The 45602-nt window shown below is 23.3% G+C and carries 38 protein-coding genes, 3 tRNA genes and 2 pseudogenes; 12 read left to right on the forward strand and 31 right to left on the reverse strand.

What is annotated here, in order from left to right:
* Nucleotides 1–233, forward strand: a pseudogene (locus LDP10_RS01340) (cold-shock protein); the annotation flags it as partial.
* 124 nt (nt 234–357) lie between these two features.
* On the opposite strand, the gene LDP10_RS01345 reads toward LDP10_RS01340, so the two are convergent.
* Nucleotides 358–747 (reverse strand): RidA family protein, encoded by a 390-nt coding sequence (locus LDP10_RS01345; protein WP_265196948.1) that lies wholly within the window; start codon nt 745–747, stop codon nt 358–360.
* 635 nt (nt 748–1382) lie between these two features.
* Nucleotides 1383–2402 (reverse strand): ornithine carbamoyltransferase, encoded by a 1020-nt coding sequence (argF, locus tag LDP10_RS01350; protein ID WP_265196949.1) that lies wholly within the window; start codon nt 2400–2402, stop codon nt 1383–1385.
* A 507-nt stretch (nt 2403–2909) separates the two neighbouring features.
* Here argF and LDP10_RS01355 point away from each other — a divergent pair.
* The 5 genes from LDP10_RS01355 (at nt 2910) to LDP10_RS01375 (ending at nt 12338) form a co-directional block, all read left to right on the forward strand.
* Complete coding sequence (locus LDP10_RS01355) at nt 2910–4421, forward strand: leucyl aminopeptidase (RefSeq protein WP_265196950.1); 1512 nt, start codon at nt 2910–2912, stop codon at nt 4419–4421.
* A gap of 189 nt (nt 4422–4610) precedes the next feature.
* A complete protein-coding gene (locus LDP10_RS01360) occupies nt 4611–7472 on the forward strand; it encodes a valine--tRNA ligase (RefSeq protein ID WP_265196951.1) in 2862 nt (953 codons plus the stop codon).
* Between the two features lie 158 nt (nt 7473–7630).
* Nucleotides 7631–8605 (forward strand): rhodanese-related sulfurtransferase, encoded by a 975-nt coding sequence (locus LDP10_RS01365; protein ID WP_265196952.1) that lies wholly within the window; start codon nt 7631–7633, stop codon nt 8603–8605.
* A 1143-nt stretch (nt 8606–9748) separates the two neighbouring features.
* Nucleotides 9749–11134, forward strand: a complete 1386-nt coding sequence (gene asnS, locus LDP10_RS01370) for an asparagine--tRNA ligase (RefSeq protein WP_265196953.1) — start codon at nt 9749–9751, stop codon at nt 11132–11134.
* A 94-nt stretch (nt 11135–11228) separates the two neighbouring features.
* Nucleotides 11229–12338 (forward strand): porin, encoded by a 1110-nt coding sequence (locus LDP10_RS01375; RefSeq protein ID WP_265196954.1) that lies wholly within the window; start codon nt 11229–11231, stop codon nt 12336–12338.
* 405 nt (nt 12339–12743) lie between these two features.
* Here the strand turns inward: LDP10_RS01375 and LDP10_RS01380 are convergent, their stop codons facing one another.
* The 11 genes from LDP10_RS01380 to rluC all read right to left on the reverse strand — a co-directional run bounded on the left by LDP10_RS01380 (nt 12744) and on the right by rluC (nt 21026).
* Nucleotides 12744–13088: a histidine triad nucleotide-binding protein gene (locus LDP10_RS01380; protein ID WP_265196955.1), complete on the reverse strand. Its 345-nt coding sequence runs from the start codon at nt 13086–13088 to the stop codon at nt 12744–12746.
* 148 nt (nt 13089–13236) lie between these two features.
* Entirely contained in the window at nt 13237–14670 is a 1434-nt protein-coding gene (gene ptsG, locus LDP10_RS01385; RefSeq protein WP_265196956.1) for a PTS glucose transporter subunit IIBC, read from the reverse strand.
* A 215-nt stretch (nt 14671–14885) separates the two neighbouring features.
* The gene (locus tag LDP10_RS01390; RefSeq protein ID WP_321160488.1) at nt 14886–15554 is read right to left on the reverse strand and encodes a YchF/TatD family DNA exonuclease; all 669 of its coding nucleotides are present in this window, start codon (nt 15552–15554) and stop codon (nt 14886–14888) included.
* Entirely contained in the window at nt 15512–15712 is a 201-nt protein-coding gene (locus LDP10_RS01395) for a hypothetical protein (RefSeq protein ID WP_265196957.1), read from the reverse strand. Before LDP10_RS01395 ends, LDP10_RS01390 begins: the two co-directional genes overlap by 43 nt.
* Nucleotides 15699–16706 (reverse strand): DNA polymerase III subunit delta' C-terminal domain-containing protein, encoded by a 1008-nt coding sequence (locus tag LDP10_RS01400; protein WP_265196958.1) that lies wholly within the window; start codon nt 16704–16706, stop codon nt 15699–15701. Before LDP10_RS01400 ends, LDP10_RS01395 begins: the two co-directional genes overlap by 14 nt.
* Nucleotides 16666–17331 (reverse strand): dTMP kinase, encoded by a 666-nt coding sequence (gene tmk, locus LDP10_RS01405; RefSeq protein WP_265196959.1) that lies wholly within the window; start codon nt 17329–17331, stop codon nt 16666–16668. The genes LDP10_RS01400 and tmk overlap by 41 nt, the downstream gene beginning before the upstream one ends.
* 279 nt (nt 17332–17610) lie before the next feature.
* Nucleotides 17611–17850, reverse strand: a complete 240-nt coding sequence (acpP, locus tag LDP10_RS01410; protein WP_265196961.1) for an acyl carrier protein — start codon at nt 17848–17850, stop codon at nt 17611–17613.
* 55 nt (nt 17851–17905) lie between these two features.
* The gene (fabG, locus tag LDP10_RS01415; protein ID WP_265196983.1) at nt 17906–18625 is read right to left on the reverse strand and encodes a 3-oxoacyl-[acyl-carrier-protein] reductase; all 720 of its coding nucleotides are present in this window, start codon (nt 18623–18625) and stop codon (nt 17906–17908) included.
* Nucleotides 18626–18646: 21 nt separating this feature from the next.
* Nucleotides 18647–19573: an ACP S-malonyltransferase gene (gene fabD / locus LDP10_RS01420; protein ID WP_265196962.1), complete on the reverse strand. Its 927-nt coding sequence runs from the start codon at nt 19571–19573 to the stop codon at nt 18647–18649.
* A gap of 106 nt (nt 19574–19679) precedes the next feature.
* The gene (rpmF, locus tag LDP10_RS01425; RefSeq protein ID WP_265196963.1) at nt 19680–19844 is read right to left on the reverse strand and encodes a 50S ribosomal protein L32; all 165 of its coding nucleotides are present in this window, start codon (nt 19842–19844) and stop codon (nt 19680–19682) included.
* A 219-nt stretch (nt 19845–20063) separates the two neighbouring features.
* Entirely contained in the window at nt 20064–21026 is a 963-nt protein-coding gene (gene rluC, locus LDP10_RS01430) for a 23S rRNA pseudouridine(955/2504/2580) synthase RluC (protein WP_265196964.1), read from the reverse strand.
* A 596-nt stretch (nt 21027–21622) separates the two neighbouring features.
* On the opposite strand from rluC, the gene rne reads away from it, so the two are divergent.
* Complete coding sequence (gene rne / locus LDP10_RS01435) at nt 21623–24685, forward strand: ribonuclease E (RefSeq protein ID WP_265196965.1); 3063 nt, start codon at nt 21623–21625, stop codon at nt 24683–24685.
* A gap of 183 nt (nt 24686–24868) precedes the next feature.
* Here rne and LDP10_RS01440 read toward each other — a convergent pair whose 3' ends face one another.
* From LDP10_RS01440 to LDP10_RS01485, 10 genes are all read right to left on the reverse strand, one after another.
* Nucleotides 24869–25177, reverse strand: a complete 309-nt coding sequence (locus LDP10_RS01440) for a rod-binding protein (RefSeq protein WP_265196966.1) — start codon at nt 25175–25177, stop codon at nt 24869–24871.
* A gap of 16 nt (nt 25178–25193) precedes the next feature.
* Nucleotides 25194–26279 (reverse strand): flagellar basal body P-ring protein FlgI, encoded by a 1086-nt coding sequence (locus LDP10_RS01445; protein ID WP_321160489.1) that lies wholly within the window; start codon nt 26277–26279, stop codon nt 25194–25196.
* Between the two features lie 210 nt (nt 26280–26489).
* A complete protein-coding gene (locus LDP10_RS01450) occupies nt 26490–27197 on the reverse strand; it encodes a flagellar basal body L-ring protein FlgH (RefSeq protein ID WP_265196968.1) in 708 nt (235 codons plus the stop codon).
* A 66-nt stretch (nt 27198–27263) separates the two neighbouring features.
* On the reverse strand, nt 27264–28046 hold the full coding sequence (flgG, locus tag LDP10_RS01455) for a flagellar basal-body rod protein FlgG (protein ID WP_265196969.1): 783 nt from the start codon (nt 28044–28046) through the stop codon (nt 27264–27266).
* A gap of 23 nt (nt 28047–28069) precedes the next feature.
* On the reverse strand, nt 28070–28840 hold the full coding sequence (locus LDP10_RS01460) for a flagellar basal body rod protein FlgF (RefSeq protein WP_265196970.1): 771 nt from the start codon (nt 28838–28840) through the stop codon (nt 28070–28072).
* Between the two features lie 20 nt (nt 28841–28860).
* The gene (locus tag LDP10_RS01465) at nt 28861–30078 is read right to left on the reverse strand and encodes a flagellar hook protein FlgE (protein WP_265196971.1); all 1218 of its coding nucleotides are present in this window, start codon (nt 30076–30078) and stop codon (nt 28861–28863) included.
* A gap of 35 nt (nt 30079–30113) precedes the next feature.
* A complete protein-coding gene (locus LDP10_RS01470) occupies nt 30114–30797 on the reverse strand; it encodes a flagellar hook assembly protein FlgD (RefSeq protein WP_265196972.1) in 684 nt (227 codons plus the stop codon).
* 13 nt (nt 30798–30810) lie between these two features.
* Nucleotides 30811–31221 carry a flagellar basal body rod protein FlgC gene (gene flgC, locus LDP10_RS01475; protein WP_265196984.1) on the reverse strand — a complete coding sequence of 137 codons (411 nt, stop codon included), beginning with the start codon at nt 31219–31221 and terminating at the stop codon, nt 30811–30813.
* A 3-nt stretch (nt 31222–31224) separates the two neighbouring features.
* A complete protein-coding gene (gene flgB / locus LDP10_RS01480) occupies nt 31225–31638 on the reverse strand; it encodes a flagellar basal body rod protein FlgB (RefSeq protein WP_265196973.1) in 414 nt (137 codons plus the stop codon).
* A 1048-nt stretch (nt 31639–32686) separates the two neighbouring features.
* Nucleotides 32687–32774, reverse strand: a tRNA-Ser gene (locus LDP10_RS01485).
* A gap of 201 nt (nt 32775–32975) precedes the next feature.
* Here LDP10_RS01485 and LDP10_RS01490 point away from each other — a divergent pair.
* A tRNA-Cys gene (locus tag LDP10_RS01490) sits at nt 32976–33046 on the forward strand.
* A gap of 28 nt (nt 33047–33074) precedes the next feature.
* Nucleotides 33075–33158 (forward strand) — tRNA-Leu (locus LDP10_RS01495).
* Between the two features lie 20 nt (nt 33159–33178).
* Here the strand turns inward: LDP10_RS01495 and LDP10_RS01500 are convergent.
* The 6 genes and pseudogenes from LDP10_RS01500 to zwf all read right to left on the reverse strand — a co-directional run bounded on the left by LDP10_RS01500 (nt 33179) and on the right by zwf (nt 41158).
* Complete coding sequence (locus LDP10_RS01500; protein WP_414734437.1) at nt 33179–33790, reverse strand: methyltransferase; 612 nt, start codon at nt 33788–33790, stop codon at nt 33179–33181.
* Nucleotides 33767–34191 (reverse strand): annotated as a pseudogene (locus LDP10_RS03565) (16S rRNA methyltransferase); the annotation flags it as partial. The pseudogene LDP10_RS03565 and the gene LDP10_RS01500, both read right to left, overlap by 24 nt.
* Nucleotides 34192–35169: 978 nt before the next feature.
* The gene (tsaB, locus tag LDP10_RS01505) at nt 35170–35826 is read right to left on the reverse strand and encodes a tRNA (adenosine(37)-N6)-threonylcarbamoyltransferase complex dimerization subunit type 1 TsaB (protein WP_265196974.1); all 657 of its coding nucleotides are present in this window, start codon (nt 35824–35826) and stop codon (nt 35170–35172) included.
* Between the two features lie 79 nt (nt 35827–35905).
* Nucleotides 35906–37480, reverse strand: a complete 1575-nt coding sequence (locus LDP10_RS01510) for a TerC family protein (protein WP_265196975.1) — start codon at nt 37478–37480, stop codon at nt 35906–35908.
* A gap of 795 nt (nt 37481–38275) precedes the next feature.
* Entirely contained in the window at nt 38276–39154 is an 879-nt protein-coding gene (gene htpX, locus LDP10_RS01515; RefSeq protein WP_265196976.1) for a protease HtpX, read from the reverse strand.
* Nucleotides 39155–39688: 534 nt separating this feature from the next.
* Complete coding sequence (gene zwf, locus LDP10_RS01520; RefSeq protein ID WP_265196977.1) at nt 39689–41158, reverse strand: glucose-6-phosphate dehydrogenase; 1470 nt, start codon at nt 41156–41158, stop codon at nt 39689–39691.
* Nucleotides 41159–41657: 499 nt separating this feature from the next.
* Between zwf and pyk the strand changes: the two genes are divergently transcribed.
* Together pyk and znuC are read left to right on the forward strand one after the other, a co-directional pair.
* Complete coding sequence (gene pyk / locus LDP10_RS01525) at nt 41658–43103, forward strand: pyruvate kinase (protein ID WP_265196978.1); 1446 nt, start codon at nt 41658–41660, stop codon at nt 43101–43103.
* 417 nt (nt 43104–43520) lie between these two features.
* Entirely contained in the window at nt 43521–44237 is a 717-nt protein-coding gene (gene znuC / locus LDP10_RS01530) for a zinc ABC transporter ATP-binding protein ZnuC (RefSeq protein ID WP_265196979.1), read from the forward strand.
* On the opposite strand, the gene LDP10_RS01535 is transcribed toward znuC, so the two are convergent.
* Complete coding sequence (locus tag LDP10_RS01535) at nt 44234–44362, reverse strand: hypothetical protein (RefSeq protein WP_265196980.1); 129 nt, start codon at nt 44360–44362, stop codon at nt 44234–44236. The genes znuC and LDP10_RS01535 overlap by 4 nt on opposite strands.
* Between LDP10_RS01535 and LDP10_RS01540 the strand changes: the two genes are divergently transcribed.
* The gene (locus LDP10_RS01540) at nt 44307–45056 is read left to right on the forward strand and encodes an iron chelate uptake ABC transporter family permease subunit (protein ID WP_265196986.1); all 750 of its coding nucleotides are present in this window, start codon (nt 44307–44309) and stop codon (nt 45054–45056) included. The genes LDP10_RS01535 and LDP10_RS01540 overlap by 56 nt on opposite strands.
* Nucleotides 45057–45125: 69 nt before the next feature.
* Here LDP10_RS01540 and LDP10_RS01545 read toward each other — a convergent pair.
* The coding region (locus LDP10_RS01545) for a YebC/PmpR family DNA-binding transcriptional regulator (RefSeq protein ID WP_265196981.1) at nt 45126–45602 on the reverse strand (477 nt) is incomplete at its 5' end.

Below are 45602 nucleotides of genomic sequence, written 5' to 3' on the forward strand. Positions count from 1 at the left end.
TACCTTGTGGTATGTCTAAAGATTTATTACAACGTTTAATTCGGACTCGTATTCTTAATAAACAAATCAATTTAAAGTTATTAAATCGTGATCATCACAATTTTTTAAATAGAAAAACTATACGTGTCGGAGATCATTCAGATGTTCGTAGACGTAATGAACGTTACGTAAATTCCAAAGCAATTCGTCGAGATAATAAAAATTATCTTTCATCTCGTCGTCGTAATGTTTAATAGATTATTAATTTTATTTATGCCACTTTGTGGCATATTTTTTATTTAATTAATAAATTTAAAAATGAACGTTTAAAAACATTTTTATAGATTAACCATTCTTTAATGAATAATATAACATTCTTTAATTGGATATAGCGAAAGCTTCTATTTCAATTTTTGCATTTTTGGGTAATGCTGATACTTGAACACATGATCTTGCTGGGAAAGTAGTTAATTTATGTTTTGAAAAAAAATTTTCATAAACTTTATTGACAATTTCTAATTGATTAATATCTGTTAAAAAAATAGTTATTTTAGCGATATTTTCTACTTTAAATTCAGCATCTTTTACTATTGATAAAATGTTATTTAAAATGGTTTTTGTTTGTTTAATAATGTCTTTTTCTATTTTCCCAGATTTTACATTAATAGGAATTTGTCCTGATAAAATTAGTAATTTTCCTATTTTTATAGCTTGAGAGTATGGCCCTATCGGTAGAGGAGCGTTCTTGGTTAATATTGGAATTAACATGTATATCCTATTTTTTATTTTGTTAAAATTTTTTATTAGAATATGATATATTACGTTATTTAAAATTTATCTATTATTGTAGATAAAAATAAAATATATGAAATTGTACATTTTTTAATACATAGAATATATTAAATTATATTTTATTAAAAATAATAAAAATTTTTATGGTTTTTATTAAAAACATGATTTTGTAATCATATAGAAAATATGAGTCATTTTAGATTATTATTTAATTATTATCAATAATATTTTGATATAAATATAAAGATTTTTTGATTTTAATAAATTAAGACAATTTTTCATTGTATTTTTTATTAATATTAAATTCAAAAATAAATGAGTGTTTGTAATACATTGTTATATTATTTAAAATAAATAAAAAAATTTTCTTACATTCATATCATATTCATGATTAATGATACTTACGTTAAAAAATATTTTTAATATTATTTAATTTGTATGCATAATTATGTCGATAATTTTGATTCAATGTTACTTTCATATTTATTTTTTAATAAATATATGATAATTTTTTAGATTAAAGATAAATTTTGTGATGATATATATCATATTTTTTATTTAATTTTAATTATTGAAAAAATTTCAGTCATTAATTTTATTTTTATAGAAGATTAAAAAGAACAATTATTTTTTATGAGAGTAGCAATCATAATAGCTTTTATAGTATGTAATCTATTTTCAGATTGTTCAAAAATAGTACTTGAATTTTTTTCAAATATTGAATGAGTAATTTCTATTCCTGAATATAAATTAAATTTTTCTAATATTTTTTTCCCTAAAATAGTATTTTTATCATGAAAAGCAGGTAGACAGTGTAATATTTTGACATTTTTATTTTTTGTTAATTGAATCATATTTTCATTTACTTGGTATTTTTTTAGTAATTGAATTCTATCTATCCATAATTTATCGGGTTCTCCCATAGATACCCAAACATCTGTATAAATAAAATCTACATTTTTTACGCCTTCTTCGATGTTTTCAGTACATAGTATTGTACTTTTTTTTTCTTTTGATATTGATTGGCATTGTGAAAAAAATTGATTATCAGGCCAATATTTTTTAGGAGCTACTAATCTTAAATTTAGACCAGTAATAGCTGCTGCTTCTAACATGGTATTACTAATATTATTGTTAGCATCACCTACGTAAGCACAACTAATTTTTCTTAAGTTTTTTTCATTCAGTGTTTCTTGCATAGTTAATAAATCTGCCAGTATTTGAGTAGGATGAAATTGATTTGTCAATCCGTTCCATACTGGAACCGTAGAACATTTAGCCAAAATATTGATTATGTTATGATTATGTCCTCTATATTCTATTCCATGATACATGCGACTTAGTACTTTTGCCGTATCTGCAATAGATTCTTTATAGCCTAGATGGCTATTACCAGGTCCTAAATAAGTTACATTAGCTCCTTGATCAAAAGCTGCTACTTCAAATGCACATCGGGTTCTGGTTGATTCTTTCTCAAAAATTAAAACAATATTTTTTTTTCTCAAATGTTGAATTTCTTTTCCATTTTTTTTTAATTTTTTTAATTTAGAAGATAAATTAATTAAATATTGTATTTCTGAATCTTTAAAATCTAATAATCTAAGAAAATTGCGTTGATATAATGTTGACATATTAAATACCTGCTTACTTTTAGTATAAGTGATTAGAAATTTGATATATATTATATATATACATAATTTATTAAAATATTTTTTAAAGTAAAGTACACTTAACTTTTATTAAATATATTTACATTTTAAAAAATATTAATCGGTTTAACTATTTTGGTTAATGTTTCTAAATATGATTGAATTTTATATGTTTACTATTATGTATTTAAAATTATTCAGTTTGTTAAATTTTTGATAAATAATTTTTTATAAAAAATAAAATTATATTTTTAATTTTTATATGTTAAATTGATGTTTTTAATTTATGATATAAAAAAACTCTTTAAAATGTAATCACCATTATTAAATATATATCAAATATATGTATTTGATCAATTAATTTTAAGAAATAATATATATTATTAATAAAAAATTAATATTTCTTTAGCAATGTATTTTTTTTAGTAAATTAGTTGGTATTCTGTAATAATATAAAATATTTTATAAGTATATATTCAGGTGTATATTATGAAATTTCATATAAATTATTTAAGTATAGAAAAATTAAAGAATGAATGTCTTGTTGTAGGTGTTTTTGAAGATAAAAAATTGCCATTTTCAACTAAACAGTTAGACGAAATTAGTCAAGGATATATTAATAAATTTATTATGTCAGGTGAAATAAATGGAAGAATAAATCAATCACTATTATTGTATCATATTCCGTATGTTTTTTCTGAACGTATTCTATTAATTGGATGTGGAAAAGAATCAGAATTTGATGAAAGAAATTATAGAAAAGTGATATTTAATAGTATTAAAATTTTAAAAAACACATCTGCTACAGAAGCGGTATTTTTTTTAAATGATTTATATGTAAAAGATAGGAATATATATTGGAAAATTAGAGTTGCTGTAGAAGTAATTGATAGTGCTTTATATGATTTCAGTATATTAAAAAGTGGACAAAGAAAAGAAAATGTTGTTTTATACAACATATTTTTTAATATATATAAGAAGTCAGAAATAATTTCCGGAGAAGTGGCAATAAAACACGGATTTATTATTAATCAAGGAATAAAAATAGCAAAAGATCTTGCTAATTTACCTCCGAATATCTGTACACCAAATTATTTTGAGCTACAATCACAAAATTTAGTAAAAAAAAATAATAAAAAGATCTTAATAGAAATTATAGATGAAATAACATTGAAAAATTTAGGAATGAATGCTTATTTATATGTTGGAAAAGGTTCAAAAAATAAACCTTGTATGTCAGTAATTAAATATAATGGTAGCTACGATAAAACCAGTAAACCAATTGTTTTGATTGGTAAAGGGGTAACTTTTGATTCTGGAGGTATTTCTATTAAACCTTCTAGATTAATGGATGAAATGAAATACGATATGTCAGGAGCTTCTGTTGTATATGGATTAATGCATATAGTCTCTCAATTAAAATTACCTTTAAATATAGTGGGGATTTTAGCTTGTTGTGAAAATATGCCAGGAGGAAACGCGTATCGTCCTGGAGACATAGTTACGACAATGTCAAAAAAAACTGTGGAAATTTTGGACACTGATGCTGAAGGTCGTTTAATATTATGTGATGTATTAACTTATGTTGAAAGATTCAATCCAAGTATAGTAATTGATGTGGCAACTTTAACAGGTGCATGTGTAGTAGCTTTGGGTCATTATGTAAGTGGTTTATTTTCTAACGATGATTTATTAGCTAATGATATGATATATGCTGGAGAACTAACTAATGATAAGGTATGGCGTTTACCTATCTTTCATGAATATTATAGCGATTTGGATTCCAATTTTGCTGATATTGCTAATATTGGTTGCAGATCCGCAGGAGCAATAACTGCGGCATGTTTTTTATCCAATTTTACGAAAAAATATACATGGGCTCATATAGACATAGCTGGAACAAGTTGGAAATCTGGTAAGGAAAAGGGATCAACGGGTCGACCTATTTTGTTACTTTCTCAATTTTTGTTAAACAAATCTGGTTTAAATTTACATAATTAAAATTACATAAATTTTTTAGTAATAGTTTTATATATGTTGAACATTATTGATTTTAGTATATATTTTATGCATATAGAGATATTTTAACAATTATTATACATTCCATAAATAATTTTATTCCATAAAAATATGTTCTTTGCATAACTTTACATTTAACAGTAAAATTAAAGCTCTTTTATAAAGACAAATATGAAAAAAAATTTTAGTCCTCAAGAAATTGAAAAAATATTATATAATTTTTGGGAAAAAAATGGATTTTTTAAAACTGATAAAAAATTTAATAAAAACAATTTTTGTATTATGATTCCGCCTCCTAATATTACTGGTAGTTTGCATATGGGTCATGCCTTTCAGCAAACGATAATGGATATTTTAATCCGTTATCATCGGATGCAAGGTGACAATACTTTATGGCAAGTAGGTACAGACCATGCTGGAATTGCCACACAAGCAATAGTTGAAAAAAATCTTATTTTAAAAGAAGGGAAAAATCGTCTTGAATATTCAAGATCTGATTTTGTAAAAAAAATATGGGATTGGAAAGAAAAATATGGTAATAAAATAATTTCTCAAATGCGTCGATTAGGTAATTCTATTGATTGGGATCGTGAACGATTTACTTTAGATCCTGTGATATCTAATGCGGTAACGCAAGCTTTTATTGATTTATATAAAGATAATTTAATTTATAGAAAAAAAGGATTAGTTAATTGGGATCCTAAAATTCAAACTGTTATTTCTGATTTAGAGGTAGAAAATCGCCTTACAAAAAGTTTTATATGGTATATAAAATACCCTTTATTTGAAGATTGTTCAGATTTTTATCATGAAAAATATTTAGTTGTAGCAACAACTCGTCCTGAAACTTTATTAGGTGATGTGGCTGTAGCAGTAAATCCTGAAGATAAAAGATATTCTAAATTATCAGGAAAACATGTTGTAATTCCTTTAATTAATCGTATTATACCTATTATTTTTGATAATTATGCTAATTTAAACAAAAATACGGGATGTGTTAAAATTACTCCAGGTCACGATTTTAATGATTATAAAGTTGGATTAAGACATAATTTACCAATGATTAATATTTTGACATTTGATGGGAAAATACGAGATATTCCTGAGATTTATGATACGAATAGTATTAAAAATAATGTTGATTATGATTTTATTCCTAAAAAGTTAAAACATTTAGATCGTTTTATCGCAAGAAAAAAAATAATTTGTGAAATAAAATTGTTAGGATTACTAGAAAAAATAATACCACAAAAAAATATGATTCCATATGGGGATCGTAGTGGAGATATTATCGAACCAATGTTAACTGATCAATGGTATTTACGTACTTCTCAATTAGCTCCAACGGCTATAAAAGCAGTTAAAGAAGGTTTTATTAATTTTATCCCTAAACAATATAATAATTTATATTTTTCTTGGATGGATAAAATTCAAGATTGGTGTATTTCTAGGCAGTTATGGTGGGGCCACCGTATTCCTATTTGGTATGATGATAATAAGAATATTTATGTAGGGAAAAATGAAGTAGAAATTCGTAAACAGTACTCTGTTGCTAATCATGTTAACTTAATACAAGAAGAAGATGTATTAGATACTTGGTTTTCTTCTAGTTTGTGGACTTTTTCTACTTTAGGTTGGCCAGATAAAACTGATTTTTTAGATTTTTTTCATCCTACTAATGTATTGGTCAGTGGTTTTGATATTATATTTTTTTGGATTGCTCGAATGATAATGTTAACTATGTACTTTTTGAAAGATAAAAGTGATAAACCTCAAGTTCCGTTTAAAACTGTATATATAACAGGGTTAATTCGGGATGAACAGGGAACAAAAATGTCTAAATCAAAAGGTAATGTCATTGATCCAATAGATATGATAGATGGTATTACTTTAAAAGAATTAATTAAAAAACGTACTAAAAATATGTTAAAACCAAATTTAGCAAAAGTGATCAAAGAAAGAACAAAAAAAACATTTCCACAAGGTATTGTTGCTACAGGTACTGATGCATTACGTTTTACTTTTTCTGCTCTTGCTTCGGGAACACGAGATATTATTTGGGATATGAATCGGTTAAAGGGATATCGAAATTTTTGTAATAAACTATGGAATGCAAGCCGATTTATTTTGATGAACGTTCAACGTGAAGAATTAATAGTAAAAAAAGATTCTTATAAATTGTCATTAGCTGATCAATGGATAAGATTAGAATTCAATTCTACAGTAAAAACATACCGTTATGCTTTAGATAATTATCGATTTGATAGTGCAGCTAACATATTGTACGATTTTGTATGGTATAAATTTTGTGATTGGTATTTAGAATTTTCTAAAATTTTTATGAATCATAATGATACTGTAAATTCAATGGGTACAAAATGTACTTTAGTACATATATTAGAATCTTTATTGCGATTAGCTCATCCAATTATTCCTTTTATTACTGAAGAAATTTGGCAACGTATTAAAGTATTAACTGATATTAAAGATAAAAGTATTATGTTACAAAATTTCCCTAAGTATAATAATAAATTAGTAAATGAATCAGTTATTAATGACATGATGTGGATTCAAAATACTATTACAGCAATAAGGAATATTCGCGCTTCCACAAAAATTATTTCTAACAAATTAATTCCTGTTCTGTTCCAAAATGTTAATTCTAAAGTAAAGAGAATTATAGATTTACATGGTAATTATTTAAAAATATTAGCTAATGTAGAAAGTATTACTATTTTATCATCTGTAAGTAAATCTCCTTTGTCTATCACAAAAGTAATAGATGGTGCAGAAATATTAGTTCCAATTACAGGAGAAATAAATAAAAAATTAGAAATTGATCGTTTATGTAAAGAAATTGATAAAATTAATATCAGTTTAAAACGCTTAGAACTTAAGTTATTCGATAAAAAATTTATTATGTATGCACCTCAAGATATAATTGAAAGAAATAAATTAATTGCAGATCAGTTAAAAGATAAGAAAATTAAATTAATTAAAAGAATTAAATTAATATCAGATATTAGAGAATAATGTTCATATCTATGCTGATAAAAAATTTATTTTATCAATAAAAATTTACGTTTTTAAAAAAAATTTTATATATATGATTAGAAATTAATTTTATTCATATAAAAATATTTAAGTATTGAATATTTATAATTGATAATTATCTATTAGGAAAATATCAAATGCCGTTTTTATACAATCGTATTTCAAATCATATTTTAAAAAACCGTATGTTGCTCGACACCGAAAAACGTATAACGGTATCTTTTTATAAATATTGTACAATTAATTTTCCTAAAAAATTTAGAGATAATTTATATGTATATTTTAGTAAATTAGAAATTTTAGGAAGAATAATTGTCTCTGAAGAAGGGATTAATGCACAAGTCAGTGTTCCTATTAAATTTTATTCTTTAATGAAGCTACATTTAAAAAAAATACATCTTGGTTTAAATAATTTAAGAATGAACTTAGCTTTAGACAATAAAAAATCTTTTTGGGTTTTACGTATGAAAGTTAGAAAAAGAATTGTATCAGATGGCCTTGATGAAAATATAAAGTTTAATCCTAAAGATGTTGGTATATATTTAAAGGCAAAAGAAGTAAATAACATGTTAAATGATAAAAACATAATTTTTATTGATATGCGTAATCCATATGAATATGAAGTAGGTCATTTTAAAAAATCCATATCGATTCCTGCTAATACTTTTCGTGATCAGTTAAGAATAATAATAGATTTATTTAAAGATTATAAAGACAAAAAAATTGTTATGTATTGTACAGGTGGAATTCGTTGTGAAAAAGCTACTTTTTGGATGAAGAATAATGGATTTAAAAAAATGTATCACATTGATGGTGGTATTATCGGATATTTTCATGACGCTAAAAAAAATAGATTACCAATATTTTTTGAAGGGAAAAATTTTGTTTTTGATGCGCGTTTGGGGGAAAGGGTATCTGATCAAGTAATATCTTATTGTCATCAATGTGGACTAAAATGTGACTCTCATGTTAATTGTAGATATAATTTATGTCATTCTCTTTTTATTCAATGTCATAGATGTAGTCGTAAGTTTCATAGTTGTTGTTCTGAAAAATGTTTACATAATTTAATTTCACAAAATAAAAATACAAGATTTTTAAAATTGATTTAAATTTATTAAATTTGCATTCTACAATTAACAATTTTATTTATATAAAATTGTTAATATTATTTAACAGATTAAAATTTTAAAATTGTTGCAGATAAAAGATATTTTTATGGTTATTAAATATTTTGATTATCAGAGTAATTTTTATTTTTTAAAATATTTAAATAATTTTTTATCTTATAAATTATTTATTATTATATACATGACAATAGTAAATACTATTACTATATATATTAATGATATTTTATAGGTTAAATTTAATTAAAAAATTTTCCTATAATAGTATTGTATTAATCATAAAAAATAATATTTTCGTTATATATTGATTTTATTCGGAAATAAGTTTTTTAACTTATTTGATAATGTAATAAATAAAAAAAATTTTTTACTTTTCCATGTAAATATTAATAATAATTAATATTTTTAAAAATTAAGAAATTATTAAAAAAATAATTTAATGTTTAAAAAATTCTTATTTTGACTAAATATATTTATTTTATTATTTAAATAAATTGTATATTTTTTAAATCAATTTTATATAAATAAATTTATTTTTTTTAAAACTTTTAAAAATATTAATTATTTAATATCTAGATTTTTAGGAAAATTTAGAAATATTATTAATTTAAGATAAAAATTAAAATTAATTATAAATTAATAGTAAAAAAAATACTAACTACAAAATTATTTTTTAATAAAATTTGACTTTTAAAAAATATCTATTAGTTTTTATTATATAAAATAATTGATTATATTTTTGGTATTGTAACAAATTAATGTACAGTGTTCATAAAATAAAATTTTTTAGTGTTATTATAATTTTATAGATTAAAACTATATTTAAATATCTAAATTATACAATATTTTAGAAAAATTTATATGTATTTAAAAAAATTTTGTAACGTAAAGTATGAATAATTAGTTATAAAATTGATATTTGTAAAAAATACAAGATACACATATTAATTTTAATTTTTTTTAAATAGAAAATATTAAATTTTATAAAATTATAGTATCATAGATATGATAATTAAAATTATAAATAATGTGTCTTAATTTTTATCATTATTGAAATTTATTATTTTTATAAAATATTTTTTTAAAATTTAATTTTTAAATTATATATGATTTCATTATGGAAAAATTATGAAAATAGTACCTATAGTAAATTTGTATCTCCATCGTATTCCAATTAACAGTATTATTGAAGTTCAAGGATGGATACGAAGTAAAAGAGATTCAAAATCTGGCATATCATTTCTTAATGTTTATGATGGATCATGTTTTAATTCAATTCAAGTGGTAGTTAGTCGTGATTTAGTTAATTATGCGGAAGTATTGCGTTTGACTGCAGGTTGTTCAATTTCTATTGTTGGTTGTTTAATTTTATCTCCTGGTGAAAAACAAAATTATGAAATTCAAGCTACAGTAGTTGAGGTTATTGGTTGGATTGAGGATCCTAAAAGTTATCCTGTTTCAGCAAAAAAACATACTGTTGAATATTTAAGAGACATAGCTCATTTAAGACCTCGTACTAATTTTATTGGAGCCATTACCCGAATTAGACATACTTTAGTGAAAGCCTTACATAATTTTTTTGATAAAAAAGGATATTATTTAATTTCTACACCAATTATAACAGAAATAAATGCTGAAGGAGCAGGTGAAATGTTTAGAGTGTCTACAAAAGATATGAAAAATATTTCTAAAAATGTTAATTTTGATAAAGATTTTTTTGGAAAAGAGTCTTTTTTAACTGTATCTGGACAATTAACTTTAGAAACTTACGCTTGTGCTTTATCTAAAGTATATTCATTTGGACCTGTTTTCCGTGCAGAAAATTCAAATACCAGTCGACATTTAGCAGAATTTTGGATGTTAGAAGTAGAAAAATCTTTTTCGACATTAAAAGATATGCATTTATTATCTGAAGAAATGTTAAAATATATTATATCGGTTGTTTTAAAGGAATGTGAATTAGAAATTTTATTTTTTAAAACGTCTTATGAACCGAATATTTTAAATAGATTAAGAAGTTTTTTAGAAAATGATTTTGTTAAAATTGATTATAAAGATGCGATAGAAATTTTACTTTCATCAAAGATTAAATTTCAAAGATCTGTTTTTATGGGAGTTAATTTATCTACGGATCATGAACGGTATATAGTAGAAAAATATTTTAAAAAACCTGTAATAATTAGTAATTATCCAAAAGATATAAAAGCATTTTATATGCGATTAAATAAAGATCAAAAAACAGTAGCGGGAATGGATATATTATTACCTGGTATTGGAGAAATTATAGGTGGATCAGAAAGAGAAGAAAGACTCGAAATTTTAGATAATCGTTTAATAGAGTTAGGATTAGAAAAGGAAAATTATTGGTGGTATCGTGATTTAAGACGCTATGGGACAGTTCCTCATGCAGGTTTTGGATTAGGAATAGAACGTTTAATAGTTTATATCACAGGAATTAAAAATATAAGGGATGTGATTCCTTTTCCAAGAACGGTTGGTCATGCTAATTTTTAATTAATAATAAATATATATTTTAATATTTTTATAAAATAAATTAACAATTTTATTTTTTTTAAAACTAACTAAAATCATGAGGCAATAAACAATAATGATAAATTATATTTTTTTACTAATTATAATTCCATTTTTATTAATTATTAATACGGCTGATGCTGTAGAAATATACAATAAGAACGGTAATAAATTAAAAATTTATGGAGGAATGAATCAAAAGTATCGATTTCTTCATTCTTCTAGTTCTACGAATAAAAAATATGATAAAGATCCTAGTGAATATATGCTTGGTTTGTTTGGAGAAACAAAAATAAATAATGAATGGTCAGGATATAGTTGCTTAGAATATAGAGGAAAAGGTTTTGTTTCAGAAAATAGCATAGATAACAATCTTAATAATAAAATTAGTTTAGGACTAATAGGTTTTAAATTCGGGAAATGGAGTTCTTTAGATTATGGTAGAAATCATGGTGTGATATATAATGCTAAATCTTTAACGAATTGTCATTCTTTTATTGATACTGATCGTGTATTTAAAGAAAATGATGTTTTTTTAATGGATAGAGCAAGTAATGTAATTACTTACCATAATTATAATTTTTTTGGTTTATCCAATAATTTAACTACTATTTTACAATATCAGGAGAAACATAAAAATAGTAATTCTATGCAAGAAAATGGAAGCGGTTGGGGTAGTTCAATAAAATATGATAATAGAAAAGGAATAACAGCAATAGCTTCTTGGTTTTCTGAAAATCGTACTTCACGTCAAATTATTGATGGTCAAGGAGATAGTGCTGATGCGTATGGAGTAGGTTTAAAGTATGAAAAAAATAATGTATATATGGCAGCTTTCTATGGAGAAGGACGAAACATTACACCATATGCAAAGTTCACAAAATTTGCTGGTAAATCGGGTAATTTAGAATTATTCGGTGAATATAATTTTGATGGCGGATTAAGTTCTTCTTTAACATATTCTGAATCTTACGGTAATAATATGAAATCTATTAATTCTACGCTATTTAGCAAAAAGAGAATTTTTAGTAGACAAATGAACATTTCTAGTCATTATAATTTTAGTAAAAAAATATATACTTATATAGATTATAAATTAGATTTTTTGAAATATAATCAAGATGTTAATGTTCCAGAAGAATCTCATGATAATATTTTAAGGGCTGGTATGGTTTATAAATTTTAATAAAATATCTATTTTTTATTATTAAATAATTAAATTATTTCTATAATACACAAAATGATACTTCCAATTCTCTGCTGATTTTTTATTGCAGTATAAATGTATTAATTTTACTTTTTGTAAGTATAATTAAAAAAATAAAATATTCAGCAGAGAAAAATTTATTTATCAATAACTATTTTATTAATTAAATTATTAATAATTAAAATTTTTATATTAGAAATATAATTTTTATATATAGTATTTTATTTTTAATTGGATTATTAAAAATTTTAGTATTTTTTCATAGAAATATTTTTTAATTTTTTATATTTCTTTTTATAATATGTAAAAACTAATTTTATTAAATTAATAAAATACATTTAATTAATTATATTCAAAAATTATTTTGAATTATTAAATACAATCTTATAATATATCTCCTAAATATTTTCCTCCAAGTAAATGCAAATGTAAATAAGGAATTTCTTGACCTCCATCTTTATTACAATTTAATATTAGACGATATCCTTTTTCATCTATTCCTGTTTTTTTCGCTATTTTAATAGCTGTAGTAAATATATGAGTTAGTATGTTTTTATTTTCTTCATTGATATCATTTGCTGAAATAATTAATGTATTGGGTATAATTAAAATATGTACAGGTGCTTTAGGTTTGATATCTTTAAATGCTGTTACTATTTTATCTTTATATATAATATCAGCTTTAATTTCTTTTTTTAAAATTTTTAAAAAAATATTTTTTTGATCCAAAATTTAATTTTCTTTTTTAATCAATGATATATGTATTCTACATTATAATTTTATATTGTTCTTATTATTTAATAATATATTTTTAATATAGATTTTATTTTGATATAAGATAAGGGTAAGTATTGGTTGCTTACCCTTTGATATATTTTCATAATTGAAGTATATAATGATCCATAGCTGTTTTTAGATTATCAGATTTTGTTCCAAAGACAACTTGAACTCCTGATCCAGATATGACTATACCGGCAGCTCCAAGTTGATATAGTTCTTTTTTGTTTACTTTGGATATATCAATTACAGTAACGCGTAAACGAGTAATACAAGCATCTAAATGTTTTATATTATTTTTCCCACCAAATGCTTTTATAAGATGTGGTGCCATTTCATCTGCATTTTTATTAAATAAAACGTTATTTGTTTTTTCTCTTCCTGGCGTTTTTAAATTTAACTTTTTTATTAAAAAATAAAAAGTGCAATAATACACACTACCATATATTAAACCTATTATTGGGAAAAGCCATATTCTATTACTATTCCCACTAAGAATGATGAAATCTATAATTCCATGAGAAAAACTCGTTCCTGCTCGCATATCTAGTAAAATACATACTGGAAAAGCTAAACCTGCTAATATAGAATGTATAATATATAACATTGGAGATGCTAAGATAAAAGAAAACTCTATGGGTTCTGTTATTCCGGTTAAAAAAGCTGTTAATGCTGCAGATAACATAATTCCTCCAACTTTAGCTCTATTTTTTAAATTAGCAGTGTGCCATATAGCAATAGCTGCAGCAGGGAGACCATACATTTTAAAAATAAAACCACCTGATAATTTACCTGCAGTATTATCCCCTGCCATATATCTAGCAATATCACCGTGGAATATTTGTCCCATGTTATTAGTATATTCTCCTATTTGCATTTGAAATGGCACGTTCCATATGTGATGTAATCCAAAAGGAACTAAAGCTCTTTCTACTATTCCATAAATAGTAAAAGCAAAAATAGGATTTTGATAAGCAGCCCATTGAGAAAATGTTTGTATACAATTTCCAATTGGGGGCCATATTAAAGCTAAAATCACACCTATTATTATGGCAGTAATACCTGATATAATTGGAACAAAACGTTTTCCAGAAAAGAAACCTAAATATTCTGGTAATTGAATTCGATAAAATCGATTAAACATATATGCTGAAATTGATCCGGCTATGATGCCTCCTAAAATTCCAGTATCAATAAGATTTTTCCCATTGATTTCTGTTATCGGTATGTTTAAGAATATAGGTGTTAAAACAGATAAAGTTTTAACCATAATGCCGTAAGCAATTACTGAAGCTAATGCCGATACCCCATCATTATTTGTAAATCCAAGAGCTACTCCTACAGCAAATATTAACGGCATGTTAGAAAACACAGAACCTCCTGATTCTGCCATAATTCTAGAAACAATATCTGGAATTATGCTAAATTTAGCTGATCCTATTCCAAGTAAAATACCAGCGATTGGTAAAACTGATACTGGTAACATCAGTGATTTACCTATTTTTTGTAGGTTAGAAAATGTATTTTTAAACATTTATAGAAACTCCTGAATATTATGAAATAATTGATGTGTATTCATACGTGTATATTTTATTTTAAATAACATTAGTATTTATTTTTTAAAATAATTTTTCCTAATATTTCTATTCTTGTATTTATAATATACTTAAGATTTTAACATGAAATATATGTCGTAATATTACAATAGATAGTTTATTTATATTTTTATTATTTAAAAAAATTGAATTTTTATTTTTTATCCTTTAACTGGAAAAGTTCATAAAAATTTTTTTGTGTAATTTCTGTAAAATATTCCATGTTGATTTTTCTTAATTTTACAATGCAATCAGCTATATATTTTAAATAGGAAGGTTGATTTTCTTTTCCACGTTTTGGTACAGGAGTTAGATAAGGAGCATCGGTTTCTATTAGTAGACGATCTAAAGGTATGTATTTCGCTGTTCTACGTATTTCATCTGCATTTTTAAAAGTAATGATGCCTGAAAAAGAGATATAGAATCCCATATCTAATATTTTTTTAGCAGAAGATACGTTTCCAGTGAAAGAATGTATAATGCCTTTACATTTTTTTGATTCTATTTCATTTAAAATAGATAAAGTATCATCGATAGATTCTCTGGTATGCACTACAACTGGTTTATTTAATTCAATACTAATTTTAATATGTTTACGAAACACGTATTTTTGTTCTTTTTTATTTTTTTTTTGATAATAATAATCTAGACCGGTTTCTCCTAATGCAATAACATTTTTTTCTTGTGCTAGTTTTTTTAAAATCTTTAAATCTATTTTATTACACTTAGATAAGTATAAAGGATGAATTCCACATGAGTATAAAATATTTTTGTAATTTCCTATTTTTTTTTTATGTCTAGAAAATTTTTGATAGAAGTGGATATCGTTAAAATTAGACCTATATTATTTTTAGTAGATTTTTTTAATATATCTTCTATGCCGTGATGTGTTTTTTTTTCTTTTAGAAGATCTATATGACAATGTGAATCTATCAAAAATAATTTTTTTTCCGCTGAAATTGATTCATTAAATTTTTTCATTATAAAATATTTTTTTTTCCCAATTTAATAGTTGTTCTGCTAATAATAATTCGTAATTAATTCCCATAATATGTGTTAGCCTGTGTCGACATATTATCCAAGACTGAATACTATGATCTAAAAATGTAATAGTACAATTTAAAGATAAATATGTTATAAATTTTTTTTTATCTAAATTTTGCACGTATGGAAACAAATTATATTTCCATTTAACAACATCAAATAATAAGTAACAAAGCCAATCTATATAAATATTTACATATATTTTTTTTTTAGTAAAAAAAAATAATAAATTAAATAATTGTTTTTTATAAATTGCATTTTCTAAATTAAAAAAAAATAATTTTCTTTCTAACCATAAATTTCCTTGAATTATTTTTTTTGCTAAAAGAGGAGCACCTTCTGTAATGCGTAAAGCCGTTAAAGATAGTAATTCATTTTTACAATAGTGATTTTTTTTTAACCAAATTGTGCTTTTTTTTTCTGAAGGTGGAAATAAAGTATATGAAAAACAGCGACTGCGTAAAGTTGAAGATACATTAAGTGCATTATAATTTACAATAAAAAACCAAGTATTTATAGGCGGTTCTTCTAAAATTTTTAGCAAAGCACAAATTCCGGAATTAGAAATATATGAAATATTTGGTATCCATATTATTTTTTCTCCATTTTGTTGTGAGGTTTGAAATGTTTTATCAATGATTTTTCTAATTATATCAATACCTAATATATTAGTATTATTTTTTATTTTTAGCTGATACCAATCAGGGTGATTATTGGACATCATTAAATAACAACTATGACATTTACCACAACTTTTTATTTCTTGTCGATTTTTACATAATAACCAACGAGTAATAGCCCACAAAAAATTTAGCACACCTACACCTCGACATGTGTTAATCAAGATGGAATGATGTGCTTTTCCTATTTGATGTTGTTGTATAATTTCTTTATAAGGTTTTATTAACCAAGGATACCAATTTATAAGCATTTTTTTTTAACCAATTTTTCAATTTTTTTTGTAATATTTTTCTTACAATTTCTATATTTTGATTAGTATTAATAGTAATAATGTTGGGATTGGATTTTATTAGTTCTAAGTATTTTTCTCTGGTACGTATAAAAAAAATTAATTTATTATTTTCTATGCGATCAGGATTACCTCTAGCATGAACACGTTGTAGACCTATTTTAGGATCAACATCTAAATAAAAAGTTAAATGCGGTTGAAATTTTCCTAATAATATTTTGTGTAATTTAAAAATTTTTTTGGTATCTATATTACCACCACCTCCTTGGTAAGCAAAAGAAGACAAATCATGACGATCACTAATAACCCAAGTTCCTTTTTTTAATGCAGGTTTTATTATATTTTCAACCAATTGAATTCTAGCTGCATACATTAATAATAATTCACTGGTATTAATTAATTTTTCTTTATGATTTTTTTTTATTAAACAGCGTATTTTTTCGGAAATAGGAGTACTACCTGGTTGACGTACACAAATGATATTTTTTATATTGTTTTTTTTTAATATTTTTGATATAAGTAAACAAGAATTAGTTTTTCCAGATCCTTCTATACCTTCAACTACGATAAATTTACCATTATTCATTTGATTAAATCACTTAAATGCATTTTACTTAAATCGAATTCAACGAAACTAAAATCAATATTTCTGTATCGATTAATTTTAAAATACGCAGTACTTTTAAATTTTAATTTAAAAAATTAATTCAAATAAAATAAATTAATTTGATTTTATTTTACTAATAATATAAGAGTTTTATATATAAAAAATATATAAAAATAAATCAATTTGAATAATTATTTAATTTTAATTAAATATCAGTAATATTTTTATAAAAATATCGACATTTAATTTAGAATGTTTTTATTTTTTTAAAGTATTTTTAATATAATCAATTGTATTCTTTACTGTACTAAATTTTTCAGCATCTTTATCTGATATTTCAATGTTAAATTCTTCTTCTAATTTCATAATTAATTCTATTGAATCAAGTGAATCGGCTCCGAGATCTTTTAAAAATGAGTGATGACTAAGAATATCTGTTTCTTTTATACTTAATTGTTCAGAAATAATTTTTTTGATACGAGTATCTATGGTGTTCATAATTTTTAGTTCCATTTTTTATATAAAAAAAAAGTTTATACATGTATGTAAATAATTAACACATATACATACCACCATTGATATGTAATGTTTGACCTGTTATATAAGATGCTTTATTAGATACTAAAAAAAGCACTGCTTCAGATATATCATTAACTTCTCCAAAACGTTTCATAGGTATTCTTTCTATATATTTTTTATATTTTTTATAGTTAAGAGCATCTGTCATATCTGTTTTAATTAGTCCTGGAGCAATGATATTTACTGTTATTCCATAAGATGCCAGCTCTAATGCTAGAGATTTATGAAATCCAATTAGTCCAGATTTAGTTGCTGCGTAATTTGTTTGTCCGTAATTTCCAATATGTCCAACGATAGAGCCAATAGTAATAATACGACCTTGGCGATTTTTTATCATTGAAGGTACAATTAATTTTGATAGATGAAATATTCCTGTTAAGTTAACATTTAATACGTCAATCCAATTTTTTGTAGTCATATTAATTAATAATTTATCACATTTTATACCGGCATTATTGACTAATATATCAATATTATTAAAATTTTTATAAATTTTATTTATTTTTTCTTTTATGTTGATAGAATCATGTAAATTTAATATGAGACCTTGTCCTTCATAATTTTTTAAATAATTATTAATTTTTTGAACACCTAATGGGGTTGTGGCAGTACCAATTACAAGAATTCCTTTTTTTGCTAGTTTTTTTGCAATATCTAAGCCAATTCCACGAGATGCTCCTGTTACTATTGCAATTTTTTTTTTATTATCATATTTTTATTTTGTTAATTTTAGAGCTTTTAAAAAATTTGTTTTGTTGTGTAATGATATTGCTTCTAAAAAAAAATTTCTTTTATTTATGTTTGTTAAAGTAGAATTAGGACCTGCTTCTAAAATTAATGAAACGCCTTTTTTAACCATATACTCTATGCTTTCATGCCATCTTACTGGTTTTGTTAATTGTTTTAACAAAGCAATACAAATTTTTTTTTTAGAAGATTCACATTTTACATCGATATTGTTAATAATAGGACATGTTGGTTTATTAAATTTAATATTATTTAAAATATGCATCAGTTTTTTTTTAGCGGGTTGCATTAATTGACAATGAGAAGCAATGTTAACAGATAGTGGTAATATATATTTAGCACCATATTTTTTACAAGCAATGCTAGCTTTTTCTACTGCTTCTTTATGGCCTGATATAACTATGTGATTTAATGAATTAAAATTTGATGGTTCTACTATTTCATTTTTACCATGAATTTTACAAATATCAATTATTTTTTCTTTATTTAAACCAATAATTGCTGACATAGCAACTGGTATGTTATTTACTGATCTTTGCATTAATTTACCACGAAATTCAACTAATTTTATTGCATCATGTAATGTAATCACGTTAGAGCATACTAAAGCTGAATATTCTCCTAAACTATTGCCTGCCATAATAAATGGTATAGGTCCTTTTTTATATCGCCACAAACGATAAATAGCAACAGATATACTTAAAATTGCTGGTTGTAAAAATTCACTTTGATTTAATTTTTTTTTAGGATCATTTTTAATTAATTCAAATAAATCATAACCGAGGGCACAGGATGATTCTTCAAATGTTTTTTTGATAATAGGATGTTGACATAATGACGAAGTTAAGATTCCTTTTATTTTTATACCTTGCCCAGGGAAAATTATGGAAAACATACGCATTTCCACTACCTTAAATTTAATTTTTAAATATAGTTAACTTTTTTATGTTATTATAAGAAAACTATATTTATTATTTTTATAATTAATAATTTCTTATTTTTTAAAAAATTTTATTTCCTTTGTAATATCCTTTTTTTGTAATGTGATGTCTAATATGAATTTCTCCAGATAAACGATCAATTGATAAATTTGGTGTTTTTAATTTATCATGAGATCTACGCATACCTCTTTTTGCACGAGTAGGTTTATTTTTTTGTACTGCCATATAATGTTGTTCCTTTTTTATGTCAATGCATAACGACATTAAAAAAATAAAAATTTGATTTTTTTATCATAAACTAAATTGGAATAAAAAGTAATATTTTATATTAAAAATAATGCATGTATTTATATATTATGTTTAATTTATATACTCAATAAATGTTACGATATAATTAATTAATTTTAATTAAACATTATTTAAAATATTTTTTTGTTTTATTTTTCATAACAGTAAATTTAAATATTTTTTAAATTGTTTTTCTAACGGTGCTAATATAGTTATGTTATGTTTGTAATATGGATGTATGAAACTAACTTTATGAGAATGCAACAGTAATCTATTTTTTAAATTTTTGTTCTTTAATTTAAGATCTAAATTCTTTTTCCCATAACGTGAATCGAAAACTATAGGATATCCCGTATGGGCTGTATGTACTCGTATCTGGTGAGTTCTTCCTGTAATCGGAGTAGCTAATAAAAGAGTGTGATTGATATATTGTTGTTTAATAAAAAATTGAGTTTCTGATTTTTTCCCTTTTTCGCTAATTTTAACAACATTTTTTTGATTGAACAATTTTGTTTTTAATAAGGGGACGGTAACACTTTTTTTATTTTTAGGCCATTGTCCGTGTACTAAAGTAATATATATTTTTTTTATTTTTTTTTCTCTTAATTGTTGGTGCAAATTGCGTAATGTTGAACGTTTTTTAGCTAATATTAGAATTCCAGACGTATCACGATCTAAGCGATGAACTAATTCAAGAAAATAATTTTCGGGTTTCAATTTTCGAAGAATTTCTATTATTCCAAAATTTATTCCACTTCCACCATGTACTGCTATTCCAGATGGTTTGTTAATAATTAACAAATATTTATCTTCATATAAAATGTTTTTAAATATATTTTCTATTTGTTTTTTATGTAGAATAATATTTGTAATCGTATTTTTTTTTATTATTTTTTCAGTTATATCAATTGAAGGTATTGTAATTTGATCTCCTATTGCTAATTTATATTTTGGTTTTATTTTTTTTTTATTTATTTTAACCTTTCCAGTTCTGATAATTCTATAAATCATACTTTTAGGTATAGTTTTTAACTTTTTTATTAAAAAATTATCAATACGTTGTTTTTCTATTGCTTCTGTAACAGATACAGTTTGTATGTTTAATATTTTTTTTTTCATATATTTATTTTATGTTTTATTAAATTATTTTTAAAAAATATTTTGTTGTGTATAACATATAATTTATGACCCATGGTATTTTTACAGGACAGTTTTGTTAAATCAATGAAAATATTTTTTAGTATTTGTTTTATATATAAAACGTTTAATCTTTTTATTTTCCGTAAGAGTTAATGAATTAATAGATAATCGAATAATAATTTTTATATTTTAAAAATATTTAAAACATATGTGATAAAATACAAGTAAATATATAATTAATTGATATATTTTATGTCAATTATATATATTTACTTGTATTTTATATGAAAATTAGCATTCATATATTAAGAAAAAATATAACATGATAAGTTTTTGCAACTTATAAATAGAATCTATGATCACGATATGCAAATAAATATTTTATATAATAAAATTATTATGTAAATTAAAATATGTAATTATTGAAAGTAATAAAAATTTAAAATTAATTAATTCTTTAAACATATTATTTATATATAACCATTTATGATATTAATCATAAATTTATTTTTTGTTATTTAATTTCTATATTTTCTACCATTTTAACACTTATCGAAAATACGAGAGATGTTCTAATGAAAAGAATGTTAATTAATGCAACCCAACAAGAAGAATTAAGAGTGGCACTTGTAGATGGACAACGTTTGTATGATTTAGATATAGAAACATCTGGATATGAACAAAAAAAATCTAATATTTATAAAGGGAAAATATCTCGTATAGAACCTAGTTTAGAAGCTGCTTTTGTTGATTACGGTTCTGAAAAACATGGATTTCTTCCTTTAAAAGAAATTTCCAAAGACTATTTTTTAAAGTATGATACATGTTTCACTAAACCTAATATAAAAGACATTGTAAAAGAAGGACAAGAGATTATTGTACAAATTGATAAAGAAGAAAGAGGAAGTAAAGGTGCTGCATTAACTACGTTTATTAGTTTAGCTGGTAGTTATTTGGTTTTATTACCTAATAATCCTCGAGCTGGAGGTATTTCTAGAAGAATAGTAGGTAATGAGCGATCTGAATTAAAGTTGACATTATCTTTGCTAAATTTACCTGAAAATATGGGTTTAATTATCAGAACAGCTGGTTTAGGTAAATCTTTATCAGCACTTAAATGGGATTTAAATTTCAGATTACAACATTGGAAAACAATTCAAGAATCTGCAAAAAAAAATTCAGCTCCTTTTTTAATTCATCAAGAAAGTAATGTCATTGTACGTGCTTTTCGAGATTATCTTAGACCAGATATTGGAGAAATTCTTATAGATAATCCTAAAATATTAGAATTAGCACACCAACATATTACTTCATTAGGTCGTCCTGATTTTAGTAATAAAATTAAATTATATACAGGAGAAATTCCATTATTTAGCCATTATCAAATAGAATCGCAAATTAATTCAGCATTTCAAAGAGAAGTTAGATTACCTTCTGGAGGTTCTATTATGATAGATTCAACAGAAGCTTTAACAGCTATTGATGTTAACTCAGCACGTTCTACTAAAGGTCTTGATATTGAAGAAACAGCATTAAATACTAATATTGAAGCTGTTGATGAAATTTCTCGTCAATTGAGATTACGTGATGTAGGAGGTTTAATAGTTGTTGATTTTATAGATATGACACCTGTTTGTAATCAACGTAAAATTGAAAATCAATTACGCGAATCTGTGAGACAAGATCGTGCTAAAATTCAAATTGGAAATATTTCTAAATTTGGTTTATTAGAAATGTCTCGACAACGAATTAGTCCTTCTTTAGGTGAATCGAATTATCATATTTGCCCTAGATGTAGTGGAACAGGTACTATAAGAGATAACGAATCTTTATCTTTGTCTATTTTAAGAGTAATAGAAGAAGAAGCTTTGAAAGAAAACACTCATGAAGTACATGCTATTGTGCCTGTAGAAGTGGCATGTTATTTATTAAATGAAAAAAGAGAAGCTGTTAATGCAATTGAAAAGCGTCAAAGCGGTGGAAAAACAATTATTATTCCGCATGACGAGATAAAAACACCTCATTATTCTGTTTTACGTATCAGAAAAGGCGAAGAAATAGAAACTACCAGTTATCGACTTCCAAAATTTCATAAAAATGGTATTATTCGGACTGTTGAAGAAGTTGTAGATAAGAAAAAAAATAAAAACTCTATTTTCTCTACATTATCTATTTATAACACTTTTTTATTAAAAAAAACAATAGATAATAAAAAAAAGATTGAATCTCATACATTTGTAAAAAATAAATCAATTTCTCCATCTTTATCTAGATTAAATTTATTAGAAAAAATAATTTTTTGGTTAAAATCACCTTTTTTTAGTTTTAATTTAAATTTGTTAAAAAAAAGAAATAAAAAAATTGATTTAATAAGTAAGAAAGATAAAGATTTGAACAACGTTAATCAAATTCAAGATGAATGTCACATATATGGTAAAGAAGCAAATGACGAAACTGAAAGTATTAAATCAAGTCAATGTAATACCAGTTTTCCTTATGAACCTAAATATGTTTCTAAAAATGATCATTTGGTTAATGTAGAAAAAACTAAATATTACGAATATTTTGATAAAAAAATGTTGAGAAATAAATTTAAATTAGATAAGTCAAATGTAACGTTAAAAAGAAAACGTCACGGTATAAAAGTAAAAGATAATCAGAAACTATTTAAAATAATATCAAATTTTTCAGAAAAAAAAGTTCTTTTATCAAAAAATATGTTAAAAAATTTTTTTAAAAAAATAAGTCTGAATAATATTTATTTAAATATGCAGTATTTACATACAACGTATCATATTAATGATTTTTTGTATGAAAAGATTATTAAATTGTATTTTTCTGAAATAAGAAACAAAATTTCTTTAAAACAAGGATATGTAATGTTAAATACTTTTAATACTATACCATATAAAATACCTTATAAAAAAATAGATAAAAAAAATGATATTTTTTTCGAGAAATCTAAATGTTCAAAATTAAGAATGTTTTCTGATAATTATACTGTTTTTAAAAATAAATCGAATTATTTTAAAAGTCCTATGTTTATTATATCAGGTGTATATTCATTAGAAATAGCTTTAGGAAAAGTATGGATTAGTTGTAAAAAAGATATATTTGTTAAAAAAATAAATGATAAAAATAAAATATGTAAAAAGTCTTTATTCAATATATTTCCTGTAAATAAAAATAACGATATATCAAGAAATCATATGATATCTATTTATCAGAATAAAATAAAATCAATTTTTTATAAAAATTATGGTAGAAAAGATAACAAAATAATAAAAAAAAAGTTCAAGAAAGAAAATACAAATATTACATTATATTCGAAAAAACCATTATTAAATATGTTATCTTATGGAAAAACAGAAAATAAAATTCAATTAAAGTTTAAAGATAATAAAAAAAGTTTATGTGTTTCTAATTTAATTTCTAAAAATTTTAATAAATTAGAAAAAAATAAAAATAAAAAATGTATATCTAGTGCTCCAATTACAAAGATTCCAGTATCCATTCAAAATAGAAAAAAAAATCTAGTTAATAATTTAACATCATATAAAAATCAGTCTGACATAACACATGCTGCAGGTGGACATGCTGCGAGTAGTGTTGCAAGCGCTCCCATTACACGTGTTTAATTTTTTATTTATTAAATTATTGTTAATATTTTTTTGTTGCATCCCATCTTTCTTTATTAATTTTTTAAAATACTATGGGATGCTTTATACATATAAATATATTTTATAAAAAATAGTAAAATAATATTTTTTTTAATACATATTTAATATGTTGATAAAAATTTATTAATGATAATTAACATATTATTTATTTTTTTTTGAAATTTGTTCTATTAGCATTTTTGCTAAACCAAAACCTTTTTTACTTATTTGTTGTGATATAACTTGATCATATATGTCTGCATACATACTTTCAGTTTCATTATTTAATAAATCATTTTTTATTTCGCTGTTCCTGATACTTTTTAAAATAATATTTAAAAATAATCCTTCAACTTGTTTAGCTATATTTAACGTGTTTTCTTCAACATTTTTTTTCGATTTTATAATAGATATATTTGTATTTTCTATCTTTTGTATAGGATTAATGAAAAAATTAAATTTATTTTCCATTTTATTTGTTCCGTTTTTATATGATTTCTAATTGAGCGTGAAGACATCCCGCATTTTTCATAGCTTGTAATATTGACATTAGTTCCACAGGTGTAGTTCCTAAAAGATTTAAGGCATGAACAATATTATGAAGATTAACACTATTAATATCAGATTGTATATTAGTGGTCACGGATTTTATTTTGTTATTTTTTTTTGATGTAGATCTTATTTGTGTATTTATGACAAATACATGAGATTTATTGGTTTTATTTTTTTTATTAATGATTACCGATATATTTTCATTGGTTATAGCACATATATCTAATCTTACTTCCTTATTAATAACAATAGATCCGGTACGAGCATTAAAAATTACTTTTGCATCTTTTTCTGGTAGATCAATATTGATATTTTGAATATTGGAAATCATACGTATTTTCGTACTATTATTATCTGGTGTATTTAGTTGTATAGTTCTAGCATCTAATACTATAGATGAATTCGGGTAGTGCCTATTAATCGCATCGCTAATGTATTGAGCTATGGTAAAATCTTCTTGATTCAGTTGTAAATTAAATGTTTTATTTTGACCAAATTGTGTTTTTATTTCTTTTTCAATAATTGCTCCATTGCTAATTCTTCCACCGTTTAATTGATTAATGTAATTTTGACGATGATATGTAAAAGATTGATTAGTATGGCTACCTATTAAGACATTTCCTTGAGCAATAGCGTAAATTTTGTTATCTATTCCTTTTAATGGAGTCATTAGTAATGTGCCGCCTTTTAAACTTTTAGCATCACCTATAGAAGATACTACAACATCTATTTTTTGTCCTTGATGACTGAAATTAGGCAATTCAGCTGTAACTACCACAGCTGCTATATTTTTAATTTGGACCCGTTTGTTTGATTGAATATCAATTCCGAATTGAGATAACATGTTATTTAAAGTTTGTAATGTTAAAGGAACATGTATAATTTGATCTCCTGTTCCATCTAATCCAACTACTAAACCATAACCAATTAATTGGTTTTCGTGTGTTCCTTGAATACTCGTAAGATCTCTAATTCTATCAGCATATATTGTGGAACTCATTCCTAAAAAAAATAAAAGAATAAATCTTAAAAGTAGTGAATATAACATAAATATACTCTTATACATATAATACGATTATAAAAGATAATAATTATAAAAAAAAATTTTAAAATCAATAATTTTTAGAGACTTACTAAAAAATAATATTTAATATTGTTTAAAGTAAGCTCTAAAATTATTGAGTATATGTTAATCTGATATGATTATTTTAATCAAAACATTAACTATTTTTTACATCGGTGAAATTTTAAATAAAAACCGTTGTAACCAACCTATTTTATTTGATGTTCCTGCATAATTATTACTAAAATATTCTATATTTGCATTAGCAACTTGAGTAGATACAATTGTGTTATTTTTTGAAATTATACGAGGATTGACAATTCCAGAAAAACGAATACATTCTTGCCCTTGATTAATTGATATTTTTTTTTCTCCAAAAATATTAAAATTACCGTTAGGTAATATTTCATTAATAGTAACTGTGATCACTCCTAAAAAAGAATTTTGAGCTGATGAACTCCCTTTTCCAGAAAAATTATTTTTTGCTAACGTATCTAATCCTGATTTATTACCACGATTAGATGTAAAACTATCTGCAAGACTTGGTATTCCTATGGCAATACTACTGCTTCCATTTCGACTAATGTTAGAATACATTTTATTACTGGTAATTAAATTTTCTTGTAATATAACAGTAATTGTATCCCCTATATTTCGAGGTTTATAATCTTCAAATAAAGGATGATATGTATTATTTGTGGGTGCAGTTTCTTTCAGTAATGAATTATTTTCTGTAATTGATTTTTGACTAGATAATTGATTATTCATCATTTTTTTTTCTTTTTTATGAGTAAAATACGATGAACTACAACCATTTAATGTTAATAATAATGAAATTACCAGAAAAAATTTAAATTTTAAAAATGAATTTAACACTAAAAATACCTTACAATGATTGTAAATTAGTTTACAGAATAACTTTCTATTAAAAACTTATACATATTATAGTTGAGATAATTTTTGCAACATTTGATCAGAAGCATTGATTGCTTTGCTGTTAATTTCATAAGCTCTTTGTGTTTGAATCATATTTACTAGTTCTTCTGCTACGTTAACATTAGATGTTTCTACATAACCTTGGTACAATAAACCTGTACCGTTAAAACCTGGTACAGTATCAATAGGAGCACCCGAAGATGGAGTTTCTTGATATAAATTTTCTCCAATACTTTCTAGTCCAGAACTATTTATAAAATTAACTATATTTAATTGTCCAATTTGAGCGGGTTGAGCTTGATTTTGTACTTTAGCAGCTACAATACCATCCCGACCAACAGTTAAATCAATGGTATTTGTTGGTAAATTTATATTAGGTAAGATAGGAAATCCACTATTAGTTATCAATTGACCATTTTGGTTAATTTGAAAAGAACCGTCTCTAGTATAAGCTAAATTACCATCTGGTAGTTGAACTTGAAAAAAACCTTGACCATTGATTGCAATATCTTTTGATGAATCGGTTTTAGAAAGGTTACCTTGACTATGGACACGTTCTGTGGATACCGGCCTGACTCCTGTTCCTAGTTGTAAACCTGAAGGTAAAATTGTATCTCCTGATGAGTCAGAACCTGGTTGTCGTATATTTTGATAAATCAGATCTTCAAATATAGCTCTTGACTTTTTAAATCCATTTGTACTGACATTAGCTAAATTATTAGAAATAACGTTCATGTTAGTTTGTTGAGAATCTAGTCCAGTTTTTGCTATCCATAAAGAAGGAATCATAATTTATTACATCCTTATTTTAGTTAATTATTAATATTTAGTAATTGATTTGCACGTTGTATGTTTTCATCAGCAGTAGAGATTATTTTCATTTCTATAGAAAAATGTCTTTCATTTGAAATCATATTAATTAAATTTTCATTTAGATTCACATTGCTGTCTTCTAACATTCCTTTGTTTAATTGGACATTTTTATTGTCAGGTATGTGATTTCCCCATTTTTTTAATCCTTTTTCATTTAGATAAAACACACCTCCATTCCCTCTTTCTAAATATTTTGGATTAGGATTAACCAATTTTAATTTTCCAATGATATTTTGTTTTGTTTTTTCTTTTTTAAAATCGATATAATTAATTGTACCAGATGAGGATATGGAAATTTTTTTATTTTTTTTTAATGAAATAATTCCTAATTTACCTATAACTAGATGATTATTAATCATTAATTGTCCATTGGTATTAATTTTAAAATGTCCATTTCTAGTATATCCTTCTTTATTTTTAGCATTTTCATCTTTTATTACAAACCATCCGTTGCCTTTAATGCATAGATCTAAATCTCTTTTTGTAAAATTTATAGGTCCAGAGGAAAAATTAGAATATGGGTAATTATTTTCTGATAGAATTTGTTTATCTTTAAATGATTCTGAATTATTGGTTAAAGACGATGTTTGGAAAGTTAATTGTTCTTTGAAACCAAGAGTAGATGCATTGGCTAAATTATTAGCTATTATTGCTTGTTTGTCTAAAATTTTATTAGCAGTTAACATACTAGTATAGATAGTTGGATCCATATCGTTATCCTGTTATTTATTTATAATAAATTCATTAAGATATTAAACATTTTCTCTTCTACTTTAATGACTTGAGCGTTTGATTGATAATTTCTTTGGGCTATTATCATATTTATAAATTCTTTGTTTAAATCTACATTAGATTTTTCTAATCCACCGCATATCACCTTTCCAAATCCGAGACTGTTTGGTGTACCTGTTGTTTCTATACCTGACATTTCATTTTTAGAGAAAATTCCGTTACCTTCTGATTTTAAATTTTCAGCATTAGTGAAATTAGATAATACGATTTTACTTAACGGAATTTTTTTTTGATTAGAGTAAATACCATAAATAATCCCATTATTTTCTATAACGTAATTTTGAATGGTTCCTTTTTTATATCCATTATGAGAAAAATAATTTTTTTTGTCTGTTGATTTATTTTGCAATATTGTTTCTAAGTTTATTAAAATTTTTTCTTCTTTTCCATTTTCATTTGAGTTAATGTCCATTTTAAATGTTTTATCGGAAATGATATTTCCATTATCGTCAAATTCTATTTTAAATGGTATTATTTTTTTATTTTTATTTTTTTCAAACGGGTGTATATCCCATATTTTATTCGCAGTTTTTACAAAATAAAAGTTTATAAATCTTTTTTTTCCAAAAGAATCTATAATTCTTGTTTTTAACTTGTGGTTATAGGTAGTAGATATTTGTGTATTAAATTCTTTTTTTATCTTTATGTTATCATGAGGATTTAATCTAAAAAAAAGTTTTAAGATAGTGGTAGGTTTACTATTTATTTTAGTGTAATTAGATAAATCAATAGGAATTAAGTTAGAATAATTATTACCAAATTTTAGGTAATAATTATCTATTGAATGTCCTGTAAGACTCATACCAGCTGAATTGACAATATGGTTTTTTTTATCGATATGAAAATGACCATTTCTAGTATAATAAATTGAATCGTTTTCTGCCAATAAACGAAAAAAACCATTTTTATTTATGTTTAAATCTAAATTTCTGTTAGTAAAAAAAATTTCTCCAGTATCAATATTAGATTTTTTTTTTAAAATATTAACACCCATGCCTTCTGTTTTATTAGTTTGATTTTTTCTGCTGGTTAAATCAGCAAATACAATACTTTTAGATTTAAATCCAATAGTAGAAGCATTAGAAATATTGTCACTTATGATATCCATGGCAGTATTAGCTGCATTTAGTCCGCTAATAGCTTGTAAGAGTCCCATTTTATTTTCCTTAATTCGGTGTTTTGTATTATTGGTTAAAAAATTTTACGAATATTGTCCATTTCTATTATTCCTAATTTTCCTAAATCAATCATTTGTTTTTTATTTTTAAGATTAATAATACCGTGTACTATTCCATAGCTCAATGGTTCGCAGGATACATTTTCATTTTTATTTCTAGCATAGATAGCAAGATGATACGTTTCGTTGTTTACTTTTATGCCGTTACTTTTAATTCCATTCCAGGTAAAATCATGTACACCAGATTTCAGATTTCTTAATTTTTTAAAAAATAAAATTTTCCCTTCTCTGCCACTAATTACTATTTCTGCAGAAGAGATGTCTTTGGGAAAATATACACCAAAAATAGCATCTTCTTTATTATCATATTTAATTGTAGAATGAGGAAATAAAATACCATGTCCGATTAACTTTGAAGCTCTAAATAATTTTTGATTATTAATATCTTCGGTAATATTAGATAATTTATGATTAATTTTCTCAATACCGTTATTTATGTTTATTTGAGCTAATTGGGATGTTAAATCATTGTTTTTTAAAGGATTAGTTGGATCTTGATTTTTTATTTGTGCTAAGAATATATTTAAAAAATCATTTTTTAGGTTAATACGATTCTTTTCCATTGATAAATTTTCGTCGGTATCGATATTAACCATAGGAATTTTTGGTTTTTCATAAAATTTTATTGGAGCATTCATTTTTTTTCCTATTTTATTGACCAATATTAAGTGTTTTCATAATCATAGATTTTACTGTATTTATAATTTCTACATTAGCTTGATAATTACGAGCAGTAGATATACTATTAACCATTTCTGTAATGATATTCACATTAGATGTACGTATATACCCTTTTTTGTCAGCCATTGGATTATTAGGACTGTATATTAATTTACAAGGACTAGGATCTTCTATAATTTTATCGATTTCAACTTCTCCAATATTATCTTCAAAACGATTTTTTTCTTTTAGAATAACTTGTTTAGCAATATATGGATAAAATTTACCATTTTTATTAATTATGCTATCTATATTAGCTAGATTTTTAGCATGAACATTCATTTTTATTGCTTGTGCAGTCATCGCAGAACCCGCGATATTAAATATATTTAGTAATGACATCATTTATTGTCCGAGTATGGTATTCGTAATATTTTTTATTTCAGATGTTAAAAAACTAATTTGAGATTGATACTGTAAGGCACTTTTTATAAATTTTATACGTTCTTGATTCATATCTAAGTTATTTTTTTTAAAGTTAAACTTTTCAGAATTTTTAGAGAAGATATTAAATGCAAGTTTATTTTTTTTGTGTGAAGAAAAATGTTTTATAGATGTTTTTAATAAAGATATTTGTTTTTGTTTTCCTGTTTTATTATCTATAATAGTATTCATTTCTTTTTTAAAATTTATGTTTAATGGATGATAATTGGGAGTATCAAAATTTGCTATATTAGATGATATTATTTTTTGTTGATATGTTGCTAAATTTAAAAAATTTTTACTAGTTTCAAATAAATTGTTGATTTTATCAAACATATTACATTCCTGATTTTTATCGTAATATTATATAATTTAAAAATTAAAATTGAAAAGTATTTTATGAAATTAAATAATTTAAAAAAATAGAATGTTTATTTTTATAACATAGACATTATTATTAAAGATAATATCGTATTTCAATTTTTAAAAATAATTTTTATAAATTTAAATAATACGTTGTTATTCTAATTTTGTACATTTTTATATATGTTTTTACAAATATATGTATAAATGATAACATTTTAATTTAAGATATATTTTTTATCGAAACCGAATAAATATAAAAGAATAGATATGTTTTAAAATAATAGATTTGGTTATTTTAAAAAATTACTAATAAAAATATATCTTAAATTTTTTATTATATCTATATCAAGTGTAGTGTAATATACTACATATTATTATAAAATGTTATAATTGTTTTACAAAGTTTATTATTTATTTAAATAATAAAAATATTTATAATATAACATTATATATATTTGTAAAAAATTTTTATATATAAAAAATATGTTAAATATATATTAATTTAAAATCGTTGTAATTTTTAAATTGATTTTATTTAAATTTTTAATTAAATATTTTAAAAATATGTGTTTTTATTTTTTATGTTTTAAAAATACATTCTTTAAAAGAAAATATATTCAATTTCAGATAAAAAATTCTATGTAAAAATATTTTTATATTATATATAAAATTTTTATTAATTGAAAATTATTTACTTATTTTTATAAAAAAATTAACATTTTTTTTAGTAATGTTTTCTTAAAATATAAAACAAAATTTAAATTTTTGTATTTTTACAAATATCATATCATTTATATACTTATTACAATTTTTGAATTTATCAAGTATTAATTATTTTATATTTTTTTAACTTGATCAAGTTAAAAAATTTATTTATGTAATATTTATTTTTTAATTTTATTTTAGATTGATTAAATTTTTATTTGTTAAGTAAATAAAGCTGATTAATATAATTTTATTGTTTAATAGTACTAAAAATTATCTTTAATAATTTATTTATTATTTTAAAATATTTTTTTGGAGGAGGAGGAGAGATTCGAACTCTCGGATAATTTCTCATCGGCGGTTTTCAAGACCGCTGCCTTAAACCACTCGGCCACTCCTCCAAAATGCTTTTTTTTAAATAGTTCTAATTTATAAGTATATCATATTATTAAATATAGTAATAATATTTTACTAAAGTAAAATAAAAAATCAATAAAATATTTTTATAAATACCATTTAAATAGTATTGTAAATACTATTACGTTTAGATATAATAAATCTGAAATTATATATATATATTTTTAAAATATTACTAATATTTAGGCGTATTGGCAGATTGGTGATGCAGCGGATTGCAAATCCGTAAAACTCGGTTCAATTCCGGGATACGCCTAAAAATTATAAAAAATAGAAATGTACAAGCCCGGATGGTGAAATTGGTAAACACAAGGGATTTAAAATCCCTCGGCGTAACAGCTTTGCGGGTTCAAGTCCCGCTCCGGGTACAAACAAATTTAATGTGAAATTAAATGATAGCTTGATACACTTTAAAATGGTTATTTCTTTTTAATATAGTATATTTATTAAAGGTATCATTTAATATCCTATCAAATGATAAAAATCTATTTGTAACAAATCTTAATTCTCCTTTTGTTTTTAAATAATTTGCAGATTGTTGAATCATATTTATTATTGTTTTAAGAGACATTTTTAAATCTCTGTGTATCGGTGGATTACAAATTATTACATCAAATTGTTTATTAATATTAGAATATAAATTGCTAGGTAATATATTACCTTTAATTCTATGGTGAAATAAGTTTATCTTACATAAAAACAAAGAAATAAGGTTAATATCTGTTAAAGTTAAATTAATTTTATTTGATATATCAGCTAATAATATAGATATGATTCCTGAACCTGTTCCTAAATCTAATATATTTCCTTTTATCTTATTTGTAAAAGTAGAAATAAGTAATTTACTACCTGGATCTATTTTTTTATGTCCAAATACACTTGGTAAAGTTTTTATTTTACAATTTTGAATTATATGATTATTAAAGTAATTTTTTAATTGAAAGTAAGAATTTTCATTTAAAGTACCATAAAAAAGTATGGCATGCTTGGCTGCATCAATCTTTTTCAATACAATCCAATTATTTAACATGAATATTGAACTTTTAACTCCACTGCAATTTTCTCCTACTATAAAAATATGAGTTTTTTTTTTAAAATGGAAAATAAATATTCTAACTGAAATTTTGCTTCGGATTTACTTTTTGGCCAAAAATATATCAAAGTATCAAATTGTAAAACAATTTTTTTATTGAAAAAAATTGAATAAAATACTTTTTCCCTTTTTAGAAAACTTAATTTTTGATAAGTATCGTACATGTGTGTGAAAACTATGGTTGAGATTGTTTCGATATGAAATGGAATTTGATCTTGTATGTTGCCTGAGAAAATTATTTTTTTATCGGTAAAAAGAAAATTATTTTTTGAAATTAATTTACTTGGTTTAGTAAGATTAAATATAATAAGCTCCTTATAATTTGTTTATGTAAACAAATGTAAAAAATTTATAGTTCACATTGAACTGATATTTTTTTATTTTTAAATAATAATTTTTTTATAAATTTGATATTTTTTGTTGTTAAGTTTAATTTGCATAGAAATTATATTTTTATATAAAAATATAATAAAAATAATAAAGTTATACAACATGTTAATAATAAACACATCTTAATAATAAATGGAATAAATATGTAACTTTCTTATATCATATTTTATAAAAATTTAATTTAAATTTTAAAACATTTTATAAAAATCTATACGAGTCGTATATATTTCTAATAATATAAAAGTTAATAACTTATATATTAAAATTTTAAATTTATGTTTTTAAATAAGCAAAAAAATAGTTTTTTATTTTTATATTATTAGATTGGTATATTTTATTATATTATTTTTAAGTAATGAAATCATATGTTGAAATTAATTTATTGTATCAAGAATTAAAAATAATTTTTTATTAATATTTATATTTGTAATAGTCAATATTTCTTTGTTCAATGGTATGTATTTAATTCTATTAAATAACATAGGTGTATGTAAAATCTAATTTTTAATAAAAAATTCATTTTTTAAATTTACGAATATTTTAATATTAAAAGAAATGATGTTTATTTAAAATATAAATATGAAAAATTTCGCATTATCAATATTTTTATCAAAACATTACAATAAAGTTATGTTTTATATGAAAACCAGCTTAAATACAGTTATAAAATTAAACGGGAAAGTATTATAAATTATAATAATAAAATTAAGAGAATAAAAAATAAAATATTTATTTTATAAATACAATAGATATCAAGAAATTAGTAATATTTTAAAAATAGTTATGTAAAAATTGATTTTTTATACGTCAATTTAAAATATATCTAATTCAGTATTACGGATATTATATTTGCACGATATTAATTTAAATTTTCAGATATGTTTCATAATATTATTTTAGTATATGGGTACTATATTTTTGAATATTAAAATATTATTTTTCTTTAATAATAAATTGACAAAAGTAATAATATCTTTAGCATGAGAAAAAATAATCTTAGTAGAAATTAAATTTATTTTTTTTGTATTTTTAAAATTAATTTTTTCCCATCCGTTACCGACAGTCGTCCATGAACCAGATAATTTGTTAATTTTAGTATTTACATGTTCCATTTTTAAACATATTTCTGTATTTTCCCCCATCCATGTTCCATTATTGTTTCTGATATATTTAGCCCAATAAATTCCGTTTTTTTTTGCATCGAAAGCAATAAGTACTTTTTTTGTAGCATATTTTCTCCAAGCTTGTTCTGCCATACTGGCAAAAGTAGACACACCTATTAAAGGTATTTTTTTTTGTAAGGCCATTGCTTGTGCAATACAAATAGCAAGACGAATTCCCGTAAAGTTACCTGGTCCTTTAGAACAAGCTATAGCATTAAGTTCGTTAATTTTTATACAACAAGTATTTAAAATTTTTGCAATCATAGGTAAAATTGTTTCTGTATGTTTTTTTTTACATAATTTAAATTTATTTACGATAAAGTTATTTTTCAATAAGGATACAGAACATCCGTCCATGGACGTATCAATTGCTAATATTTTTTTAAACATATTTTTCTCGGACATTTTAAAAAAAGTTATACATGTAATTGATCATATTTTTATATTATTACGTCAGTAAATATGAAGTTTAATTATATTCATTTATTTCTTTATCTTTTGTTACACGAACTAGGTTAATACGATATTGTGAGGCTTCTACGATATGAAAATGCAAAGGAGCAATGTAAATAGTTTCTCCTGTCAAGGGTAATTGACCTTTTTGTGCAATTAATAAACCAGCTAAAGATGCATAAGTATTTTTCTTTTGTATTAACTCTTTAGTATTTAATAATTGTTGTAAAGAATGTAAATCTGTACCGCCTTTTACTAACCAACTGTTTTCTTCTACTATTACTTCTGGTGTTTCATCTTCATCTGGAAATTCTCCAGCAATGGCTTCTAACATGTCTACGGGAGTAATTAATCCTTGAATAACTCCAAATTCATTAGTAACTATTACTAAGCTACCTTTAGCTCGTCGTAAAACTCCCAATAAATTAATAGGATCTAAAGTGTCGGGAATAATGATAGGAGGTGTTTTAGATGCAAATGCAGTTACATCAATTTTCCTGTCTATTGCTACTAATAATTCTTTAGCTCTTACTATACCAATAATTTCATCTAATTCATTTTTACATACTGGAAATAAACTATGAGGAGTATCTAGTAATTGTAATCTAATATTATTCATATCTTGATCTACATCAACCCACGATATTTCTCTTCTTGGAGTCATGATGCTACGAATAGAACGTGCAGCAAGTGTGAGTACACCATTTATCATGTATCTTTCTTCGTCTTTAAAAGATTCTGTTTCAGACATCGATTTATAATATATTTTTTTATCTTTTTTTTCTTTTGATATTTTAATAGCATTATTTTTTTGTTCTCTAACAATCAAACGCAGAATAGCTTCAGCTGCTCTTTGTCTCATGGGACGACGAGATTGATGACGTAGAAAGTTACGACGCGCTATTTGATTAAATAATTCAATTACAATCGAAAATCCTATAGCAGCATATAAATATCCTTTTGGTATTTTAAATCCTAATGCTTCTGAAACTAAACTTAATCCAATCATGAGAAGGAAACTCAAACATAATACCACAACTGTTTGATGCAAATTAACAAATCTAGTAAGAGATTTTGACATCAACAACATTAAACCTGTGGCTATTATTACTGCTGTCATCATAATTACTAAGTTATTAACCATACCAACCGCAGTTATCACAGCGTCTAACGAAAAAATAGCATCTAATAATACTATTTGAATAACTACAATCCAAAAATTAGCACCATTTTTATTATTTGTACTTTCTTCGGGATGATTTTCTAATCTTTCATGTAATTCTATAGTTGCTTTAAAAAGTAAGAAAAAACCTCCAAATAATAAAATTAAATCTCGTCCTGAAAGTATTAAGTATTGATTAGAAATTAATATAGATCTTAATGATACCATCCACGATATCAATGATAGCAATATTAAACGTATAAATAAAGTAAAACCAATTCCTAACAAACGAGCTTTATCTCGTTGATATATAGGTAATTTTTCAGCTAAAATAGCTATAAATACCAAATTATCGATGCCCAATACTATTTCTAATACAATAAGTGTGAGTAATCCAACCCAGTTAGCTGGATCTAAAAGAAATTCCATTAAAAACTCCATGGAAAAATAAAACAGTATACTATTTAGTATAATTAGTAAGGAAAAATTAAGTAAAGGAATACGAGATGCAAAAAATATTTTCTGTTAATAAAAGAATATTTTATTCTAAAAATAACTTTGGAAACATATAAAGATATTTTTGTTTTCATATATAACATATACATTTCATTTTTATTTATATATACGAAAATAGTTTTTTTTTATGAAAATTAGATTAAATTAATCATTTATTTGAAACAAAACGCATATTATGTACATATATTAAAAATATTGTTAAAAAATAAAATGTTTTTTAAAAAAAATTCTTTATTATTATTCAATAATATTTTTATTTAAAAATAAATAAATACAAATATTACTGAAATTTTGTTAAATATAAAAATAAAAATTTCATATCTTATATTTTTAATTGAATAATTTTCGTTAAAAAATTGCATTAAGCAATACACATAATTTAATTAAAAAGAAATTTCTATTCTTATTCAAATAAAATAATTTTAAAATTTTTATATTTTTATTTTAAATGTATTATTTTAAATTATATTTTTTCTTAATTAAAAACATAATTTAAAATTAATAATTACTAAAAATTTAGTATAAAATATTTCAATTTGAAATACAATAAAAGAAAATTACGATGTATAATGAAATTAAGAAACAACTTAATCTCATTATACGTAGTATTACACTGTAAGTAATAAATGCATTTTTTAAAAATGTTAATTTTAACATTACATATAATATATTAGTATGTTTGATGCTAATATATTTTCTATAATATTTTTATAGATATGAATTATTATATAATGCTTCAATTCTTTTTTTTAATGGAGGATGAGACATAAATAAATTTATTATTGATTTATTTTTTCCATTGATACAAAACGCTAAGATGCTACTTGATTCCTTCGGTTCACAACTAGTTTTGAATCTTTCTAAAGCAGCAATCATCTTATTTCGACCAACTAATTTAGCAGATCCTGCATCAGCATGGAATTCTCGATAACGTGAAAACCACATAGTAATAATACTGGCAAATATCCCGAATATTAATTCTAATACTATGTAAGTTACTAAATATATTGCAGAATGACCATTTTTGAAATCATTCGCATCTTTACTTCCAGATATAATGGAAGTAACTAATTGAGCAATAATACGCGATACAAATATTACAAATGTATTTACTACTCCTTGTACCAAAGTCATAGTAACCATATCACCGTTGGCAATATGACTAATTTCATGTGCAATTACTGCTTCAGCTTCATCCTTAGTCATATTATTTAATAATCCAGTAGAAACAGCAATTAAAGAGGAATTACGACGAGGTCCTGTAGCGAAAGCATTCATATCTAAAGCATCATAAATAGCTACTTCTGGTGGTATGAGTCCCATTTTTTTGGCTTGTTGATGTACTGTTTTAGTTAACCATATTTCACTTTCATTTGATGGATAATGAATAATTCTCCCGTTAACAGATCGAATCGCTATCCATTTTGATAAAAGTAATGAAAATATAGAACCTCCAAATCCGAATAATCCAGATATAATTATTAAACCATATATACTATGAGATTGAATTCCTGTAAGACTAAGGATTATTCCAAATATGAACATGACGGATAAATTAGTCAACATAAAAAGAATAATACGCATCATAATATTTTTCCTTTAATTCGTAAAATAAGTAATAATCGAAAATTATTTTTGTATTTATAAAAAATTATTTTTTATTAATAAATTTAATTTAATAAAAAATAATTTAATTTTTATTAATTAAAATAAATTTAATTTAAATGTTGTTTAAAGATACGTTTTAATATCTATTTGAAATATTTTATTATAACATTTTTATTTTTTGATATTTTAATATGTTTACAAATATATTAAAATATAAATTTTATATGATAAATTTATTTATAAAAATATTATTTTTTAAAATATTATAATAGAAATTATTATTTATTTTTTTTAAAAAATTCAATTATAAAAATACATAATTATTTATTTTAACACCGAATATTAAATTTATTAAATGTTAATAAATAAAATTTATTTTTTATATAATATTTAAGATAAAAAAATACATACATTTTATTGTTCTTTAAAATTAATTTTTAATAAATAAAATTAATAAAAATAAAAATGTACATTATATTATACTGAATAAATAAGGTAATAATCGTAAGAATGTCAATCATTATGCCAAATTCTAGCATCTTGTTGAATAATTTTTTCAGATGCATCTGGACCCCACGTGCCAGATTTATACAGTGCTGGAAATTCATTTTTTTTGTTCCAAGCACCAATGATTAAATCAATCCATTTCCATGATTCTTCTATTTCTTTTTTACTTACAAACAACGTTTGTATTCCTTTCATACTTTCTAATAGTAATCTTTCGTAAGCGTCTGATAAATTATTTTTATAAATTTTATCGGAATAATTAAAATTTAAATCAACATTATCTAACGTATATTCAGAATTTAAACTAGGTATTTTATTTAAAACTTGAAGAGTAAAGCCTTCGTTTGGTTGTATTTTGATTATAAGTTTGTTAGATGGTAATCTTGCATTATGGTAATCAAATAAATTTATTACAGGTTTTTTAAAAAAAATAACTATTTTAGAACATTTTACTGGTAATCTTTTACCTGTACGTAGGTAAAATGGAATACCAGCCCATTTCTTATTGTCTATGTTTACTTTAATGGCTACAAAAGTTTCAGTTTTACTTTTTTCATTAGCATCATTTTCATTAATATAAGAAGGTACTTGTATACCATTTAGTATACCAGATGAATATTGACCAAGAACAACATTTTTATTAAAATTAGCATCGTTAATGTGACGTAAAGATTGTAATATTTTAATTTTTTCTTTTCTGATACTATCAGTATTCAAATTTTCAGGTGGAGACATAGTAATAGTCGTTAAAATTTGTAGTAGATGATTTTGAAGCATATCTCTAATTTGTCCTGATTGATCAAAATATCCCCATCTTCCTTCTATTCCAACTTGTTCAGCAACAGTGATTTGAACATGATCTATAATTTTATTGTTCCAATTATTAGAAAATATAATATTTGAAAAACGTAATGAAAGTAAATTTAATATGGTTTCTTTCCCTAAATAATGATCTATTCTAAATATTTGAGATTCTTTAAAATATTTACTGACCTGATTATTAATTTTTTGTGATGTTTTTAGAGATGTACCTAATGGTTTTTCCATTACTATTCGGGTTGGAGGAAGATTTAATTGATTTTTACTTAAACCTTGACATATAGAACTAAATAAATTTGGAGGAACAGCGAAATAATTAATAATTATATTATTTTTTTGATTTAATATGATTTGTAATTTTATAAAATCATTCGTATTTTTTACATCAAGATTACAAAAATCTAACCGAAGAAATAATTTTTTTAAAAAATAATCATTTAATTTATCTTGCGCAAATGTTTCTAACGATTCTTTTACAAAAGAATGAAAAAAATTTTTATTCCAATTAGCGCGTCCAACTCCAATAATTCTTGTATTCTCATGTAATTGATTAAATTTTTCTAATTGATAAAGAGCAGGTAATAATTTTCTACGAGTTAAATCACCTTTAGCTCCAAAAATAACTAAATCACATGCTTGATTTATTTTTGAAATCATTTTATCTCCTATTTATCATTTATTTGTTTTTATTTGAAAACTAGTAAAATTAATTGGAATTAATATTCAAAAAAAAATTTTATAAAATTTTAAAATTATTAAATTTTGTTTATTTTTTAATCATATTAGTATTTTTTATAAAAAATGCTTATAAAATGTCAATAAATGTATATGATACTTATTATTTATGTTTATATGCACGTTATTCATTTTTCATTTTTTATATATATCAAATTATATTTTTAATATGTATATGTTGAATTAATTATACATTTTATTTTTAATAAAAAATGATATTATTTACCATGTTTTAAATAATTTCATAATATTTACTATATTTTATTAATGAGATAATTTTTCGGTATTAATTATATATGAAGTATTTTTACTATTTGACATAACTATATTATACTTGTATTTTTTATCAATTAAAGAAAAAATAAGTTGTGAAAAATATTATTTTTAATAATATTTTTACTTCTTTTAATCGAGAAATTTTATGTTAGAACGTCTTAGAAGAACAAAAATAGTTGTCACATTAGGACCAGCTACAGACAAAGAAGATAATCTTGAAAAAATTATTCAATCGGGAGCAAATGTACTAAGATTAAATTTTTCTCATGGTACAAAAGAAGAACATAGATACAGAGCAGAAAATGCAAAAAAAATAATTAAAAAGTTAAATTGTAATTTAGCTTTACTTGGTGATCTACAAGGTCCTAAAATTCGTATTGCTAGATTCAAAAAAAATAGCATTAATTTAAATATTGGCGATTTATTTTTACTAGATTCAACATTAAGTAATAATGAAGGTAATCAAAATCAAGTAGGTATTGATTATAAACAATTACCTAAAGATGTTAAACCTAATGACATTTTATTATTAGATGATGGAAGAATTCAATTAAAGGTACTTAAATCTACTCATGAAAAAATATTTACAACAGTATTAATAGGAGGATGTTTATCAAACAATAAGGGAATTAATAAATTAGGAGGAGGATTATCTTCAAAATCTTTAACAGGAAAAGATATGAATGATATTATTTTAGCATCTAATATCGGAGTAGATTATTTAGCAGTATCTTTCCCACGATGTGCTCAAGATGTGAAATTAGCTAGAAAATTAGCACAAGAATCAGGTAGTCATGCAAAAATTGTTGCTAAAATAGAAAGAGCCGAAGTAGTAGCTAATGACAAAGTGATAGATGAAATTATATGTTCTTCCGATGCTATTATGGTAGCAAGAGGAGATTTAGGTGTGGAAATTGGTGATCCTGCACTGGTAGGAATTCAAAAAACTCTAATCAGAAGAGCTCGACAATTAAATAGAGTAGTAATAACTGCAACTCAAATGATGGAATCTATGATTAAAAATCCTATACCTACTAGAGCAGAAGTTATGGATGTTGCCAATGCTGTATTAGATGGAAGTGATGCAGTTATGTTGTCAGCTGAAACAGCAACAGGAAAATATCCTGTAAAAACAGTTTTAGTAGTATCTAAAATATGTCAGGGAGCAGAAAAAGTTCCAAGTATTAATATTTCTAGACATCGATTAAATTTAAAATTTACTGATGTAGCAGAAGCTGTTGCTATGTCTGCTATGTATGCAGCTAATCATTTAGAAGGAGTACGTGCTATAATTGCTATGACAGAATCAGGACGTACTGCATTAATTACTTCTCGAATTACGTCGGGTCTTCCTATTTTTGCTTTATCGCGTCATGAAAAAACATTAAATTTAACTACTTTATATAGAGGCGTTATCCCAATATATTTTGATAGTGAGAAATCGGGAATATTTGTTGCTAAAGAAGCTATTCATTTATTACATAAAAAAGGATTACTATCATTAGGAGATTTAGTAATTTTTACGCAAAGTGATATTAAGGGACAAAGTGGTGAAACCAATACTACTAGAATTTTAAGAGTTTTAAAATAATTTAAAAATTTTTTAAGAAAAATATATTTATATAGATATATAAATATATTTTACTCATTTATCATTACACGTTATTTAATGTTTTTAAATTAATCATGAAATGAAATTTACTTTTATAAAAAAATATATTTTGATTATTAGTAATAAATTGCTATTTATTTTAAATAATAATTTGAAGTTTATGTGTTAATTATTTCATTAAATTTAAATATATTATAAAATTTATATATATTAATATTATAATATATATTTTTATGTTAAATAAATATTAATTTTCATAATTAGAAAAATTATGTGGTAATATATTTAAAATTTTTTTAATCATCATTAAATGATGTTAATACATTTTAAAAATTTTCATAACTAATGCAGGGCAGCATAATACTAATTAATTTTATTACAAACTATGTATTTTATATGTACTCATTAATTAAATTAAGAAATATTTTTATCAAATTCAATCATCGATGTATTCTTTCAAACGTTTCATTAAATTTAATACCTAATCAAATTTTAACTTTAATAGGACCAAATGGTGCAGGAAAATCTACATTAGTAAGAGTAATTTTAGGTTTATTAAAACCTAATTCTGGGAAAGTTGTTAGAAAAATTAACATAAAAGTTGGTTATGTACCTCAAAAATTACATTTAAATGTAACTCTTCCTATTACAGTAAATCGTTTTATGAGATTATCTCAAGGTATAACAAAATCATCAGTAAAAAAAGCATTACATCGTGTAAATATATTGCATATACAAAATCACCAATTACAAATACTATCCGGTGGCGAAATGCAACGAATGTTATTAGCTCGTGCTTTATTAAAAGAACCAGAATTATTGATATTAGATGAATGTACTCAAGGCATAGATATTTCGGGACAAGTTGCTTTATATAAATTAATCAATAACATTCGTCATGAATTAAAATGTTCTGTTCTCATAGTATCTCATGATTTAAATTTAGTAATGGCAACAACAGATGAAGTACTATGTTTAAACCAACATATATGTTGTTCAGGAACACCGGAGATAGTTTGTAAAAATTCAGAATTTATTTCTCTTTTTGGTGAAATAGGAATAAAAAATTTTGCGGTATATCGTCACAAACATAATCATCGTCATGATTTTTAATACTTAACAGATGAGGTAAAATTTATTTTAACTATAACTATATTACTTTTCCCAGGATGGTTAGCAGGAATCTTATTTACTTTTGTTACTGGTCCTTTAGGTTCTTTTATCATATGGCGTCGCATGTCTGCTTTTGGAGATACGTTATCTCATGCTTCTTTATTAGGATTGGCTGGAGGAGCTTTATTAAACATCAATTATTTCTATATGATTTTATTTTTGTTATTAATTATTTCTATTCTTATTGTTTTTTTAGAACATATTTCTTTTGTTTCTTTAGATACAATATTAGGAATAATATCTCATAGCGCTTTATCTTTAGGTATGATTATATTAAGCATGATGTCGGAAACAAAAAGAATCGGCATTTCTAATTATTTTTTTGGTAACTTATTAAAAGTTAATATATCAGATTTAATAGTGATTTTATTGGTGATTTTTTTTGTTTTATTCATTTTAATTTGGTATTGGAGAGAAATATTATGTTTTACGATCAATCGAGAATTGGCAATAGTAGATGGAATTAACGTTTCTAAAATGCGTTTAATTCTTATATTTATAACTACTTTAGTGATAGCTATTTCTATAAAATTTATTGGTTCTTTAGTTGTTACTGCATTGCTAATTATTCCTGCGGCTACTGCTCAAAAATTTTCTACTTCTCCAGAAAATATGGCTATATTTTCTACATTTATAGGTATGTTAGGGTTCACGTTTGGAATGATAATGGCTGCATTTTTTGATTTTCCAACCAGTCCATCTGTTGTTTTGTTTCTATCATTTTTCTTTTTGTTAAGTCATTTTAAGAAAAATAATTGAATATAGATATATATATTTCATATATAAATTATTATAAATAAAAAATAATTTTTTAAACATATTCACTGATTATTTTATGTTATGGTAAATATTTTGGATGTCTGTATTTTTTTTCAGTTTTCTAATCAATTTATAAAAAATTATATTTTCTTCTGGATTTACCGTAATAAAAATATAAGGAGTAAATAAAAATTCAGTATAACTTGGTTTAATATTGAAAGAATTAAGTTTTGATTTAATCATTTCTAATGAATCTGTATTAGAAATCAATTGAATATACTTATTTTCATAATTAGAAATATATTCAGCACCGTATTGTATAGATATATTTTTTATTGTTAAAAAATTATTTTTTTTGGAACAAAACATTGCTATTTTTTTTTTGAATAGATATTCAACAGAGGTAACAGGTGTTAAATTAAAATTAAATTTTGAAAAAATATAACGTATTTCAGCAACAGTTCTATTTTTATTATCACTTAAACAATCTAATATAATAGCAATTCCTTTTTTACCATATCCTCCATATTGAATTCTTTTAAGAGA

The organism is Buchnera aphidicola (Pemphigus obesinymphae), from assembly GCF_026122815.1.
Taxonomy (GTDB): Bacteria; Pseudomonadota; Gammaproteobacteria; order Enterobacterales; family Enterobacteriaceae; genus Buchnera_C; species Buchnera_C aphidicola_BJ.

Bases quoted from the DNA above. Each gene is read 5' to 3' on its own strand.
- LDP10_RS01345 (WP_265196948.1), bottom strand. From the start codon at position 747: ATGTTAATTCCAATATTAACCAAGAACGCTCCTCTACCGATAGGGCCA.
- argF (WP_265196949.1), bottom strand. From the start codon at position 2,402: ATGTCAACATTATATCAACGCAATTTTCTTAGATTATTAGATTTTAAA.
- LDP10_RS01355 (WP_265196950.1), top strand. From the start codon at position 2,910: ATGAAATTTCATATAAATTATTTAAGTATAGAAAAATTAAAGAATGAA.
- LDP10_RS01360 (WP_265196951.1), top strand. From the start codon at position 4,611: ATGAAAAAAAATTTTAGTCCTCAAGAAATTGAAAAAATATTATATAAT.
- LDP10_RS01365 (WP_265196952.1), top strand. From the start codon at position 7,631: ATGCCGTTTTTATACAATCGTATTTCAAATCATATTTTAAAAAACCGT.
- asnS (WP_265196953.1), top strand. From the start codon at position 9,749: ATGAAAATAGTACCTATAGTAAATTTGTATCTCCATCGTATTCCAATT.
- LDP10_RS01375 (WP_265196954.1), top strand. From the start codon at position 11,229: ATGATAAATTATATTTTTTTACTAATTATAATTCCATTTTTATTAATT.
- ptsG (WP_265196956.1), bottom strand. From the start codon at position 14,670: ATGTTTAAAAATACATTTTCTAACCTACAAAAAATAGGTAAATCACTG.
- LDP10_RS01395 (WP_265196957.1), bottom strand. From the start codon at position 15,712: ATGAAAAAATTTAATGAATCAATTTCAGCGGAAAAAAAATTATTTTTG.
- LDP10_RS01400 (WP_265196958.1), bottom strand. From the start codon at position 16,706: ATGCTTATAAATTGGTATCCTTGGTTAATAAAACCTTATAAAGAAATT.
- tmk (WP_265196959.1), bottom strand. From the start codon at position 17,331: ATGAATAATGGTAAATTTATCGTAGTTGAAGGTATAGAAGGATCTGGA.
- acpP (WP_265196961.1), bottom strand. From the start codon at position 17,850: ATGAACACCATAGATACTCGTATCAAAAAAATTATTTCTGAACAATTA.
- fabD (WP_265196962.1), bottom strand. From the start codon at position 19,573: ATGTTTTCCATAATTTTCCCTGGGCAAGGTATAAAAATAAAAGGAATC.
- rpmF (WP_265196963.1), bottom strand. From the start codon at position 19,844: ATGGCAGTACAAAAAAATAAACCTACTCGTGCAAAAAGAGGTATGCGT.
- rluC (WP_265196964.1), bottom strand. From the start codon at position 21,026: ATGAAAAAAAAAATATTAAACATACAAACTGTATCTGTTACAGAAGCA.
- rne (WP_265196965.1), top strand. From the start codon at position 21,623: ATGAAAAGAATGTTAATTAATGCAACCCAACAAGAAGAATTAAGAGTG.
- LDP10_RS01440 (WP_265196966.1), bottom strand. From the start codon at position 25,177: ATGGAAAATAAATTTAATTTTTTCATTAATCCTATACAAAAGATAGAA.
- flgG (WP_265196969.1), bottom strand. From the start codon at position 28,046: ATGATTCCTTCTTTATGGATAGCAAAAACTGGACTAGATTCTCAACAA.
- LDP10_RS01460 (WP_265196970.1), bottom strand. From the start codon at position 28,840: ATGGATCCAACTATCTATACTAGTATGTTAACTGCTAATAAAATTTTA.
- LDP10_RS01465 (WP_265196971.1), bottom strand. From the start codon at position 30,078: ATGGGACTCTTACAAGCTATTAGCGGACTAAATGCAGCTAATACTGCC.
- LDP10_RS01470 (WP_265196972.1), bottom strand. From the start codon at position 30,797: ATGAATGCTCCAATAAAATTTTATGAAAAACCAAAAATTCCTATGGTT.
- flgC (WP_265196984.1), bottom strand. From the start codon at position 31,221: ATGTCATTACTAAATATATTTAATATCGCGGGTTCTGCGATGACTGCA.
- flgB (WP_265196973.1), bottom strand. From the start codon at position 31,638: ATGTTTGATAAAATCAACAATTTATTTGAAACTAGTAAAAATTTTTTA.
- tsaB (WP_265196974.1), bottom strand. From the start codon at position 35,826: ATGTTTAAAAAAATATTAGCAATTGATACGTCCATGGACGGATGTTCT.
- LDP10_RS01510 (WP_265196975.1), bottom strand. From the start codon at position 37,480: ATGGAATTTCTTTTAGATCCAGCTAACTGGGTTGGATTACTCACACTT.
- htpX (WP_265196976.1), bottom strand. From the start codon at position 39,154: ATGATGCGTATTATTCTTTTTATGTTGACTAATTTATCCGTCATGTTC.
- zwf (WP_265196977.1), bottom strand. From the start codon at position 41,158: ATGATTTCAAAAATAAATCAAGCATGTGATTTAGTTATTTTTGGAGCT.
- pyk (WP_265196978.1), top strand. From the start codon at position 41,658: ATGTTAGAACGTCTTAGAAGAACAAAAATAGTTGTCACATTAGGACCA.
- znuC (WP_265196979.1), top strand. From the start codon at position 43,521: ATGTACTCATTAATTAAATTAAGAAATATTTTTATCAAATTCAATCAT.
- LDP10_RS01535 (WP_265196980.1), bottom strand. From the start codon at position 44,362: ATGCGACGCCATATGATAAAAGAACCTAAAGGACCAGTAACAAAAGTA.